The sequence below is a fragment of the Ornithinimicrobium cavernae genome, from assembly GCF_003121625.1.
In the GTDB taxonomy this organism is placed as follows: Bacteria; Actinomycetota; Actinomycetes; order Actinomycetales; family Dermatophilaceae; genus Ornithinicoccus; species Ornithinicoccus cavernae.
Map to the genome: position 1 here is coordinate 1 of NZ_QDDJ01000005.1, position 56658 is coordinate 56658.

Genomic DNA, 56658 nt, shown 5'->3' on the forward strand with positions numbered 1-56658 from the left:
CGGATCGAGGACTTCAGCAATCCCGAACCTACGGACAACACGACGTGCGCGTCACACGTCAACCCCTTTCGCTCCCGCCCCTGCACGGGTCCCGATCCAACGGCGAAACACCCACACAAAGGTCAGGAGACGTACACATGTGCTAACGTGAGTCACGAGGTCGACGACGGTGACGGTCCTGGGGAGGGGCGATGGGGGAGACGTTGCAGCACCAGGAGGTGCGCGGGTGGCTGTCCAGGCTGACCGACGGTGGTGACCTGGAGGCGCTGGCAGGGCAGAGCGGCGCCCAGCTGTGCGACCTGCTCCACGGCCTGGAGCTGGCCAAGAACGCGCTGTCGGCGGCTCAGGCGCGGGTCACCGTGGTCGCGACCGAGACATTGCGCGACGAGGCGGTTGCTGCCGGTGCGCCTCCCTCGCGTGCGGACAAGGGCATCAGCGCTCAGCTGGCCCTGGCGCGCAGGGAGTCGCCGCACGCGGGCTCGCGGCACGTGGGGTTCGCTCGGGCGGTGGTCACCGAGATGCCGCACCTGCACGAGGGGACGAGTGCGGGTCTGGTGCCCGAGTGGACGGCCACCAAGGTGGTTGCCGCCACTGCCTGCCTGTCGCGTGAGCACCGTGGTCTGGTCGACGCGCACCTGGCCGGCCGCTTCGAGCAGGCCTCGGACAAGGAGCTGGTGGCCGCGGCCCGTGCGAAGGCCTATGAGCTCGACCCCTACGCCTTCACGAATCGTGGCCGCCGGGCAGCGCGGGACCGGCGGGTGACCGTCCGTCCGGCACCAGACGTGATGTCGATGGTCTCCGGCTACCTTCCCGTCGCCCAGGGGGTCGCCTGCTACGCCTCCCTGGATGCGGCGGCCAAGGCGCTGCGGGCGACCGGTGACGAGCGGTCCATGGACCAGCTGCGCGCCGACCTGTTCGTGCAGCGACTAACCGGGCAGGCCGAGGCCGACCGGGTGCCCATCGAGGTCGGCCTGGTGATGAGCGACCGGGCGCTGATGGGGGCCTCCGAGGAGGCCGCTCGCCTTCAGGGCTTCGGCCCGGTGCCGGCGCCCTATGCGCGTGACCTGGTCGCCAGCGGCGGGCGGGTCTCCGCAGCTGGGTCTGTCGGTCAGGGCGCGCCCGGTGGCCGGGCGACGGGCGCGACCGTTGGCGCGTGGGCGGACCCGACCGGCGGGACGGGGGTGGACCCGACCGGCGGGACGGGGGTGGACCCGACCGGTGGCGCGGGGTCGGACCGGGCCCGGGACGAGGCGCTGGTGTGGCTGGGCCGGCTGTATGCCGATCCCGAGACCGGTGTGGTCACCGGTCAGGACCGACGACGCCGCCGGTTCACCGGGGCGGTTCGCCGGTTCATCGTTGCCCGGGACCAGGTCTGCCGGACGCCGTGGTGTGACGCGCCCGTGCGGCACGCGGACCACGTGGTCCCCTGGGCAGCTGGCGGTGAGACCGACCCCACCAACGGCGCCGGACTGTGCGAGGCATGCAACTACGCCAAGGAAGCCACCGGCTGGCGACATCGGCCGGTCACGCTGCCGGACGGCTCGGTGGTCATCAGGATCACCACGCCGACCGGGCACACCTACGACTGCCACCCACCACCCGTGCTGCCCACGCGGGGGCGAGTCGGTGGGCAGCGCACGGAGCCGACCGACCTGGGCTCCCCCAGCGGCGGGGCGGGGGAGGGTGCCGGTTCGGCACTGCTCGACAGGGCTGCGGGAACGAGCCCGCTGGAGAGGCACCTGGAGCACCTGCTCGCAGGCTGACCTGGGTGCGACGCCGACTGTGCGAGGGTGTGCGTGTCTCAGCGGATGGGCCTGGACGGGACGTGAGCGCGAGCGCCAGCCAGCGTGCCGTGGCGTGTCGGCGATCCCACCGGTGGTGCGTCAACCAGTCGTGCGGGCCGCGGGATCCTGCGACGCTGAGGGTGGTGGGGTGTCCCCGGGCCCACCAGGCGCCCCGCGGCCGGCTTGGGAGGAGGGTCATGGAGCGGATCACTGAGCGACTGATCAGCTGGGCGAGCGTGCTGGAGGGTCAGACCCGCGAGCAGGCGCTGCGCGCGTCCCTCCTGCCGTTCGTCCACCCGCGCGTTGCGCTGATGCCCGACGCGCACCTCGGGTTGGGCGCCACGGTCGGCTCCGTCATCCCGACTGAGCGGGCGGTCATCCCTGCGGCGGTGGGGGTCGACATCGGGTGCGGCATGATCGCGGTGCGCACCCAGTTCACGGCTGACGACCTCGCCGGCAGGTCGCTGACGCCGTTGCGCACCTCGATCGAGGGGGCCGTGCCCCTGTCGGCGGGCGTCTCGAACCGCACGGTGCACGCATCGGCCGAGCCGCGCGTGGCGGAGCTCGAGACCCTGGCGGCCGAGACGGGGTTCGAGCCGGGTGAGCGTGCGGGGCGCTGGCGGTTGCAGCTGGGCACGCTGGGCTCCGGCAACCACTTCATCGAGGTGAGCCTCGACGAGCAGGACCGGGTGTGGGCCTTCCTGCACTCCGGATCGCGGGGCGTGGGCAACAAGATCGCCCGCCACCACATCGGGGTCGCCCGCGAGCTGTGCCGGAAGGGGCACATCCGGCTGCCGGACCGCGACCTCGCCTATCTCGTGGAGGACACCGAGGAGTTCGCGGCCTATCTCGGTGAGCTGCGCTGGGCGCAGCACTACGCACTGCTCAACCGGGACGAGATGATGGACCGGGTCCTGGCCTGCCTCTCCGAGTTCCTGGACGTCCCGGTGGTCGAGCAGGAACGCGTGAACTGCCATCACAACTTCACCGAGCAGGAGCGCCACTTCGGTCGCACCCTCTGGGTCACCCGCAAGGGCGCCATCGAGGCGCGCGAGGGTCAGCCGGGGCTGATCCCGGGTTCGATGGGCACCCGGTCCTACGTCGTCTCCGGACTCGGCAACCCGTTGTCACTCTGCTCTGCCCCGCACGGCGCGGGGCGCCAGTTCAGTCGCACGGCCGCGCGCAAGAGGTTCACCCGCGAGCAGCTCCGCGAGGCGATGGTCGGCATCGAGTTCCGCGACATCAAGGCCTTCCTCGACGAGATCCCGGCTGCCTACAAGGACATCGACCAGGTCATGGCGGACGCGGCCGACCTCGTGACGATCCGGCACACGCTGCGTCAGGTCGTCAACGTCAAGGGCGACTGACATCCCGCCGGCGACGCCATGGCGGTCCTCAGGTCACGAGAATGCAAAATCTTGCAGAACTCGTAGCGCTTTTGCGGGCGTCGCCCTAGGCTGACCGACGGCCCCCACACGCCGCCCCTGTGCTCGATCAACGGAGATCCCATGGCTCGCCTGCTGTCCGCCGCCCTTGCCGCCTCGGCCCTCGCCGCGACCGCCGCCCTCGCTCCCGCAGCCGCGGTCCCGTCAGACACCCTGCGGGTCGCCGGCGCCACCCCGGTCGCCGGCGCCACCCACGCCGCAGGCCCCACCGCGCTCGCCGGCGCCACCCACGCCGCCGGCGCCACCCACGCCGCAGGCCCCACCGCGCTCGCCGACGAGGCGCCCGGTCGCACCGTCACCCTGGTCGGCTCGCTCCAGGACGAGCTCGGTTGCGGTGCCGACTGGGACCCCGCGTGCCCGGCCACCCGGCTGGACCTGATCGATCCGGAGGGCACGGCATACTCCGGTGTCTTTGAGGTGCCCGCGGGCGACTGGGAGTTCAAGATCGCCCTGGACGGCGGCTGGGACGAGAGCCATCCCGCCGCCAACGTGCCGCTGGTGCTCGAGGGGCCCGCCACGATCGCGTTCGGCTACGACGACGAGACGCAGGCCTACTCGGTGACCCCCACCGCGCTGGCCGGTGACGTCACTGACGAGGACCGGGCCCTCGCCGGGGACAGCCTGCGCAAGCCGGTGACCTCCGAGCAGTTCTACTTCGTGATGGCCGACCGCTTCGCCAACGGCGACGAGGGCAACGACCGCGGCGGGATCGAGGGTGACCGCCTGGACCACGGCTTCGACCCCACCGACAAGGGCTTCTACCACGGCGGTGACCTGGCTGGTCTGCGCGAGCAGCTGGACTACATCCAGGGGCTGGGCACGACCGCGATCTGGCTGACGCCCTCCTTCACGAACCGTCCGGTGCAGGGCAGCGGCGCCGACGCGAGTGCCGGCTACCACGGCTACTGGATCACCGACTTCACCCAGATCGACCCCCACCTGGGTGGCAACGCCGAGATGCGGGCGCTGATCGACGACGCCCATGCGCGCGGGATGAAGGTCTACTTCGACATCATCACCAACCACACCGCCGACGTCATCGACTACGAGGGCGACAGCAGCGCCTACGTCTCCAAGGAGGCCAGCCCCTACCGCACCGCGACGGGCGAGGTCTTCGACGACGCCGACTACGCCGGCACCGACGAGTTCCCCGAGGTCGACCCGGCCACGTCCTTTCCCTACGTCCCGACCTTCCGCACCGAGCAGGACGCGACCGCCAAGGTCCCCGAGTGGCTCAATGACCCGCGGCTCTACCACAACCGCGGCGACTCGACCTTTGCCGGCGAGTCCAGCACCTACGGCGACTTCGTCGGCCTGGACGACCTGTGGACCGAGCGCCACGAGGTGGTCGACGGCATGGTCGACATCTACTCCACGTGGGCGGACTTCGGCATCGACGGGTTTCGTGTCGACACGGTCAAGCACGTCAACATGGAGTTCTGGCAGGAGTTCAGCCCGCGGGTGCTGGAGTCCGCGCGGGAGGGCAACGCCGACTTCTTCATGTTCGGCGAGGTCTTCGACGGCGATCCCCGCTTCATGAGCCGCTACACCACGACCGGCGCGCTGCCGGCCACCATCGACTTCGGGTTCCAGGGACGCTCCCTGGACTTCGCCAAGGGTGCCGCGACGACCGGTCTGCGCGACTTCTACGCGATGGACGACTACTACACGGATGCCGACTCCAACGCCTACCAGCTGCCCACCTTCACCGGCAACCACGACATGGGCCGCGCGGCGATGATGCTCGCCGGTGCAGGTTTCACGGGTGCGGAGCTGCAGGCCCGAGTCGAGCTGACCAACGAGCTGATGTTCCTCACCCGGGGCCAGCCGGTCGTCTACTACGGGGACGAGCAGGGCCTCATCGGCTCGGGCGGGGACAAGGACGCCCGGCAGGACCTGTTCGCCACCCAGGTGCCGCAGTATGCCGAGGAACCGGTGATCGCCGCCCCCTCCGGCAGCATGGACCGCTACGACACCAGGCACCCGCTCTACCGTCAGATCGCCGCGCTGGCCGACCTCCGGCAGGAGCACCCGGCCCTGGTGGACGGCGCGCAGATCCATCGCTACGCCTCGGCACAGGAGGGGATCTTCGCGGTCAGCAGGGTCGACGCGGACGAGCAGGTGGAGTACCTCGTCGTGGCCAACAACTCGACCGAGCCGGCCACGGCGGTCGTCCCGACCTATGCCGCTCACAGCACCTTCAGAGGCATCTACGGCGACACCGGGAAGGTCAGGACGGACCGGCTCGGCCGCGTCGAGGTCGAGGTGGCCCCGCTGTCCGTCGAGGTCTACCAGGGCGCGAGGCTGAAGACGTCCCCGAACGCCCCCGCGGTCTACCTCACCGAGCCGTCGGGCGGCACGGTGGGCGGTCGTGCGGAGATCGGTGCGGCCACGCCGGACAACGTCTTTGCGCAGGTCACCTTCGCCTACCGACCCGTCGGGACACACGAGTGGACCGCCCTCGGCACCGACGACAACGCCCCCTACCGCGTCTTCCACGACGTCACCGCGGTGCCGCACGGCACGCTGCTGGAGTACCGCGCGATCCTGCAGGACGCCACCGGCAACCTGTCGGTCGACTCCTCCTGGGCACGCGTCGGCGCGGAGTCCGGCGGGGGCGGTGGGGAGGCCCCGGGCCCCATCGGGCCGATCACCCAGCCCGACTTCGTCTCCGCGCCCGGCTCGCACAACTCCGAGATGGGGTGCCCCGGGGACTGGCAGCCCGAGTGCGACCAGGCCCAGCTGACCCTGGACGCCAACGACCAGATCTGGAAGGGCACCTACGACCTGCCCGCCGGTGACTACGCCTACAAGGCGGCGGTCGACAAGAGCTGGGACGAGAACTACGGCCAGGGCGGCGCGCCGGGCGGCGCGGACATCCCCTACACCGCACCCGGCGGGCCGGTCACCTTCTACTACGACCACGCCACGCACTGGATCACCAGCGACGCGCAGGGCCCGGTCCTCACTGCTCCGGGCAGCTTCCAGTCCGAGCTCGGCTGCCCGGGGGACTGGTCCCCGGACTGCATGCTGCCCTGGCTGCAGGACCCGGACGGCGACGGCACCTACACCTGGTCCAGCACGCAGGTGCCGGCCGGCAACTACGAGTTCAAGGTCGCCCACGGCCTCAGCTGGGACGAGAGCTACCCCGGCAGCAATGTCCCGGTGAGCGTGCCCAGCGACGGTGTGGTGCTGACCATCACCTACGTCCTGGCCACCCACGAGGTGAGCGTCAGCACCTCGGAGGCGGGGGTGGCCCCGGACCTGACGGCCGCCAAGGCGCACTGGCTGGCACCCGGGCTCCTCGCCTGGCCCGCCGACGCGGTGCCGGCTGGAACTGACCCGGCGCTGTTGGACTGGCGTCTGCACTGGTCACCCGACGGTGGCCTGGCGGTCGACGCGGAGGCGGTCACCGGCGGTCGGTCGGCCCCACTCACCTACGACCCGGCCGGCCTGCCCGAGGACGTCGTGGCGCAGCGGCCGGAGCTGGCCGACTACCTGTCGCTGCGGCTGGACCGGAAGACCACGAAGGAGGTCGGGGAGATCCTGCGGGGTCAGGTCGCCGTCGCGCTCTACGACGACCTCGGGCGACTCATGGATGCCACCGGCGTGCAGATCCCGGGGGTCCTCGACAGCCTGTATGCCGAGGCGCTGGACACGCAGCTGGGCGCCACCTGGCAGGCGGGCCGGCCCACGGTGAGCCTGTGGGCACCGACCGCGCAGGACGTGGACCTGCTCCTGTGGCCGGCCGACGCGGCCGCCGAGGCACCGGTCGAGGAGGCGCAGCGGGTCGACCTCGCGCGTGCCCAGGACGGCAGCTGGTCGGCGAAGGGCGACCGCGACTGGGCGGGCCGTCACTATCTCTATGCCGTGGAGGTCTTCGCGCCGAGCACGGGGGAGGTGGAGACGAACCTGGTGACCGACCCCTACTCGGTCGCGCTGACGCTCAACTCGACCCGGTCCGTCCTGGTCGACCTGGACGACCCGGCCCTGCAGCCGGAGCTGTGGCGCACCACGCAGGCACCGGTCCTCGCCGACGAGGTCGACCAGACCATCTACGAGCTGCATGTGCGGGACTTCTCGCTCAGCGATCCCGACGTGCCTCAGGAGCACCGCGGGTCCTACCTCGCCTTCGCCGACGACAGCCACGGCACGCGGCACCTCGAGGCGCTCGCCGAGGCGGGCCTGAACACCGTGCACCTGCTGCCGACGTTCGACATCGCCTCCATCGAGGAGGACCCCGCCGCACAGACCACCCCGGACTGTGACCTGGAGGCCCTCGCCCCGGACAGCCCGGAGCAGCAGGCCTGCATCAAGGCGCAGGCCGGGTCCGACGCGTTCAACTGGGGCTACGACCCGTGGCACTTCCTGGCACCGGAGGGGTCCTACGCCTCCACGCCCGAGGCGGCCCACGGCGGCGCCCGCGTCGCGGAGTTCCGCACCATGGTCGGCGGGCTGCACGACTCCGGCCTGCGCGTCGTGCTGGACCAGGTCTACAACCACACGGCGCAGTCGGGTCAGGGGGAGAAGTCGGTGCTCGACAGGGTCGTGCCCGGCTACTACCACCGGCTCAACGCCATGGGTGCGGTCGAGACGTCCACCTGCTGCCAGAACGTGGCGACCGAGCACGCGATGGCGCAGAAGCTGATGGTCGACTCGGTCGTGCTGTGGGCCCGTGACTACAAGGTCGACGGGTTCCGGTTCGACCTGATGGGTCACCACTCGCGGGACACCATGGAGGCGGTGCGGGCGGCTCTCGATGAGCTGACCGTGGACGAGGACGGAGTGGACGGTTCGGCCGTCACCCTCTACGGCGAGGGCTGGAACTTCGGGGAGGTCGCCGGCAACCGGCTGTTCCACCAGGCCGTCCAGGGCCAGCTCGCCGGGACCAGCATCGGCACTTTCAACGACCGGCTGCGCGACGCGGTCCGGGGCGGTGGCCCGTTCGACGAGGACCCACGCCGGCAGGGCTTCGGCTCCGGGCAGTTCACCGACCCCAACGGCGCACCGGTCAACGGTGACGAGGCGACCCAGCAGCGTTCGCTGGCGCACGACACCGACCTGGTGCAGATCGGGCTGGCCGGCAACCTGCGGGACTTCGCGTTCCGCAGCGCCGAGACCGGCGAGGTCGTCCGCGGGGTCGAGCTGGACTACAACGGGGCCCCTGCCGCCTATGCCGAGGACCCCGACGAGATCATCAACTACGTCGATGCCCACGACAACGAGACGCTCTTCGACGCGCTGACGCTGAAGCTGCCGCAGGCCACATCGATGGCGGACCGGGTGCGGATGAACACCCTGTCCCTGGCGACCGTCACCCTCAGCCAGAGCCCCTCGTTCTGGCACGCGGGCGCCGACCTGCTGCGCAGCAAGAGCCTGGACCGCAACTCCTACGACAGCGGCGACTGGTTCAACCTGCTCGACCTCACGATGACCGACAACGGCTTCGGGCGTGGGCTGCCGCCGGAGGCCGACAACGGCGCCAAGTGGGACTACCAGCGCCCGCTGCTGGCCGACCCGGCGCTGAAGCCCTCCCCGGAGGACATCGCGACGGCCTCGGCCGCCGCCCAGGACCTGCTGGAGCTGCGCTCCTCCACGCCGCTGTTCCGGCTCGGCACGGCCGCGGCGATCAGCGACAAGGTCTCCTTCCCGGTGTCCGGCACCCCGGACGCGCACGACGGCGTGATCGTCATGCGGATCGACGACACCGTGGGCGCGGACACCGACCCGGCGCTGGACGGCCTGGTCGTGGTCCTCAACGCCAGCGACGAGCCGGTCGAGCAGGTCCTGCCCGGTATGGCGGGTGCCCACCTCTCCCTGTCCCCGGTCCAGGCCGGTGGCTCGGACGAGGTGGTCAAGGGGTCCGTCTGGGAGGCCGGCTCCGGGACGGTGTCGGTCCCGGCGCGCACCGTGGCGGTGTTCGTCCAGCGCTAGGACGACGGCGCCCTGGGTGCGCTCCACGGTGGTGTTCCGACCAGGGCCGGGTGGGTGCCCCTAGCCGGCGCCCATCAGATGGACCACGAGCAGCATGGCCGGCATCGCCAGCACCGTCGTGGCGAAGACACTGTCTCGCGCCAGGCTCTCTCCGCGGCGGTAGGCCACGGCGAGGATGAAGACGTTCTGCGCGGTGGGGAGCGAGGCCATGACGACCGCGCCAAGCACCTCCTGGGAGGACAGGCCCAGGACGGGGCCGGCGACCAGCCAGGTGACCGCCGGCATCAGGCCGAGCTTGAGCAGCACCATGCCGCCCAGCTCGACCAGGTTGCCCCTGCCGCGCGGGACGGGCGAGAGGCGCAGCGAGATGCCGAACGCGAGCAGCATCCCCGGGATCGCCAGCCCGGCGATGAGGTCGATCGGGGCGCGGACCAGGTCGGGCAGCTCGACACCGGTCACCGCGACGAGGAGGCCCAGCAGGCTGCCGACCGTCAGTGGGTTGGTGAGCGGTGAGAGGAGGAGCCGCCGGACCGAGACCTGTCCCCGGCCGGTCGCATCGAGGGCGGCCAGCCACAGGGGCTGCAGCACCAGCAGCTGCATGAGCAGGATCGGTGCCGCCCACGAGGCGTCCCCGACCACGTAGATGGCGATCGGCACGCCCAGGTTGTTGGAGTTGACGTAGCTGACGCTCATCCCGCCCATCACGGCGTGCGGCAGCGGGCGGTGCAGCACGAACCGGGCGAACGCCAGGTAGGCCCCGGCCGTGACGATCACACCGGCCGCGGTCGCCAGCAGGAACCCCGAGAAGAGGACGCCCACGTCCGAGTCCGCGACGACCAGGAAGAGCAGCGCCGGGGAGCCGACCCAGAAGGTCAGCTTGGCCAGCAGCTGCTGGCCGTCGCGTCCGAACAGCCGGGTGTGTGCGATGACCCAGCCGACCGCGATGACGACCGCGATCAGCCAGAATCCCTGCAGGACGGCCACCACGCTGAGCCATTATCCGTGTGGCCCCCGACTGTCGTGTCGCCGGAGGGCTACGGAGGCGACCACGGACTGACAGCCGGAGGGACGGAGGCGACCGCGGTCCCGCGGATGATGTCCGGTGGGGGAGGCGCTACGGTGCAGGAGACGGGCCCGCTGCCCGCGGAGCCCCATCTCGAGACGAGGAGCCACCCATGCCCAACCCTGTTGTCAGCAAGGCCAGCACCACCTGGAACGGCGACCTGTTCACCGGCAAGGGCAGCACGTCCCTGGACAGCTCGGGGGCCGCGACCTTCCCGGTCGAGTGGAACGCCCGGGCCGAGGGCTCGGACACCACGACCACGCCCGAGGAGCTGCTCGCCGCGGCCCACGCCACCTGCTTCTCCATGGCGTTCTCCAACGAGCTGAAGAAGAACGACACCCCGCCGACCGAGGTCCGCACGACCGCGGAGGTCACCTTCATCGCAGGCACCGGCGTCACCGGGATCCACCTGACCACCAACGTGACCGCGGACGGTCTCGACGAGGAGACCTTCCAGAAGATCGCCCAGGGCGCCAAGGAGAACTGCCCGATCAGCCAGGCGCTCGCCGTCGAGATCACGCTGGACGCGACGCTGGCCTGAGCCACCTGCTCACCGAGGGCCGTCCGGATCCGTCCGGTCGGCCCTCAGCCGTCCGGAGGTTGCCGGCGGTCGTCCGTGCGGCGGTATGTCCGCGCACGGCGCCCTGGCAGAGCCAACGGCTTACGGTCGCCGAAATACGGTTGCCGGGCCGCGGATACTGGATCCGTGGACCAGACACAGGTGGGCGAGCTGCTCGTGACGCGGGTGCCCAACGACCCCGGGCCGGAGCAGTCGGTGCTGACCGAGGCGATCGCCGGGGTCGGGAGCCGGGCGATGACAGCAGCGTACGGCGACGCGAGCCTGGCCGACTCCGGCAGCACGTGGGCGGTGGCCATGGCCGGGTCCCCCTACCGCCGGCGTATCGCCCTGGTGGCCTCCACGGTCGCTGAGCCGGACCGGGTGCTCGGCTTCCTCTCTGCCGGCCTGCCGCTGACCGACAACGTCGGGCTGGCCGAGCTCGAGCTGGGGTTCGACCCCGGGGTGGATGTCGGGCGGGTGGGGCAGGCGCTCTGGACGGTCCTCCGGCCCCAGCTCGAGGCGGACGGGCGGACCACCGTCCAGCCGTGGACCGCCCACGGCCAGGCTGCTCAGGGGACACCGCGGCTCCGACCAGCCACCGGTGCGGGCGAGCTCCCGGCCGATGCCGTGTCCACCCTGCTCACCGACCTGGGCTTCGCGCTGGAGCAGGTCGAGCGCTACAGCGTGCTCGATGTCGCCGACGCGACCGGCCCGGCCACCGGGCTCACCGAGCAGGCAGCACAGGCGGCCGGTCCGGCATACCGCCCCCTCACCTGGGCCGGGGTGACGCCGCCGGAGCTGCGCGACCGGATGGCGGTGCTCCGCAGCCGGATGAGTGTCGACGTGCCGCTGGGCGGGCTGGACGGCGAGATGGAGGTGTGGGACGCCGAGCGGGTGCGGCACGCCGACGAACGGATGGCCGAGGTCGGACGGCTGCAGGTCGTCACCGCCGCCGAGCACGTGCCCAGCGGTGACCTGGTGGCCTACACCCTGCTCAGCCAGAGGCTCGATCTGCCCGCCGTCGCCTTCCAGGACGACACGCTGGTCCACGGCGACCACCGCGGCCACCGGCTCGGGATGCTGGTCAAGGCCACAAACCTGGTGGCCCTGGCCGACCTCGCTCCCGAGGTGGAGCGGATCCACACCTGGAACGCCGACGAGAACGCGCACATGCTGGCCATCAACGTCGAGCTCGGCTTCCGCACCGTGGGGTTCGAGGGCGGTTGGCAGCTGCGCCTCTGACGTCGCAGGGCGATCCGGGTGCCGCGCCGCGGCCCGGCAACAGCAACGCGGGGCGGGGCACCCGAGGTGCTCCGCCCCGCGCTGGGACCGTCGGCCGGTCAGGGTCTGGTGACGTGTCCGGGACGGCCCGGCGTGTCCGGTCGGCCCGGCGTGTCCGGTCGGCCCGGGTTCCCGGGCGGCCCTGGGTTCTCCGGCGGCCCCGGGTTCTCCGGCGGCCCCGGGTTCTTCGGCGGTCCGGGCCTGCCCGGTCCGTCGCCGGGGAGCTCGGAGCCGTCGAGCAGCGCGACATAGCGCTCGGTGTCCCCGCTGGTGTTCAGCGCGATGACGTAGTCGCCCAGCTCGGTCGTCGGCAGGAGCACCCGGAGGGTGGTGTCGCCGTCGGCGTCCAGTACCAGCTGGTTGGCGTAGCGGACGTCCGACGCTGCGGGGTCCGCCGGGTCGGCGTCCCCGTCGAGGATGAGGACGCTGACCTGCTCACCCGCCAGTGCGGCCTCGCCATCGACGGAGACCTCGACGCGGTCTCCGTCCACGGTGGCCTGGTGGGCGAAGGGGTCCGTGGCCGAGGCGGAGGTGGCGATCGCCAGCCCACCGCCGACCAGGGCGCCGGTGACGGCCAGAGAGGTGATGATGCGCTTCATGATCGGGCTCCTCAGTCGATCTCGTGCTGCAGGACAGGGCGGGCAGTGGTCTCGTCCCACGCCCAGGTGGAGGTGAAGTCCCACCCGAGGACGTTCTCGTAGGTGGCGCGATCGGCCGCCTGCGCCGCGGTGACGGTGGCACCCTTGGTCGTCTCGGGTCCCTCGGTCGTCTGGGTCTCGACACTGACGTCGACGGTCTCGGCGCCGAGGTTGTTCACCAGCGAGGCCGTGTCCCCGGAGAGGACCCGGGCCACCACGCGCCCGGCGTAGCCGGTGGCCAGGACGGCCTCGTTCAGGGCGATGGAGTTCTGCAGGGTCGTGCCGGTGTAGGCATAGCCGCTGAGCCCGCCCGCGCTCATGGTGCCGACGACCTCGACCCGGCCCGTGGCGTAGACGTTCTCGGTGAGGCTGCCGCGTCCGGTGATGCCCGCGACCCCGCCCGCCTGACGCCCGCCCGTCGCCGACACGTCGGCGGTGGAGTAGGAGTCGCGCAGGACGCCGTAGGAGTAGCCGACCACGCCACCGACGGTGGACCCGCCGCTGATGGAGCCGGCCGTGGAGACTTCCGACACCTCGCCCCGGTTGACGTCCACCAGGAGGCCGGTGTTGCTGGCCGTGCTCGTCACGGTGCCGTCCAGGGACAGGCCCGTGATGGTCCCCGAGTTGAGCGGGAAGAGACCGCCCGTGCCCGAGCTGAAGCCGCTGAGACGGTGTCCGGCTCCGTCGAACGTGCCCGTGAAGCCCTCGGGGGCGATCCGGACGTCCAGGCCGGTCAGGTCCAGGTCCGCGGCCAGCCGGAAGTGCTGGTCCGGGTAGGCGCTCACCTCACCGAGATCGGCGGCCTCCTCGATGAGGTAGGCACCGTCGGCCGGGTCCTGGCCCAGCTCCGGCCGCTCCGGCGCGGGCAGGGGTGGGACCGGCTCACCGGTGTAGTCCTCCGGCGTGGCCACGAGCACCGGTCGGCCCGCCGCCTCGTGCCAGGTCCACACGTCCGTGAGGTCCCACCCCAGCGTCTCCGTGAAGAACTGCGGGTCACGGGTCTGGTGCAGCGTCGCCGTCGCACCGGACCAGTTGCCCGCACCGGGCTCCTCGAGGTTGGACTGGACGGACGCCTCCAGGGTCTCGGCGGCCCAGTTGTTCTCCAGGGTGGCCGTGTGTCCCGAGAGGACCCGGCCGAGGAACCGGTGGGCATAGCTCGGGGCGGTGACGCTCGGGCTGAGCGCGATGCTGTCACGGATCTCGGTCCCCGTGTAGGCGTAGCCGACGACGCCGCCGGTGTTGCGGCTCGTCGCCGAGACGGGGCCGCTGGCGTAGACGTGCTCGGTGACCGAGCCGGCCAGGGCCACACCGATCACGCCACCGGACTCGGTGGAGTCCGAGTGCACGGTCGCCGTGGTGTAGGAGTCCCGCACGGTTCCCGCGGAGTCACCCACCACCCCGCCGACGCGTGAGGTGCCGGTGACCGTGCCCGTCGTGTAGACCCCGCTGACCGTCCCGCCGTTGACGTTGGCGAGGATCCCGACGCGGCCTCCGGACAGGGAGACGTCGGCCTCGACGATGCCGAGGTCACGCACGGTGCCGTTGTTGATGTTGATCAGACCACCACGGGCGGAGGTCAGGCCCGTGATGACGTGACCGTTCCCGTCCAGCTCACCGGTGAACGGCGCGAGACCGCCGACCGGCGTGTAGTCGGTGAGACCGGAGAGGTCCAGGTCCGCGGTGAGGACGTACTTCTCGGCGCGGTAGGTGGACAGCTGCGCGAGGTCCTGCGCGGTGGCGATCTCGTAGTAGCCGTCGACGTTGGGCTCGCCCGGCGGTCGCTTCTCGACGTAGACCTCGGTGTTGGCGCGCAGCAGGGGTCGCTGGGCCGCGTCGTCCCACACCCACACGTCGGTGAGGTCCCAGCCGAGGTCGTCGGCGTAGAGCCCCGGAGTGCCCGTGGTGTCGGCCGGCACCACGCGGCCCCTGAGGTTGGTCTCGGCCGGTGCGTCCTTCAGGCTCTCCACGCTGACGTAGGAGGCGTCGGTCGCCAGGTTGCCCTCCAGGGTGGCGGTGTTGCCGCTGAGGACCCGGCCGACCACGGCGTGCGCGTAGCTCGGTGCGGTCACCGACTCGTTGAGCGAGATGGCGTTGCGCACGGTCGTGCCGGTGTAGCCGTAGCCCACGACGCCACCCACGTTGCGGGTGTCCGAGGTGACGTTGCCCGTCGAGTAGACGTTCTCGGTGATGGAGCCGCCCAGGGCGACGGCGACGACACCGCCCGCCTCGGTGGTGCGGGAACGGACGTCGGCCGTGGAGTAGCTGTTGCGCACGACTCCGGTGGAGTCGCCCACCAGGCCGCCGACGCGCCCCCGGCCGATGATCGAACCGGAGGTCCAGCTGTTCTCGATCGTGCCGGTGTTGTAGTCCGCGAGGACCCCGATGGTTCCCTTGGTGGTGTCGATCTGCGCGCCCGTCACCGCGAGGTTGCGGATGGTGCCCTCGTTGGTCGCGAACACACCGCCACCGCCGTCAGCATCGGCGCGGAAGCCAGTGATCTCGTGCCCCCGGCCGTCGAAGACACCGCGGAACGTCTCGGTGCCGGAGCCGACCTGGCTCCGCTCGAGCTCATCGAGAGCGAGGTCGTTCATCAGCGCGTAGTGGGCCTCCGGCGCGTGCCGGATGTTCTCCATGTCGGCCCAGGTCCGCACCTCGAAGGGCTCCTCGGCGGTGCCCTCCCCGAGCACGCCCTCGCGCAGCACGGTCGTCGGGATCAGGGGCCGGCCGTTGCCGAGGCTGTCCCAGACGAGGAGCCGGACGGCGTTGTTGGGGTCGACGGGGAGCGGCGCGTCGAAGGTGACGTACTGCTCGGTGCCCGACTCGTCCAGGGTGACGTCGGCGGAACGGACCGCGAGGGTCTCCTCCTGCGCGTAGTCCATCGCGACGGCCGTGACCGTCAGGTCCTCGACGTCGGCGCCGGGATAGCTCAGGAACCCGACACCGGCGAGCTGGTCACCGGCGATGCGGGCCGAGCTGAGCTTCCACGTGCCCTCGGGTCGGGAGACCGTGTAGTCGTCGATCGTGTCACCGGCGCTGTTGTAGGCCGTGAGCTGCAGCCCTGCCTCGGTGACCTCGAGGGCCATGCCGGTCTGCAGGTCCTCGTCGTAGACGACGTCGTCCCACCAGTTCACCTGGTTGGCGTAGAACTTCGGGCCCGCGGAGCCGGTCGTCACGAAGGTCGTGCCGGCCGCCTCCTCCTCGGGGGTCTCGGCCAGTCGGCCGTCGAAGACGGTGTGCCGCTTGTAGACGTGGTCGTGTCCACCGATGTGCAGGTTGACGCCGAGCTGGTCGAGGGTCTCGGTGACCCGGGCCCGCTGGTTGGCCATCCCGGCGTCGTCGCTGTGGCTCCCGCCGTAGTACGGGAAGTGGCCCAGGACGACCTTCCACTCCTTGTTCGTGGCGCGCATGTCCTCGACGAGCCAGGCGAGCTGGGTGTCGAGGTCGTAGTTGGAGTTGAGCACCGCGAAGTGGATGTCCCCGCGGTCGAAGGAGTAGGAGGACTCCCCGACGGCCGAGCCGTTGTCCGGCAGGTTGTACATGCTGGTGAAGATCGCGCTGCGCTCCTCGGCGAGGACGTCGTGGAACTCCTTGTCACCGTAGGTCTCGTGATTGCCGACCATCGTGGCGACCTGCAGGTCCAGGCCGTCCAGGACGTGCTCGAAGGCCTCGTCCCAGTACTCCGCGCGCCCGCCCCGGTCCACCAGGTCACCCATCTGGACCATCAGGTCACCACCCGGGTGCTTGGCCCGGACGGTGTCGAGCATGGACGTGAACAGCGCGTAGTCCGCGGGGTCGGAGCTGGAGACCTGGAGGTCGCCCATCACGTAGATCGGTGCGTTGGTCTCGCCCCCGGCCACGAACTCGCCCCGGACCTCCGTCCAGGCGCCCTCCGGTGAGACGCCCAGACGGTACTGGTAGCGCTCACCGGCGGTCAGGCCGGTGAGGTCGAACTCGTGGCTGCGCAGCACCTGACCGGTGATCGAGTCCTGGTAGGTCGCCGCCTCGCGGGCGACCCGGTCCATCTCGAAGATCGTGCCTCCGTCGGAGGCGACGGTCTCGGCCGCGGACCAGTCGCCGGAGTCGGCCGGGAGCACCTGCAGGTAGGCCTCGGTGATCGCGCGGTCGGTGACCGCGCTGACGCCCGCCTCGCCGGGCCGGGCGCCGACCGCGGCGACCGTCCCCTGGTGCCGGAAGACGACGGCGGGGTCGAGGTCGTCCTGCGTCACGGTGAGGCGGATCAGCTCGGCGGCCGTCGACCCTCGGGCGTCGGTGGCCTTGACGACGACGAAGTGGTCGTCGTGGCCGGTCACGGTGAAGGTCCCGTCAGTGACCGGGAGCTCGCCGGAGCCGGTGAGGACCGTGATGTCGATCTCCGGCTGGTCCCCGCTGTCGTCGGTGGCCGTGACCTCGGGCAGGGTGACCACCTCACCCCCGGCGGCGGTCGCCGGGAGGGTGTCGGCAACGGTGATCTCGGGTGCGTAGTTGGCGCCGCGGACCCGCTCGCCGATCCACACCGGGGCCGAGATGAGCTCGTCGCCGTCGGTCTGGGTCGCCTTGACGAAGTAGTAGTCGCCGTCGGTCACCTGCAGGACGGGGTCCAGGCTGACGGTGGAGGTGTCGAGGTCGGTGAACTCGGCCGCGACCTCACCGCCGTTCGTGTAGATCTGGACGGTGGCGAAGGTGTCCTCGGGGTCGGTCAGATCGAGGTCCAGGGTGAGCTCGGTCGTGTCCGCCGGCAGGATCGACCCCATCAGCTGGCCGTTGGCGCCGAGCTGGAGGATGGCGTCCTCGTCAAACGTGGCGTAGGTGGTGCGTTCGTGCATGGCCTGGTAGAGACCGTCGGCCGTGTGCTCGCTCGCCCAGATGCCGGTGATCGCCGGGTTGCTCGTCACCCAGGTGCGGGCGTGCTCGTCACCGCTGAACGTGGGGGACAGGTGCCAGCCGTTGTCCAGCGCCAGGATCCACTGGCTGTGGTAGCTCGCGGTCTTGTACTCGAACAGCTGCACGCTGGCATCCGCGGTGGGAGTCAGGTGGTTGAAGTCGAAGAAGTCGCCCCACCCGGTGGTGCTCGGGTGGTTGAACTGCGCGACGGCACCGGGGTCCAGGGCGAGCCGGGCATACATGGTCGGCAGGTCGTACATGATGTTGCCGGTCCCGAAGGTGCCACCCGAGGGGCTGTTGGCGGTCGCGAGCCAGTCGGCGTTGAACACGTTGAGGTGACCTGTGCCGTCATACCAGGTCAGCTCCTCGGCGATGACCGTCTCGAGGTCGCTGCCGGCGTTGAACGCCTCCGACTGCTCGTGCAGGTAGCGCCACTCCTCCGAGGCGGCGTCCCGCCAGTCGGTGATGAAGTCGTCGGCGTTGCGCAGGTCGAAGGTGACGTCGTGCTCCGCGAGGCCGAAGAAGTCGGCGTCCGAGTTCTGCGCCACGTGGGTGAAGGCGTCGACCGGTAGGGCCTGCCCGTCACTGATCGAGGTGTGGGAGTGGAACTCGCCCGTGTAGTGCGTGCGGCCGAGGTAGACCGGGTGCGTGGGGTCCGCCTCCTCTGCGGCCTGTGCTGGCAGCGGTGCTGCGAGTGTTCCGGCCATGGCCACTGCTACTACTGCGCTCACGGCCGTGCTGCCGTGGACCCGTCTCGGGCGTGCGGTCATCGTCTCTCCTCGGTTGAGTTGTGCCGCGGCGAAACCTAGAGCCGCCGAGCGACCCCACGGGGCCTGGTCGGTGACCGGGGAGTGAACGTCTGTGGGCCGGGGGGCCGCGACCGCCTACGGGCGGTCCACAGGCAGCGCACACGTGTAGACCGAGACCCGCTTGGCCCGCGGGTTGCCCTGTCCCAGACGGCGATAGCGGCCGAGCACCTCGACCAGCTCCTCGCGGAGGGCCGTCATCTGCTCGGCGGTCACCAGGACCAGGTGGTCCTCCAGCCCCAGCACCGGCTGCCACGGCGCAGGCCACTCGGTGCGGGCGTCCAGCCAGGAGCCCGCCCGGTCCGTGAAGTGCTCGAGGTAGTCGCGGGCCAGCCAGTCGGCGGCGGCGAGGTCGTCCGGGTCCTCAGGGTCCGGTATGCCGGCGCTCACCTCGGCCGCGGCGCCGGCGGACCGCGCCCGCCAGACCCGGCGGCGGCCGGTGCCCCCGCCCGTGTCCTCGATCAGGCCGACCTCGGCCAGCTGGCGCAGGTGGTAGCTCGTCGCGCCGGTGTTCGTCTCCAGTGCCACCGCCAGCTCGGTGGCGGTCGCCGCGCCGTGCACCCGCAGCTGGGCGAGCAGCCGGCTGCGCAGGGGGTGGGCCAGGACCCGCAGGGGAGTCCGGGCGGACCGCGCTCCCGCCCGGCCGTCGCGGTCCGGTGGCCCGCCGTCGGCGGCGACTGTCGGCATACTCTCCTCTGGGTCGGTCATTCACCCAGTATGCACACTCTCTGTGCACAGAACATGTGCATGATGCCCGTCGAGGGTCGTGAAAGGGGGGTTGACCTGCGGTCTTGCGTGATTTGAAGCCGTCCCCGGCGGTCCCGTAAACTAGAGGACTGTTGCCAACCCACGACCTGGTGGGTCCGGCTCATGCCACTCCCACGAACACGAGGGTTACACGTGCGTACCTACACACCTAAGGCCAGCGAGATCACCCGCTCCTGGCACGTCATCGACGCCACGGACGTCGTGCTGGGCCGCCTCGCGTCCCAGGCCGCGATCCTGCTCCGTGGCAAGCACAAGGCCACCTACGCGCCCCACGTTGACACCGGTGACTTCGTCATCATCATCAACGCCGAGAAGGTCGCGCTGACCGGCTCCAAGCTGGAGCAGAAGAAGGCCTACCGCCACTCCGGCTTCCCGGGCGGCCTGCGGTCCAAGAGCTACACCCAGCTGCTCGAGCAGCACCCGACCCGCGCGGTCGAGAAGGCGATCCAGGGCATGATCCCCAAGAACTCCCTGGGCCGCCAGCAGCTCTCCAAGCTCAAGGTCTACGCCGGCGACAGCCACCCGCACGCCGCGCAGCAGCCCGTCCCGTTCGTCATCTCGCAGGTTGCGCAGTAAGGAAACAGTGACAGACATGACTGTGAACAACACCGAGGTCGAGGCCGACGAGGTCGAGCTGACCGAGTACACCTCTGAGTCCGAGGCGCCGGTCGGCGAGGCCGCCCGTCGCCCCTCCGCCTCCGCCCCGGGGGCCGGCACCGGCCGCCGCAAGCAGGCCGTCGCCCGCGTCCGCATCGTGCCGGGCACCGGTGAGTGGAAGATCAACGGCCGGACCCTGGAGGAGTACTTCCCCAACAAGGTCCACCAGCAGATCGTCAACGAGCCGCTGACCGTCCTGGAGCTCGACGGCGCCTACGACGTGCTCGTGCGCGTCCACGGCGGTGGCCCCTCCGGCCAGGCCGGCGCCGTCCGCCTTGGCGTGGCCCGCTCGCTCAACGGCGTCGACACCGAGCTCAACCGCCCAGCCCTGAAGAAGGCCGGCCTGCTGAGCCGCGACGCCCGCGTCCCCGAGCGCAAGAAGGCCGGTCTCAAGAAGGCCCGCAAGGCTCCGCAGTACAGCAAGCGCTGATCGGCCGCTCCACGCCGGAGCGACCTGCCGCTTCGGCGGCCTACGAGGGCCCCGACCTGCACAAGCCGGTCGGGGCCCTCCGCGTGTCCTAGGCTGTGCTGTCGGGCGCCGCCGTCGGTGTCCGAGATGACGAAGGAGAATGACGTGGCGCGACTATTCGGCACCGACGGGGTGCGCGGACTGGCCAACCGGGACCTGACCGCAGAGCTGGCGCTGAAGCTGTCGGTCGCCGTGGCCCACGAGCTCGGCTCCAGCGGCACCAGCTACGGCGGGCACCGGGCCGCCGCCGTCGTCGGACGCGACCCCCGGGCCTCCGGTGAGTTCCTCAGTGCCGCGGTCATGGCCGGCTTCGCCTCCGCGGGCGTCGACGTGCTCAACGCCGGCGTCCTGCCGACGCCCGCCGTCGCCTACCTCACCGCGCGGATGGACGCCGAGATGGGCGCCGTGCTGTCGGCGTCACACAACGCCATGCCGGACAACGGCATCAAGTTCTTCGCCGGGGGAGGTCACAAGCTGGCCGACGACATCGAGGACGCCATCGCGGGGCGCCTCGACGCCGAGTGGGAGCGCCCCACGGGCGCCCGGGTCGGGCGGATCCGGCCGTTCCCGCAGGGCGCGGACTTCTACATGGAGCACCTGCTGGAGTCGGTGCCCGGACGGCTCGACGGCCTCCACGTCGTCGTCGACGCCGCCCACGGGGCCGCCAGCCACGTCGGACCCGAGGTCTTCAAGCGGGCCGGCGCCACCGTCGACACCATCGGCGGCGACCCGGACGGTCTCAACATCAACGACGGTCACGGGTCGACCCACCTCGAGCGTCTGCAGCAGGCCGTCATCGACCGTGGTGCCGACCTCGGCTTCGCCTTCGACGGTGACGCGGACCGCTGCCTGGCCGTCGACGCCGACGGGAACACCGTCGACGGTGACCAGATCATGGCAGTCCTCGCGGTCGACATGAGGGAGCGCGGCACCCTGGCCCACGACACCCTGGTCGCGACCGTGATGAGCAACCTCGGCCTGCTGCAGGCCATGGAGCGCGAGGGCATCAAGGTCGTGCAGACGGCCGTGGGTGACCGCTACGTCCTGGAGGAGATGCGCGCGCAGGGCTACACCCTCGGTGGGGAGCAGTCGGGCCACGTGATCATGCTCGACCACGGCACCACCGGTGACGGCGTGCTCACCGCGCTCGCGATCGCCCGGCGCGTGCGCGCCGCGGGCCGGCCGCTGGCCGAGCTGGCCAGCATCATGACGCGTCTGCCGCAGGTCCTGATCAACGTCAAGGGCGTCGACAAGGACCGGGTGGGCGAGGACGAGGCGGTGCAGTCGGAGGTCGCCGCCGCCTCCGCCGAGCTCGACGGGTCGGGCCGCGTGCTGCTGCGCAAGTCGGGGACCGAGCCGCTCGTGCGGGTCATGGTCGAGGCGGACACGGCCGAGCGCGCCCAGCAGTATGCCGAGCGGCTGGCTTCCGTCGTCCAGGAGCGCCTCGCCCTCTGACCGGACCGCCGGGCCCCAACCGATCTCGACGGCGCGCTCGGTGGGCGTGGATCGCGCGACACCGTGCGCCTGGTGGGCGTGGATCGCGAGTCAGCGTGCGCCCGGTCAGACGAGCTGGTCCAGCAGGCCGGTGTCGACGTCGTAGAGGAACCCGCCGACCTGTGCGCGGTCACCGATCAGCGGGTGGCTCGTAACGCGGTGGACGTCCTCGACGAGGGCGGCCCGCTGGTCGGGGACCACGTGGAAGTGCTGCCACCAGGCGTCCTGCCCGGAGACCTCGGTGATCTTCTCGCGCAGCTCGTTCTCGGACATCTGCGTCATCGCGCACCGGGTGTGCGGGACGACCATGATCCGCCTGACGTTGAGCAGGTGCACGCCCAGCACGAGCGCCTCGAGGGCCGCGTCGGTGATCCGGCCACCCGGGTTGCGGAAGATCTTGGCGTCACCGTGGGTGAGCCCCACCATCGCCAGGGGCTCGATGCGCGAGTCCATGCAGGTGACGATCGCGACGCCGGCACGTGCGATGCCGTCGAAGCCACCCAGGCTGAAATCCTGCCCGTACGACCGGTTGTGCGCGAGGAGATCCTGAAAACCCGTGCCACTCGTCGGGCCCGCCCCCTCTGGGTCTCCCTGGTGGGGCGCGCCGTTTGAGAGGTGGCGCTGCCAACCGAAGCCACTCACCGCTGTGCCTCCTGCAGTCCGGGCCGCAGCGGGATCGACATCGCCAGCGGCTTGCTCACGGCAGCGAAGAAGTCGTTGCCCTTGTCGTCCACGACGATGAACGCCGGGAAGTCCTCCACCTCGATCTTCCAGATCGCCTCCATGCCGAGCTCCTCGTACTCGATCACCTCCACCGACCGGATGCAGTCCTGGGCCAGGCGCGCGGCCGGGCCCCCGATCGAGCCGAGGTAGAAGCCGCCGTGGGCGGCGCAGGAGTCGGTCACCTGCTGGCTCCGGTTGCCCTTGGCCAGCATCACCTTGGAGCCGCCCGCGGCCTGGAACTGCTCGACGTAGGAGTCCATCCGACCGGCGGTGGTCGGGCCGAAGCTGCCGGACGGCATACCCTCCGGGGTCTTGGCCGGGCCGGCATAGTAGACGGGGTGGTCGCGCAGGTAGGCCGGCATCTCCTCGCCGGCGTCCAGGCGCTCCTTGATCTTGGCGTGCGCGATGTCGCGCGCCACGACGAGCGGACCGGTGAGTGACACCCGGGTCTTCACTGGGTGCCTGGTCAGCTCGGCCAGGATCGCCTCCATCGGCTGGTTGAGGTCGATCGGCACCGCGGACTGCTCGCCGGTGCCGGAGACACCGTGGGCCTCGGCGTCGAGCTCCTCGTCGACCTCCTCGGGCATGAACCTGGCCGGGTCGGTCTCCAGCTGCTCGATGAAGATGCCCTCCGGGGTGATCTTGCCCAGGGCCTGCCGGTCGGCCGAGCAGGACACCGAGATCGCGACCGGCAGGCTCGCACCGTGGCGGGGGAGGCGGATCACCCGCACGTCGTGGCAGAAGTACTTGCCGCCGAACTGGGCGCCGATCCCGAAGTTGCGGGTCAGCTCGTGGATCTGCTCCTCGAGCTCGGGGTCGCGGATGCCGTGGGCGGCCATCGTCCCCTCGGTCGGCAGCCCGTCCAGGTAGCGCGCGGAGGCGTACTTGGCGGTCTTCATCGCGAACTCGGCGGAGGTGCCGCCGAGGACGACAGCCAGGTGGTATGGCGGACAGGCGGCTGTGCCGAGAGCGCGCAGCTTCTCGTCGAGGAACTCCATCAGCCGCTGCGGGTTCAGCAGGGCCTTGGTCTCCTGGTAGAGGAAGGACTTGTTGGCCGAGCCGCCGCCCTTGGCCATGAAGAGGAAGTTGTAGGAGAGCTCGTGGCCGGGCTTGGTGTCGGCATAGAGCTCGATCTGGGCGGGCAGGTTGGAGCCGGTGTTCTTCTCCTCCCAGGTGGTGAGGGGGGCCATCTGGGAGTAGCGCAGGTTGAGCGTGGTGTAGGCGTCGAAGACCCCGCGGGAGATCGCCTCCTCGTCGGCGACCGGTCCGTCCGGGCCCGGGGCGCTCAGCACCTGCTGGCCCCGCTTGCCCATGACGATCGCGGTGCCGGTGTCCTGGCACATCGGCAGGACACCGCCCGCGGCGATGTTGGCGTTCTTGAGCAGGTCGAGGGCCACGAACTTGTCGTTGTTGCTCGCCTCGGGGTCGTCCAGGATGTTCCGGAGCTGCTGCAGGTGACCCGGGCGCAGGTAGTGCGCGATGTCGTGCATCGCGGTCTCGGTGAGCAGACGCAGCGCCTCGGGCTCCACCTCGAGGAAGCGTCGACCACCCGGACCCTCGACGACCCGGACGCCCTCGGTCGTCAGGAGGCGGTAGGCCGTCTCGTCCGGGGCGGTCGGCAGGAGGTCGGAATAGCGGAACTCGGGCATGGCTGAAGCCTAAACCTTCGGCAACGCGCGCCCGCACGGTGGCGCAGGTCACACAAAGAGTGTTCTATGGGTTACGGCACAACAGGTTCGCCGGTTGGGCGCTGGGTGAAGTCCGTGGTTCTCCCCGACACGGCTCCGCTGCCGCACAACTGGAGACGTTCTGACGAAGGAGCCAGATGTGAGCAGAGGCAGAAGACGCTCCAGGATCGCGGTGGCGCTCTGCGCCTCGAGCGTGCTGGTCGGGCTGACGGCCTGCGGCGGCAACGAGGACACCACGCGACTGACCTGGTACATCAACCCCGACGGTGGCGGGTCCGACCCGAACGGCAAGGGCCAGGCCCAGATCGCGCGGGAGTGCACGGAGGCCGCCGGCGGTGCCTACTCCCTGGAGGTGCAGCTCCTGCCCAACAGCGCCAGCGACCAGCGACAGCAGCTGATCCGTCGGTTGGCGGCCCAGGACCCGGGCGTCGACCTGATGAGCATCGACCCGGTGTTCATCGCCGAGTTCGCCCAGGCCGGCTACCTCGCTCCGGTCCCCGGGGACATGGTCGAGACCTTCACCGAGGACCGCGTCGACGCGGCGATCACCAGCTCGGAGTGGAACGGCGAGCTGGTCACCGTCCCCTTCTGGGCCAACACCCAGCTGCTCTGGTACCGCAAGAGCGTGGCCGAGGCCGCGGGGATCGACCCGAGCCAGGGCGTCACCTGGGACCAGCTCATCGAGGCAGCCGAGGCACAGGACGTCACCATCGGCGTCCAGGCAAACCGTTACGAGGGCTATACGGTCTGGATCAACGCGCTGATCGCGGGCGCCGGCGGCGAGATCCTGGTCAACCCCGGCCCGGACGTGGATGACATCGAGCTCGGCCTCGACACCGATGCCGGTCGCAAGGCCGCCGAGGTGATCCGCAAGGTGTCCGACACCGGGGTCGGTGGCCCGTCGATGGGCACCTCCGACGAGACCGCGGCGCTGAACCTGTTCCAGGACCCGGCCACGAGCGGCTTCCTGGTGAACTGGCCCTACGTGTGGGCGGCGTTCCCGGCCAACGGGGTCGAGTTCATCGACGACATCGAGGCCGCGCCCTACCCTGCCACGACCGAGGACGGCGAGTCCGCCCCGCCCTACGGCGGGATCTCGCTGGGCATCGGCGCCGCGGGTGAGCACCCGGACCTCGCCTACCAGGCCGCCGAGTGCATCACCAACGTCGAGCACCAGACGCTCTACATGACCGGCACCGGCAACCCGGCCTCCCGCAAGGCCGTCTTCGACGACCCGGCCGTCACCGAGCAGTTCCCGATGGCCGACCTGATCCGGGAGTCCCTGGACAACGCGGTGCCGCGGCCGCAGACGCAGTACTACGGCGACCTGTCCACCGGTCTGCAGCGGGAGTTCAGCCCGCCGAGCTCGGTCACCGAGACCACACCCGCCGACGCGAGCACCCTGATCCTGGACGTGCTGAGAGGGGAGGCCCTGCTATGAGCACCACGACCGAGACGCAGACCGAGACCGAGCTGCGTCCCCGCTCCTCGACCAAGGCCGCGTTGAGCGACCGGGTGAGGGCCGAGCGCAGGCTCGGCTGGAAGCTGGCCGGCCCGGCGTTCATCGTCATGCTGGCCGTGACCGCCTGGCCGATCATCCAGGCCGTCTACCTGTCCTTCTTCCGCTACCGGCTCACGGACCCGGACGCCCGCGAGGTCGTCTGGCTGGGCAACTACCAGGTGATCCTCACCGACCCGATCTGGTGGAAGGCGTTCTTCGTGACGCTGCTGATCACGGTGATCACCGTCGCGGTCGAGCTGGTGCTCGGCTTCTTCATCGCGATGATGATGCACCGTGTGGTGCTGCCGAGGCGCACCCTGCGCACGATCGTGCTGATCCCCTACTCGATCATCACGGTGGTGTCGGCCTACGCCTGGCTCTACTCCTTCCGCACGGACACCGGCTTCATCAACGGCTGGCTGAACCTCCTGACCTTCGGGCTGGTCCCGGACAGCTTCGACTGGTTCGGCGGCTTCTGGCCCTCGATCGTGGCGATCTGCCTGTCGGAGATCTGGAAGACGACGCCGTTCATGTCGCTGCTGCTGCTGGCCGGTCTGGCCCAGATCGACAGCGCGATGGAGGAGGCGGCCAAGGTCGACGGGGCCACCTTCTGGCAGCGCCTGTTCAAGGTGGTGCTGCCCAACATGAAGGCCGCCATCATGGTCGCGGTGCTGTTCCGCACCCTGGACGCCTTCCGCATCTTCGACAACGTCTTCGTCATGACGGGCGGCGCCAACGACACCACGACGTTGTCGCTCCTCGCCTACAACGCCACCATCAACCGCGTGGAGATCGGCATGGGATCGGCGATCTCCGTGCTCCTCTTCCTCTGCGTGTTCGCCATCGCCCTGATCTTCATGAAGGGCTTCAACGTCGATCTCGCCGGGTCGAAGAAGTAGAGGAGGAGACATGGACGCCACACCGAAGCAGAAGTGGAGCCTGTTCGCGGTCTCGATCCCCGTCATGCTCTGGACCCTGATCCCGCTGTTCTGGATCTTCTCCCTGGCCGTCAAGCCCAACTCCATCCAGGCCGACGGCAAGTACTTCCCCCGCGAGTTCACCTGGGAGAACTTCCGGCTGATCCTCACCGGGGGTGCCAGTGACCTGTTCCTCCCGGCCCTGTGGAACTCGATCATCGTCTGTCTGGCCGCCACCATCATCTCGGTGGTGCTGGCGACCTTCTGCGCCTACGCGATCGCACGCCTGGACTTCCCGGGCAAGAAGATGATCCTGCTGGTGGCCCTGGGGGTCTCGTTCTTCCCGGTGATCTCGCTGGTGACGCCGCTGTTCGACACCTGGCGCTCCGTCGGGCTCTTCGACACGATCCCGGGCCTGATCATCCCCTACCTGGCGCTGACCCTGCCGCTGGCGATCTGGGTGCTCTCCGCGTTCTTCCAACAGATCCCGTGGGAGATGGAGCAGGCCGCCCAGGTCGACGGCGCCACCAGCTGGCAGGCGTTCCGCAAGGTGATCGTCCCGCTGGCCGCTCCCGGTGTCTTCACCACCGGCATCATCACCTTCTTCACCGCGTGGAACGACTTCGTCTTCGCGATCTCGCTGACCTCGGAGAACGCCCGGACCGTTCCGGCGGCCCTGGCGTTCTTCACCGGCGCCAGCCAGTTCGAGCAGCCGATCGGCGCGATCTCGGCCGCTGCCGTGATCGTGACCATCCCCGTCGTGATCCTGGTCCTCATCTTCCAGAAGCGCATCGTGGCCGGGCTGACCTCCGGCGCCGTCAAGGGCTGAGGCCCGCTCAACCCAAGGAGAACCTGCACATGTCACAGATCCAGCTCAAGCAGCTCGGCAAGGTCTACGCGGACGGCTACGAGGCGGTCAAGGCGGTCAGCATGGACATCGCCGACGGCGAGTTCATGATCCTGGTGGGCCCGTCCGGCTGCGGCAAGTCCACGCTGCTGCGGATGGTCGTCGGCCTGGAGGACATCACCTCCGGCGACCTGATGATCGACGGCAAACGGGTCAACGAGCTCGCCCCGCGCGACCGCAACCTGTCGATGGTCTTCCAGAACTACGCGCTCTACCCGCACCTGTCGGTCTACGAGAACATCGCCTTCCCTTTGCGGCTCAACAAGGGCTCGATCAGCGAGGACGAGGTCAAGCGCCGGGTCAACGACGCGGCGGACATGCTCGAGCTCAAGGACCACCTGGACCGCAAGCCGGCCAACCTCTCCGGCGGTCAGCGTCAGCGGGTGGCGATGGGCCGGGCCATCGTGCGGGACGCGGACGCGTTCCTGTTCGACGAGCCGCTGTCCAACCTGGACGCCAAGCTGCGCGGGCAGATGCGCACCGAGATCGCCCGCATGCAGCGCCGGCTGGGGCAGACGACGATCTATGTCACGCACGACCAGACCGAGGCGATGACCCTGGGCGACCGGGTCACCGTGCTCAAGAAGGGCGTGGTGCAGCAGATCGCCTCCCCGCGTGAGCTCTACGAGCAGCCGGTCAACCTGTTCGTCGCCGGCTTCATCGGCTCCCCACCGATGAACTTCCTGCCCGCACGGGTGGAGGGCAACCTGCTCAAGCTGCCGTTCTGCGACGTGAGCTTCGGCGAGGAGTTCGCGCCGAAGGTGGCGGGCAAGGAGCTGGTCATCGTCGGTCTGCGTCCGGAGTTCATCAAGGACTCGGCGATCCAGGAGCCGGGCGGCAACGCGATCCACTTCGAGGCGGACGTCGACGTCACCGAGTGGCTCGGCAACGAGCTCTACGCCTACGTCCCGTTCGAGGCGGACCCCTCCGTGCAGTCCAAGCTGGACGAGCTCGACCGCGACCTGGACGGCGAGGGCATGCGCACGCAGATGGTCGTGAACCTCGAGGCGCGCTCGCGGGTCCGTGAGGGCGAGCGGGCGAAGTTCTTCTTCGACCCGCTGCTCATGCACGTCTTCGACCCGGAGACGGGCGACAACCTGACCCGCAACGAGGAGGCGGCGCTGCAGATCGCGGCAGACAGCGAGGAGGACCGCAAGCGGGCCCTGGAGCGGGCGCGGCGGATGGAGGCCGGGGCGACCGCCTGACCGGAGGTCAGCCAGACAGGTCGGAGCGGGTCGGTGCGGCGGCACCGGCCCGCTCGATCGTCCAGTGCGCGCAGGCCAGGGCACGCTCCACAGCCGGGAGTATGCCGGACAGCCCGGCCCGGCGCAGCCGCTCCCGGGCGGCCGCGTCCCCGACCAGGCCCTGGTCCAACAGACCGGACAGCAGCCCGGCCATGAACGAGTCGCCCGCGCCGACGGTGTCGACGACCGCGGCCGGGGCGGCGGGCACCAGGATCTCCTCGCCGGCGCCGGGGACCACCACGAGGGCGCCGCCCGGGCCCTGGGTGATCACGACGACGGACGGACCCAGCCGACCCCACAGGCGGGCGATCTCGGGGACGGGCGTGCCGGCATACAGCCACTGGATGTCCTCGTCACTGGCCTTGACCACATCGGTGTGACCGACCAGCTCCTCCACCCGGGACCGCACGTCGTGGGGCTCACCCATGATGCTGGGTCGCAGGTTGGGGTCGTAGCTTACGGTCGCGTGGCGCCGGGCGGCCTGCACCAGCTCCAGCACCTGGCTGGCGCCCGGCTCGAGGGTGGCGGCGATCGACCCGGTGTGCAGGTGCCCCGCGCCCCTCAGGTCGACGGCGGGGAGGTCCCAGGCCAGGTCGAAGTGGTAGGTGGCCACGCCGTCCGCGTCGAGGTGTGCCGTCGCGGTCGGGGTGTGCGCCGCACCGTCGCTGCCGGGCACCAGCCGCACCCCCGCCGCGGCCAGGTGCCCCGTGATGCGGTTGCCGCGCTCGTCGGTGCCGATGTGGGTCAGGACGTCGACCGCGTGTGCCAGTCTCGCCAGCCCGGCGGCGACGTTGGCCGGTGACCCACCAACGTGCTCCTGGCGCCCGTCGGGGCCGACCACGATGTCGATGAGCGCCTCACCCACCACCAGGGTCCGACCGGTGGGGGGCGGTGGCCCCGTCGGGGCGGTCATCGCCGGTCAGCCCCGCGTGCCACGTCCGACCAGGTCGGCCACCTTGTTGAGGCGGTGGTGCGCCTCGATCTCGCGGATGGTGCCGGACTTGGAGCGCATCACCAACGAGTAGGTGATGGCCGAGCCGGAGCCGGCGAAGCGCACCCCGCGGAGCAGCTCGCCGTTGGTGATGCCGGTCGCCACGAAGAAGCAGTTGTCGCCCGTCACCAGGTCGTCCGTGGCCAGGACCGCGTCCAGGTCGTGGCCGGCGTCGAGGGCCTGCTGGCGCTCCTCGTCGTCCTTGGGCCACAGCTTGCCCTGGATGACCCCGCCGATCGCCTTGACCGCGCAGGCCGTGATGATGCCCTCGGGGGTCCCCCCGACGCCGAGCAGCATGTCGATGCCCGACGTCTCGCGGGCGGCGGCGATCCCGCCGGCCACGTCGCCGTCGGTGATGAACTTCAGACGGGCGCCGGCCTCCCGGACCTGCTGGGCGAGGTGGTCGTGGCGGGGCCGGTCGAGCATGACGACGGTGACGTCCTCGACACCACGCTTCTTGGCCTTGGCGACGCGGCGGACGTTCTCGCGGACCGGCAGGCGGATGTCGACGACGTCGGCCGCGTCGGGTCCGGTCACGAGCTTGTCCATATAGAAGACGGCGCTGGGGTCGTACATCGTCCCGGCCTCGGAGACGGCCATCACGGCGATGGCGTTGTCCATGCCCTTGGCGGTCAGGGTCGTGCCGTCGATCGGGTCGACCGCCACGTCCACGCGGGGACCGGTGCCGTCACCGACCTTCTCGCCGTTGAACAGCATCGGCGCCTCGTCCTTCTCGCCCTCGCCGATGACGACGATGCCGTCCATGGCGACGCCGGAGATGACCTTGCGCATGGCGGCCACGGCCGCACCGTCGGCGCGGTTCTTGTCCCCCATGCCGACCCACCGGGCGGCGGCCAGGGCCGCGGCCTCGGTGACGCGCACCAGCTCCAGGGCCAGGTTGCGGTCGGGGAGGACCGACTCGTGCGACGTGCTGCGGGCGTCCTCGGTGGCCATGGTGCTCCTCGCTGTGTGGGCGTCGTTGCTGACCCGACACTACCGTTCAGCAGGAGGTGGGACGATAGGGACGTGAGCAGCACGACCGAGACCGAGCCGAACCCCGCCCCCGGACAGCCGCCGGCGGGCAACAAGGCGCTGAAGCGGCTGCAGAACTACTCGGTCGCCAACATGGTCTACTCCGTGCTGGCGGTCTTCGCCCTGGCGTTCGCGTGGTGGGCCCTGATGCCCAACCCCGACGAGCTCGAGCGGCGCGAGGTGGACGTGGCGCCGGTGTCGAGCTGGGCCGCTGAGGAGTCCGACCTGCCGGTGTGGACTCCCGAGGCCGTGCTGGGCGAGGAGTGGACCGCCAACTTCGCCCACTTCCAGACCTTCGCCGGTCAGCCGTCGTGGCGGGTCGGTCTGGTCACCCCGGCGCAGGACTACGTCGAGATCTCCCAGACCGCGGAGGCCACCCAGGAGTGGCTCGGGGCGCTGACCGAGAAGGCCGGCGAGGAAGTGGGCACCCGCACCATCACCGGGCCGGACGGCCCGCAGGAGTGGACGGCCTACGAGGGGGAGGAGCGTGCCGTGGTGCTCGGCCCGGGGGAGGACCGGGTGGGCACGACCGTGGTGCGCGGCACCGCCGAGTGGCCGGAGATCGAGGAGTTCATCGGGCTCCTGGAGGCCGCGGACAGCCGGTAGCCGCCCGGTCCCGTCGACCGGTCAGTCAGAGGTCGAGCGGCAGGCGCTGGGTCTCGGGCCACGGGTCGGTAGCCAGCCGCGCGTACGTGTGGACGTCCACCCGCACCCCGTTGACCAGGAACTTCTCGCGCTCGATGCCCTCCATGATGAAACCGGCGGCCCGGGCGACGCCGCCGGAGGCGGGGTTGTTGGCGCGGTGGCCGAGCTCGAGCCGGTGCAGCAGCATCTCGGTGAGCGCGTGGTCGGCCAGGGTGACGGCGGCCCGCGACATCCAGCCCCGCCCCCGGTAGTCCCGGTGCATCCAGTACCAGAACCAGCCGGTCTCGTTCTCCTGGTCGATGGAGCTGACCACGACCGCGCCGATCATCCGGCCCCCCAGGGCGACCGCCAGCGCCAGCCGCTCGCCGCGCCCGCCCATGAAGCTGACCCAGTTGCGGGCCTCCTCGAGGGTGCGGATGGTGCCCTGCCGCCGCATCGCGTCATCGTCGAAGGCGTCCAGCACCGCGGGGGCGTCGCGCTCCTCGATGATGCGCAACCGCGGGAGGTCCTCCACGGCCAGGAGCGTGCGGGAGCCGGCCTCAGGCATCAGTGGTGTCGTCCTCGTCGGTCGCGTCATCCGCCAGGGGGCCACCGTCCTCCGGCGCCGACTCAGCACCGAGCTGCGACCCCGCGTCGCCCGCCGCGGACGGCGTCGCGCCCCGGTCGAGCTGCTCCTGGGCCTGGTCCAGCTTGGCCTGGCAGTGCGCGGCCAGTGCCTCGCCGCGCTCCCACAGCTCCATCGACTCCTCGAGCGAGGCGCTCCCACCCTCGATCCGCGACACGATCGCGACCAGCTCGTCCCGGGCCTCCTCATAGCTGAGGTCGGCGACGGGCGGGGTCCCTGCAGTGCTGTCGGAGCTCATGGAACGACTCTAACGGCGCGACCGTATGCCGGGTGAACAGTCGGGCGGACGGGCGTCAGGCAGGGGGGAGCAGGTCCGAGCGGCCGAAGAGCTCCGCCGTCGCCCGTGCCGTCGGCTGGCCGGCGTCCGGATCCGCACCGTGCTCCAGCAGGGCCGCCACGACGCTCGGCTCGCCCTTGAACACCGCGCCGGCCAGCGGTGACTGTCCGCGGTCGTTGAGCCGGTCGACGTCGGCCCCGCGACGACCCAGCTCGCGCACGAGGTCGGCGTGTCCGTGGTAGGCGGCGAGCATCACCAGGGTGTTGCCCGACGCGTCGGTCAGGTCGACCGGTGCGCCTGCGTCGAGGTAGGGCACCAACCGGTCGGTCCGCCCCTGCCGGGCGAGGTCGAACAGCTGGTGCGCGAGCTCGATCGCGTCCTGGTCGGGGTCGGGTGGGGGCTCGCTCATCAGGCTCTCCTGTCGTTGCTGCCGACGACCGGTGCGGGCTCCGCCACCGGCCGGACGCCGAAGTCACCCCGGGCCACCGTCACGCGCAGCAGCTCGTCGGCGGCGACCTCGTCGATGTCGCGCACGATGGTGCCGTCGCTGTGGCGCACGACGGCGTAGCCCCGCTCCAGGGTGTGCTGCGGTGACACCGCCCGCAGGTGTCGCGCCAGGCCCGCAACGCGCTCACCCTCGCGCGACACCAGTGCCGTGACGCAGTGGCGACCGCGCTCCACCGTCGTCCCGATGTCGCGCCGGTAGGCCGTGATGATGGCCTGGCGGTCGGCCATGACGGGTCGGCTCATGACAGCCTCCAGGCGGCGGCGCTGCTCGGTGATCCGGCGCTGCAGGGCCTGGCGCCCGCGGCCGTGGGTCGCGGTCAGCCCGCGCAGCTCCTCCTGCTGGTCCGGGACGATCCTCGTCGCCGCGTGCGTCGGTGTCGAGGCGCGGTAGTCGGCGACGTAGTCCAGCAGCGGGGTGTCGGTCTCGTGACCGATGGCGCTGACGACCGGGGTGCGGGCGGTCGCCACGGCCCGGACCAGCGCCTCGTTGCTGAACGGGAGCAGGTCCTCGAAGGAGCCGCCACCGCGCGCCAGCACGATCACCTCGACCTCGGGCAGCAGGTCCAGCTCGGCCAGCGCCTCGCTGACGGCCGTGACCGTCGAAGGACCCTGCACCGAGACGTTGCGGATCTCGAACCGGGCGGCGGGCCAGCGGCGCCGGACGTTCATCACCACGTCCCGCTCAGCCGCCGTGTTGCGTCCGCACACCAGGCCGATCGTGCGCGGCAGGAACGGCAGCGGCTTCTTGCGGCCGGGCTCGAACAGCCCCTCGGAGCGCAGCAGCTGCTTGAGGTGCTCGAGCCGCGCGAGCAGCTCGCCGACGCCGACGTGGCGGATCTGCCTGGCCTCCAGCTGCAGCGCCCCGCGCTTGGTCCAGAACGTGGGCTTGGCGTGCACCACCACGCGGGCACCCGCCTCGGGCGGTGCCGCGAGGGTGTCCAGCGCCGGGACCGGGATGGACACCGACAGGGACATGTCGACGTCCGTGTCACGCAGCGTGAGGTAGGCCCACGACATCCCCGCCCTGCGGTTGAGCTGCACGATCTGGCCCTCGACCCACAGCGGCGACATCTTGTCGACGTAGTCGGAGATCTTCATCGAGAGCGTGCGCACCGGCCACGGCGTCTCTGCCGTCGTGTCCCGGGCCGTGGCCGGCAGGGAACGCGGGGCGGGTGACTGGCTCACGTGCGACACGATAGGCGCAACGACGGACACGGCGGGCCACGGACGCCGGCGACACCCCGGTCGGGCAGCCGACGCGACAGGGCGGTGGCGGCCCGCGGTCAGAGCGCGCTGAGCTCCCGGGTCAGGTCGTCCAGCCCGAGCGCCCCGAGGGACAGCGCAGCCATGTGCCAGGCCTTGAGGTCGAACTCCTCGCCCCGCGCCTCCCGGGCCGCACGCGCGCCCTCGCGCCCGGCCAGCCACGCCCGCTCACCGAGCTTGTAGCTGATGGCCTGTCCCGGCCAGCCCAGGTAACGGATGATCTCGGAGTCGATGAAGTCCTGTGGCCGGCCGGAGTGGGCAGCGAAGAACTGGTTGGCCAGCTCCGGCGTCCACGTCTCGCCCGGAGCGATGGGGGAGTCCTCCGGGATCGGCAGCTGCAGGTGCATGCCGAGGTCGATGACGACCCGGATGGCCCGCATGATCTGGCAGTCCAGGTAGCCCATCCGGGCCTCGGTGTCCAGGTAACCCAGCTCGTCCATCAGCCGCTCGGCATACAGCGCCCAGCCCTCGGTCGCGCCGCTGGAGGACCCCAGGCTGGTTTGGTAGACCGACAGCTGCGGTGCGACGTGCACCCACTGGGCCAGCTGCAGGTGGTGGCCGGGAACGCCCTCGTGGTACCACGTGCTGACCAGGTCGTACATCGGGAAGCTGGTGCGCCCCATCGTGGGCAGCCAGGTGCGCCCCGGGCGGGAGAAGTCGATCGACGGACGGCTGTAGTAGGGCGCGGCAGCGCTGCCGGCCGGTGCGATCATCGCCTCGACCTTCTTGATCGGCTCGGCGATGTCGAAGTGCGTGCCGTCCAGGTCCTGGATCGCCTGGTCCATCATCTGCTGGAGGCGCTCGCGCACCTCGTCCACACCGTGCACGATCTCGCCGTGCTCGTCGAGATGGCGCATCGCCTCGACCGGGGTCGAGCCCGGCAGGATCTGCTCGGCGACCTGCTGCATCTCGGCGTTGATCCGCTGGTACTCCGCCCAGCCCCAGGCGTAGGCCTCCTCCAGATCCAGGTCGGCCCCCATCCAGCGACGCGCGTTGAGCCGGTAGCGCTCGGCACCGACCGCGTCGGGCGTGCCGTCGGTCGCCGGCAGGTAGGTGTCACGCAGGTAGTCGCGCAGCTCGATGGTGCCGGCGGTCGCGGTCTCGGCGGCAGCGGTGAGCTCGCCCTGCAGGGACGAGGGGGCGCCGGCGACGAAGTCGTGCCACCAGTGGGTGTCCGCCCACTCGGTGAGCTGCTCGATGACGGTCCGGACCTGCAGCGGCGCCGCGAACAGTCCGCGTGCCGTGCCCTCGTCGAGGGTCAGTGTCCACGACCGGTAGGCCTCCGGGACGCGCGCCATGCGACGCGCGATGACGCCCCAGTCCTGCTCGGTGCTCGACGGCATCATGGAGAAGATCTGCCGGACCGCCTGGGGCGGGCCGAAGATGTTGCGGATCTCGCGGAGGTGCTCGCCTGCGGCGTGGGCCTCGACCTGTATGCCGAGCCGGTCCCGCAGCAGGGTGGCGCACCGCCGCTCCAGGTCGTCCCAGCCGTCGGAGCCCGCTTCCTCCTCGAGGCTGTCCAGCTCGGCCAGCACGGACGAGGCCAGGTCGACCTTGGCCTGGTAACCGGCCGGGGACAGGTCCGGGAGACGGTCGTCCTGCGGGTTCAGCCCGAGGCCGGTAGCGACGGAGGGGTCCAGGTCTGCCAGGTCGTGGACGAAGCGGTCGGCGAGCTGACGGGGAGTGGCGGGATTCGGCATACCGCCCATCCTCACCCAGACACGGACGATCCGCGCACCGGGGCCCGCCGCGGTGAGGGTGCCACCGGACCGCCGCCGGCGACCTGCCGCGGCCACCACGCGGCATACCCCCTTGTGCGGTTGTGCGCGAAGCGGACTTCCGCGGCTGGTCGCCTACGATGGAGACCGTGACTGCCCTTCCCACTGACCAGGTGTCCAAGCGCGTGCTGCTGGCCGCGCCCCGCGGCTACTGTGCCGGTGTCGACCGAGCTGTCGTCACGGTCGAGAAGGCTCTCGACCTCTACGGTCCGCCGATCTACGTCCGCAAGCAGATCGTGCACAACAAGCACGTCGTGCGCACGCTCGAGAAGCGCGGAGCGATCTTCGTGGACGAGACCGACCAGGTGCCCGAGGGCGCCACGGTGATCTTCTCCGCCCACGGCGTCTCCCCGGCCGTCCACCGGGAGGCCGCCGCGCTGCAGCTGAAGACGATCGACGCGACCTGCCCGCTGGTGACCAAGGTGCACCGCGAGGCCGTCCGGTTCGCCAGCGAGGACTACGACATCCTCCTCATCGGGCACGAGGGCCACGAGGAGGTGGAGGGCACCGCAGGCGAGGCCCCCGACCACATCGTGCTCGTGCAGAGTCCCGACGAGGTCCCCGACGTGGAGGTGCGCGACCCGGACAAGGTCGTCTGGCTCTCCCAGACCACCCTGTCGGTCGACGAGACGATGGAGACCGTCCGCCGGCTGCGCGAGCGGTTCCCCAAGCTGCAGGACCCGCCCAGTGACGACATCTGCTACGCCACCCAGAACCGGCAGGTAGCGGTGAAGCAGATGGCCGGGGAGTGCGACCTGATGATCGTGGTCGGCTCGCAGAACTCCTCCAACTCGGTCCGCCTGGTCGAGGTCGCCCTCGAGCACGGCGCCCGGGCCGGTCACCTGGTCGACTACGCCGACGAGATCGACGAGGCGTGGCTGGAGGGCGTCTCCACCGTCGGTGTGACCAGTGGGGCGAGCGTGCCCGAGGTCCTGGTCCGCGACGTGCTCCAGTGGCTCGCCGACCGCGGGTTCGAGGACGTCAGGCCGATCACGGCTGCCGAGGAGTCGCTGCTGTTCGCGCTGCCCCACGAGATCCGGCGGGACCTGAAGGCCCGCGACGGTGTCGAGGCGGCCAAGATCCGCCACGACGCCGGCTCCCTGCACTGACCCGTTCCCGCACCACAAAGGGCGCCCACGGCTGACCGTGGGCGCCCTTTGTGGCGTGGATCAGAGGGGCGGGGTGTCGGAGGAGGTGTCGGCCTTCTCCCGCATCCGCTCCAGCGAGCGGGCGGCCGCGTCGCGGCCACCCAGACCGTAGGCGAGGGCAGCAGCCAGTGCACCGCCGACGACCACGGCACCGAAGGCCAGGTTGATGATGGAGTCCGCGATGCCCATGTACTGCAGGCCCATCGCGGCGAACAGCACGAGGATGGCGTAGCGGATCACCGTGCTGGCAGTGCCGTCGCCGATGGCGTTGGACACCAGCTTGGCCACCAGGAAGCCGGCGGCGATGATCGCGCCGCCGAACAGGACCCGGCCACCCAGCTCGAGGACCTCGTTGAGGATCTCGGTGATCTCCGGGAAGTTCAGGGCCCGCGCGGCCATGATGCCGAAGAACAGCATGATGCCGACCTTGACGATCGTGGTGATGACGCTGGAGGCGCTCCTGCCCTCCGGCACGATGCCCATGCTGGCGATCGCCCGGTCGGTGCCCATGCCCTGGAGGGTGCTCTCGAGCAGGTCACCGGCGAACTTGGCGATCAGGTAGCCGATCCCCAGGATGACCGCCGCGGCGATGATCGCCGGGATCGTGTTGAGGATGGTGTTCAGCATGGAGACGGCCGGGTCGGAGATGGCCGCGATCCCCAGGATCTGCAGGGCCGCGATCGAGACGACGATGAGGATGATCGCGAAGACCAGGTTGCCGATGATGGACGTCACCTTGGCACCGGTGCTGGGCTGCACGGCGGTCGCGCCGGTGGGCGCGCCCGGCTCGGCGGCGAGGGGCTGGCCGGCGCGGGCACGGTCACCAGTGATGGCGTCCGCGGCGGTCTCCGGCGACACCCGGCGCATCAGACCGTCGAGGTCCACCGCGTTGAGACCGGTCACGACCAGCTGCCGGACGATCTTGGCAATGACATAGCCGATGAAGAAGACGAAGCCGGCGCCGATGATGTTCGGGACGTACTGCAGAATCGCGTCGAGCATTCCCTGAATCGGAGTCAGCACGTCCCGCAGGGCAAACACCTGGAGGACGGCCACGAGACCGAACAGCCACACCAGGAGTGAGGCGATCTGCCCGATCGACTCACCGAGGGACTGGCCGTCATTTCCCTGGCGCTGCAGGGCCTTGATCTTGCCTACCAGTTTGCCTATCGCCCATTTCACGACGCGGGCAAGAATCCAGGTCGCGATGAGGATGAGCAGGGCGATGACGACCTTCTGCGCCATCCCTGCCCAGTCGTAGCTGCTCCAGAAGTCGTCCATCGGTTGTCTCCTTGGTGCGTCTCGATGTCCAGAGGGCCATGGCGCCCTCCGAGTCAATGACCGTAGCCGAGATTGTCCGGGATGGCAGGTCGAAGATCACGAATCGGCAACGAAACAAGGCCGAGGAATCGATGGTCGCTCGCTATGTGGAATGTCTTGACGGGGTGCATCGCGTGCGCGTGATAGCGGATCCCCACGGCGTTGTCCACCCCCAGCGGGTCGGTTTGACCTGCCCTCCTGACCTTTCTAGGTTCGACGGGTAAGACCTCCACGGAAGAAGGATCTACTGATGAAGACCACGCCCAAGAACGGCCGGCGCGCCGGTGCACTCGTTGCGGTGGCTGCTGCCTCCCTGGCCCTGACGGCCTGCGGCGGCGGCGACCAGAAGCTGCTCAACGACGGCACGCTCGTCGTCGCGATGAGTGGTGAGTTCCAGCCCTTCAGCCACTTCGAGGGAGACCAGCTGACCGGCTTCGACTACGACATCGCTGTCGCGATCGCCGAGGAGCTGGAGCTCGAGCTGGAGACCCAGACCGGTGCTTTCGACAGCCTCATCCAGGGTGTCAAGAGCGACCGTTACGACGTGCTCATCGCGTCGATGACACCGACCGAGGAGCGCGACGAGCAGGTCGACTTCACGGACCCGTACTACCTCTCTGGTGCGACGGTCTTCGTGACCAACGACAGCGACTGTCAGGACCCGACCCAGATGGACAGCCCGGTCATCGGGGTGGCCTCCGGAACGACCTACGAGAGCTTCCTCAACGAGCAGGACTGGGTCGGCGAGATCCGCACCTTCACCTCTGACATCACGGCGCTGGAGGACACGGAGGTCGGGCGCCTCGACGGCGGCATGACGGACCGGCTGGTAGGGCTCTACCAGATCGACCAGGCGGACCGTGACCTCCGTGCGTGCGGGGAGCCTCTCTACACCGAGGAGCCGGCCTTCGCCGTCCGTGAGGGCAACACCGAGCTCGTGGACGAGCTGAACGCAGCGTTGGCGACCATCATCGAGGACGGCACGTACGCCGAGATCTCGGAGAAGTGGTTCGGACAGAACATCCTCGAGTCCAGCTCCGGCCAGCCGGCAGATGATGCCGAGCAGACCAGCGGTGACTGAGCCCCGACGATGAGCTTCTTCGACAGCTTCATCGAGTACGCGCCGCTCTTCCTCGAGGCGACCCTGGTGACCCTGCGCCTGACCGCGGTGGCCCTGGCCATCGCCATGGTGCTCGGCGGCGTGATCGCGTGGATGGCGATGAGCCGGTTCCGGCCGCTGCGCTGGTTGGCGACCGCCTACATCGGGGTCATCCGGGGCACGCCACTGATCGCCCAGATCTTCGTCCTGTACTTCGGCATCTCCGAGATCGCGAAGATGCCGGCGTTCTGGGCGGGGGCGCTCGCCCTGGCCGCGCACAACTCGGCCTACATCGCCGAGATCTTCCGCTCCGGCTTCCAGGCGGTCCCCAAGGGGCTCGTGGAGGCGTCCCGCTCGCTCGGCATGAGCAGGCGCAAGACCCTGCGCCGGATCCAGGCACCGCTCGCGCTGCGCACCACGCTGCCGGTGCTGGGCAACCAGTTCATCATCGCGGTCAAGGACTCCTCGCTCGTCTCCTTCATCGGGATGACCGAGCTCTTCCAGACCTCGCGCAACCTCCAGGCACAGAACTACGAGCCCCTGCAGATGTACCTCATGGTCTCCGTGTACTACCTGGTCATCGTCCTGATCCTCACCTTCGTGGTGAACCGGCTCGAGTTCTCACTGAGCAAGCACCGGCGGCCGGTCGAGCAGGGCGCCACCACCGGGAGCAACGGTGGGGGCACACCACTGACCAGCGCGGCGAACCGGAAGTCGGAGGGCAGGCCATGACCAGCACATCCCAGGGGCAGCCCCTGGTCAGCATGCGCGACATCGTGAAGACGTTCGGCGAGAACGTGGTCCTCGACGGGGTGGACCTGGACGTCCACACCGGTGAGGTCGTGGTCCTCATCGGCCCCTCCGGTGCCGGCAAGAGCACTCTGCTGCGGTGCATCAACGGCCTGGAGAAGATCACCTCCGGGACCATCGAGGTGGACGGTCAGCGACTCAGCTATCAGGAGGCGGAGATCAACCGCATCCGGTCGCGGATCGGCATGGTGTTCCAGGCCTTCAACCTGTTCCCGCACATGACCGTGGCGGAGAACATCATGATGGCTCAGCGCGACGTGCTGGGGCGCTCCGCGCAGGAGTCCCGGCAGCGCGCGGAGGAGCTCCTCGACCGGGTCGGCCTGGGTGAGAAGGCAGACGTCTATCCGGACAGCCTGTCCGGCGGGCAGCAGCAGCGGGTCGCGATCGCCCGGGCCCTGGCCCTCGACCCGGCAGTGATGCTCTTCGACGAGCCGACCTCGGCACTGGACCCCGAGCTGGTCGGTGAGGTGCTCCACGTGATGCGTGAGCTCGCCGACGCGGGCATGACGATGATCGTGGTCACCCACGAGATGCGCTTCGCCCGCCGCGCCGCCGACCGCGTCGTCCTCATGGCCGACAAGCAGATCGTCGAGGAGGGCACGCCGGAGGAGGTGCTCGACAACCCCACCAGCGAGCGCGGTCAGGCGTTCCTGCGCCAGCTCTCCGAGGAGTAGGACGGGGACCCCCCGCCCGTCACCGGGGTGGTCAGCGCCGGGTCGATCTCCTCCCGTGTGCCGGCCACCTCGGCCAGCTCCTCGGTGATGAGCTCGGGAGCCGTCAGCGGACGCACCGCTGCGGTCACCGGCTCGAGCGTCGGGTGGCCCGGACCGGCCACTCCGGCCTCCTGCAGGCTCCGGCTGGTGACCATGACCCGGGACTCGAGTGTGCCGATCATGCTGTTGTAGGTCTCCACCGAGCGGCGCAGGGCTGACCCCATGGCCGTGACGTGCCTGCCCAGCGTCCCGAGGCGCTGGTGCAGCTCGCTGCCCAGACGGACGAGCTCGCGCGCGTTGCCCTCCAGGGTGTCCTGCTGCCAGGCGAAGGCGAGAGCCCGCAGCAGTGCCAGGAGCGTCGCGGGGGAGGCCAGCACCACCTTCCTGGACTGAGCGTGGTCGTAGAGGTCCGGGGCGGCCTGGAGGGCCGCTGCGAGCACCGCGTCGCTGGGCACGAAGCAGATCACCAGCTCCGGGCTGGTGCGGAACGCGCTCCAGTAGGCCTTCCCGGCCAGACTGTCGACGTGGCCGCGGAGGGCTCGGGCGTGCTGGCGCAGCAACCCGGTGCGCTCGTCGTGCGGGAGACCATCGGCCTGGGCGCGCAGGAACGCGCTGAGCGGAGCCTTGCTGTCCAGCACCAGCACCTTGTCCTGCGGCAGGTGGACGACGACATCCGGCCGCACCGTCACCTCGTGCTGGCTCACGGCGCTGACCTGCTCGTCGAAGTCGCAGCGCGCGAGCATGCCCGAGTGCTCCAGGATGCGGCGAAGCTGGGACTCGCCCCAGGTGCCCCGCACGCCGGAGGAGTTGAGCGCACCCGACAGGCCGGCGGTCTGTTCCCGCAGCTCAGCGGTCTGGCGTGCCACCTCGCCTAGTCGTTCGCCCACGGACCCGAACTGCTCCTGCCGGTCCCGCTCCAGCTCGCGGACCTGTGCCTCGACGCGGGACAGCGCCAGGCGGAGGGGGGCCAGCTCGGCGGCGGTCTGCCGGTCGTCCTCGTCCAGTGACTCACGGGCGGTCAGCCGCTCGCCCAACAGGTCGCGCTCGGCCCGGGTGCGGGCCAGCGCGGCCGAGGCGGAGGAGCGGGCGAGCATCCATCCGATGAGCAGGCCGAGCGCTGCCGCGGCCAGTCCCACCAGGAGCGTCGAGGTGTCCATGGCCACACCGTGTCAGAGGGCACTGACAGAGCCGGGGAAAACGGCTTCCGCGGGTGTCGTCCTGCATGGGACTCTCGTCCGAGGAGGTGGGCGATGGCGGATCACGACGAGTCGCAGCGCCCGCACGGGCGCGGCCTGCCCCGTGCGCTGACGCCGTTCCGGCACACCGCCTACCGCCGGCTGGGTGCCGCCCTGGTCTTCTCTCTGCTCAGTGGCGGGCTGTGGGTCGTCGCGCTGGTGTGGGAGGTCATCCGTCTGGGTGGCGGCGCGGGGGAGCTGTCGATGGTCACGACGACGTCGGCCATCGGCGTGGTCGTCGCTGCGCTGGCGGGGGGAGTGGTGGCCGACCGCGTCGCGCAGAAGACCGTGCTCGTGGCCGTGGAGGTGGCGCACGTCGGGTTGTTCGGGACGGCCGCCCTCCTGGCCCTCAGCGATCTCACCCAGCTCTGGCACCTCATGGTGATCGGCCTCCTCGGCGGTGTCGTCATGGCCTTCTACTTCCCGGCCTACTCCGCGTGGCTCCCGGCACTGGTGCCGGCTGAGGACCTGATGGCGGTCAACGGGATCGAGGGCATGTTGCGGCCGACCCTCCAGCAGGCCGCGGGGCCCGCCCTGGCCGGTGCCCTGATCGCGGCGCTCTCGCCCGGCGCGGCCATGGCCGCGGCGACCGGCTGCTCGGTGGTCGGTCTCCTGTTCCTGCTGGGGGTGCCACTCACCCCGGTGCGCCGCAGCGGTGACGAGCGCGGGGCCGACGGCCCGCTGCGCGCTCTGCTGGGCGACCTCGCCGAGGGCTTCCGCTACCTGCGGCGGACGCCCTGGTTCCTGGCCACGCTGCTGTTCGCCTCGCTCATGATCCTGGTCATGATGGGTCCGCTCGAGGTCCTCGTGCCCTTCCTGCTCAAGGACGGACTGGGCGGGGACGCGGGGGACCACGCGATGGTGCTGGCGGGGTTCGGCCTCGGTGGCGCTCTGGGGTCACTGGCCATGGCCTCGCTCCCCATGCCGCGGCGCTACCTCACCTGGATGATCCTCATGTGGGGCCTCGGGTGCCTGCCCTTCGTCGCCATGGGGTTCGCCACTGGCATCTGGCAGGTGGTCGGCTCGGCCGCGGTGCTCGGCGTCCTGTTCTCCGCGCCCACGGTCATCTGGGGAACGTTGCTGCAGCGTCGCGTGCCGTCGCACCTGTTGGGGCGTGTCTCCAGCCTGGACTTCTTCGTCTCCATCTCACTGATGCCGGTGTCCATGGCCATGGCGGGACCGGTGTCGACCCTCATCGGGCTCCGGACCACCTTCCTGCTGGCCGGCGTGCTGCCGGTGCTGTTCGCCGTGGTGGCCATCCTGTGGGCGCGCCTGCCCGAGGACGAGCTCAGCCACCCGTTGGGCGGAGACGCGTCGGCGCCGGTCGGCGTGTGAGGGCAGCGGCGGTGCCAGCCTGTGCCGGACACCGCCGCCTTGTGCCGGATCACTCAGACGAGGTCCTCGCCCCTGCGTCGGGCACTGCGCCACTCGCCGAAGAACGCCCGGCTGATCACGAAGAGCACAGCGGCCACGAGGACGGGCCACATCAGGACGTAGATGGTCAGGACGGTCGTGCTCATCGGAGGCTCCCTGCAGTCGTCGGGTCGAGGTCATCGCGGTCGTCGCGTGAGAGGGCGGCGCCGACGGGTGTCGGTGTCGCCTCTGCCGGCGTCTCGTCGAAGTCACCGGTGCGGCGCCGGATGAGGGCGAAGTCGAACGGCTCGGAGTTGCCGACCGACATCGCCCAGCACACGACGGTGCTCACCGCGTAGGCCACCAGCGAGGCCGAGAGGGTGGCGTACTCGTGGAGCGCGCCGATGGCGAAGGGCGCGGCCGCCAAGGAGGCCAGGAGCCCGACGACGCGCGCCACCCGCAGCCCGAAGAAGCCGAAGGACATCAGCCCCAGGACCACACCGACACCGACCACGGCAATGAGGTCGATCGCGATCGCGAGCAGACCCGTCATCGGGATCAGCTCGAACCGGACGGGGAGGAACAGGGCCAGCGCCGCGATGACGGCCGTGGTGAACGCCCGGTTGGTCACCTTGTTCCAGTAGAAGCTGGCGATCACCGGGAAGACCAGGGCACCCCACAGTGCACCGACGAAGACCAGCAGGTCCAGGATGTTGAGCTGGAGGCTCGCAAAAGCGACCGCGACGGCCGAGGCCAGCACCATGGTGGCGCGGCCCACGAGCAGCATCACCTTGGGGTTCGCCGCGTCCTTTCCTGCCACGTTCTGCCCGTAGATGTCGGCCATGGCGATCGAGGACAGGGCCGACAGGTCGGAGTCCGCGGTGGAGGAGAGCGCGCCGATGATCATGATGAAGAAGACGGCGATGAGCACCGGCGGGAGGTACTCCGAGGCCATCTGGGGCACCAGGTTGTTGACCTCGCCCCCCTCGGGGGTGATGCCGAGGTAGAGGGCCAGGACACCCAGCATGCCGACGCCGATGACCATCGCCCCGTAGCCGACGGTGGCGGTGATGAAGGTCGGCCTGATCAGGTCCTCGCGCACGGCGAACAGGCGCTGGGCGATGGTCTGGTTGCCGATCGCGTAGGCCAGCACGGCCGCGATGTAGGGCGCTCCCTGGTTCATGAACGCGTCGCTGGAGAAGAAGCTCTCCTGCTGGGCGGTGACGTGGATGGCACCGGTCTCGAAGGCAGCCGGGAACCCGGCGGCGAAGAAGATAACGGGCACCAGGACGGCGACGGCTCCGAGCATCGCCACGACCTGCACGAAGTCGGTGAGCACGGAGGCGCGGAAGCCCGACCACAGCGTGTACAGCAGCACGCCGGAGGCGACCATGAGGACGCCCTGGATGAAGGTGAAGGGGGACAGCATGCTGATCAGCACGCCGCCGGCGATGAAGTTGGACATCAGGCTGATCACGCTGCCCACGACGTTGGAGCCGGCGAGCATCAACTGGCTGGAGCGGCCGTGCCGCGCGCGCATCACCTCCGCCAGGGTGTGTGCCCGCGGGGCGACTGCGCGGATCCGTTTGCCGAAGGGGTAGATGAACAGGATCATCAGGGCGCCCCAGAGGCCGTAGTGGATGGGTCCGGAGATGCCGTATGTGTAGCCCGACGTGGCCGAGGCGTACATCGAGGAGGCCCAGATCCAGGTGGCCGTCATGCTCGCGGCGGAGATACCGAAGCCGACGTTGTTGCCGGCCGTCATGTAGTCGTCGGCGTTCTCCTCGCGCTTGCCGATCCGGGTGGAGATGTAGAAGGTGCCGCCGTAGAAGAGCAGCAGGAGGGCAACCACCGAGAGGGTGCCGAACTGGAACGTCGAGTCGTCCAAATGAATCAGTCCTTGGTCGTCGTGGTCGGGAACGAGCGGCCGTGCCCCAGGGCAGGGCTGAGCCACCGGATCGAGCGGTCACCACCTCGTCTCATCTCGTGCGCCGCGCAGCTGGCACAGCGGAACGCTGCGCACCGGTGGTGCGCAGCGTTCATCGTTCGCCCGGGTGGTGGCTGCCGATCGGCGCCAGCTCGTCCCGGCGTGGGCTCACCCGCTCAACCGCGGTCGGGCCGGATTCGGCCCCGGGTCGGGGATGTAGGACGCCATGACCGTAGCACGGGGCAGGGTCGGCCCCTCCCGGACCTCCCTGCGGGAGGGTCGGTCACCCGCGGGGGAGGAGACCTGGTGAGGGGGTATGCCGACGCCCCCGTCGGCATACTGCCTGACGGGGGCGCTGGGTCGGGTGGGGAGAGGTCGAGGGTCGGCGGGCCGCCCTCTCGCCGGGTCAGCTCCAGCTGACCGGGGCCTCCAGGTAGGCGTTCTCGCTGAAGCCGCCGTCGATCTCACGGACGCCGGTCCACACCGCACCGGTCACCTCCTGGCCCTCGGGTGCCAGTGCCACGTTGCACGTGGTGGCCGTCGCGCCGGTGACGAAGTCCTCGAAGTACTCGTTGGGGCACTCGGCGATGCCTGTGCTGATGACGATCAGGCCCTGGGCGGGGCTGCCGTCGTCGAGCACACCCTCGAAGCCGGGCTCAAGGTTCGTGCCGCCCTCGTCGCCCTCGGCGTAGAGCACCTCGTGCTCGGACATGATGAAGTACGGGGTCATCCCCTTGTACTCCTCCGTGTCCTCGAACAGCTCGAAGAACGAGGCGTCGCCCTTCACGATCTCGGTGACGGAGGACTCGACGTACCCGAAGGCGTAGTATTCCTCACCCTCCTCGCGCTCCTGGGTGTGCAGGACGGCCGGCTCGCCGAAGGCCAGCTCGGTGCCCGGCGCAGCCGTCTCGAAGTCCGCGGCCGCGCCACCCTCGGCGGGAGCCTCGGTCTCCGCGGCGGCATCGGCGCCGTCCTGGGTCTCCGCCGCGACGTCGTCGGCCGGGGCCCCGGTGACCTCGGTGCTCTCGGGCGCCTCCGTCTCGGCCGCCGCGTCGGCGGTCTCTTCGGTCTCCTCGGGGGTGTCCGCGACCTCCTCCTGGGCCGCGTCGGGGGCCGGAGTCTCCTCCTCGCCACCGCAGGCGGTGAGCAGGAGGGCTGCCGCGGCTGCCGCGCTGACCAGGCCGAGGCCACGGCGGGTGGTGTTCAGGTTCGTACGCTTCATGTCTGTGCTCCTCTGTGTCTCCCCCTGGCGGCGAGGGGGTCAACTCGAACCGCCATGGAAACCGACGGCGTGAGTGGGGTGCTGGTTCCGGCCCGAGGGAAACTTTGACGAACCTTGACCTTCCGGCCGCGCGGCCGGAGGGCCGGTCGCCGGCCGGTAGACTCCTGACCCCGTGGCACTCACTATCGGAATCGTTGGCCTGCCCAACGTCGGCAAGTCGACCCTCTTCAACGCCCTGACCAAGAACACGGTGCTCGCGGCGAACTACCCGTTCGCCACGATCGAGCCCAACATCGGGGTGGTGCCGCTGGCGGACCGCCGGCTCGACCGGCTCGCCGAGATCTTCGGCAGCGCCCGGATCCTGCCCGCGCCCGTCAGCTTCGTGGACATCGCCGGCATCGTGCGCGGTGCGTCCGAGGGCGAGGGGCTGGGCAACAAGTTCCTGGCCAACATCCGCGAGGCGGACGCGATCTGCCAGGTGGTCCGCGCCTTCGTGGACGACGACGTGGTCCACGTCGACGGGCGGGTCAGCCCCAAGGACGACATCGAGACGATCAACACCGAGCTGGTCCTGGCCGACCTGCAGACGCTCGAGTCCGCCGTCCCGCGGCTCGAGAAGGAGGTCAAGGGCAAGAAGACCGACAAGGCCGTGCTCGACACCGCCCTGGCCGCGCAGAAGGTCCTGGAGCAGGGGGACACCCTCTTTGCGAAGGGGGCCGCGGCCGGTGTCGACATGGACCTGGCGCGGGGCCTGGGACTGCTAACCACCAAGCCGTTCCTGTATGTCTTCAACCTCGACGAGGAGGGGCTCACCGACACCGCGCTGCACGATGAGCTGGCGGCCCTGGTGGCCCCCGCCGAGGCGATCTACCTCAACGCCAAGCTCGAGGCGGACCTCGCCGAGCTCGATGAGGACGAGGCCGCCGAGCTGCTCGAGTCGGTGGGCGTCTCCGAGCCCGGCATGGTGCAGCTGGCCCGGGTCGGCTTCCAGAACCTCGGCCTGCAGACCTACCTGACCGCAGGGCCCAAGGAGACCCGGGCCTGGACGATCCGCAACGGCTGGACCGCTCCCCAGGCGGCGGGCGTGATCCACACCGACTTCCAGCGGGGCTTCATCAAGGCCGAGGTGGTCTCCTTCGAGGACCTGGACGCGGCCGGCTCCATGGCTGACGCCCGGGCCGCTGGCAAGGTCCGGATCGAGGGCAAGGACTACGTGATGGCCGACGGTGACGTGGTGGAGTTCCGGTTTAACGTCTAGCGTTATTGACGCTCTGCGTTATACGCTGGTCGCGTGATCAGATCGTTCGGGAGCAAGGACACCGAACGGCTGTGGCGTCGTGAGCGTGTGCCATCCATCGATCCTCGGATCCAGCGGGTAGCGCTGCGCAAGCTTCGTCAGGTGGGATCCGCGATCGCGTTGAGTGACTTGCGGACGCCACCGGGAAATCGTCTCGAGGCGCTGAAGGGCGATCGAGTCGGACAGCACGGCAGCAGGATCAACGACCAGTGGCGGATCTGTTTCGTGTGGACGGACGCCGGACCGGAGGAGGTGGAGATCGTTGACTACCATTGACAAGATCGCGCCGATCCACCCGGGCGAGGTCCTCATGGAGGACTTCATCGAGGGATTCGGGATCACTCAGAACAAGCTCGCCGTGTCGATCGGAGTGCCGCCGCGACGCATCAACGAGATCGTGCACGGCAAGCGGGGGATCACGGCGGACACGGCGTTGCGGCTTGCGAAGTACTTCGGCACGTCGGCGGAGTTTTGGATCAGTCTGCAGAGCCACTACGAGCTGGATCGCGCGGAGGATCGCGCAGGCAAGCAGATCGACGCGATCACGCCACTGGGTGCCGCGTGATCTCGACTGCGTGCCGAACTGTTTCGAGACGGGGAGCCGTGTGAGCGATTTCGTGGCTTATGAGCCGAGCGCGCGTTCGGTGATTTCTCAAGGGGCGGTCGGAATCAGGGCAGCGAAGCCGGATGATGTTCGTGGCCTGGCGGCTGTGATGTCTTCTCGCGGCGGCACGGTCGAGGAACATCTCGATGCTGCCGGTCAGTTGATCGAGCGGCTTCCGGTCCTCCTGATGGCCGAGAAGGATGGTGTCGCCGTCGGCTGGTGCGGTATCCAGGCTGTTCTGCGCGTGACCGCGGATTCCGTGCCAGGAGAGCCAGTCCTCAGCGTGATCAACGCCCGGAATCCCGCGTCGATCGACTTGCACACCGGCCTGGGGTTCGTCGAAGTCGCTCGAGCGGCGACCTTCGCCGGAATCGCTTTCACGGGCGGTGAGGGAGTCCTGCTGAGCGTCTCTGACCCCAGTTGATCAGATGGCCTTTTGTGCCGGAATGCGGTGGAGTTCCGGTTCAACGTCTGACAATCGCTGTGGCGGAAGGGCGGTAAGCCAGTGGACTCCCGCCAGACAGAGGGATCTCAACTGCGTCCTGGTGCAAAATATTGGGCGATGCTCGCCGCAGTGGCGATGCTGGCGGTCGGCGGGTGCGCGATGTATCTCTCCTGGGGCGTGTGGGGCGTCTTCGTGGCCTGCAGCGCCCTGACGCTGGTGGCCTCGAGTGCTCCGGCGTTGGTTCTCCTGCCTCGGTCCGCGGTCACCGGCACTCTGGTCCTCCGCGTGGCGTCGTGCGCCTTGTGGCTCATGCTCATCGGGTGGGGACTGGTCGCGCTGCTGACCCCCGAGCACGCGATCGGGTGGTGGCTACCGGGCAGAGGCACCAGCGGCCTTCAAGTGGAGGATGAGTCCGACGCACACCTGGCGGGTTGGGCCCTGCTCGGCCTCGGGGCCTTCTCCGCCGTGACCACGATCGCGGTCGGAATCCTCCCGCTCCTGCGCGAAGCGCGAGCGAGCCGCTAGATTTCGCGTGATCCCCCTGCCTGGCGCGCCGCGTGCCAAGGTGCGAGTAGTCGTCGAGCGATCTCGTGCCTATGAGCCAATCGCGCCGGAGGCTCCTGAGGCGGCGCCTGCCACGACCGCTACGTCTCCTTCGATTTCCACTCGACGTCGACCGGGATGCGTCGGCGTTCGAACTGAGAGATGACCGACTCATGAAGTGGCATGTAGTCGACGGCAGGGTAATGAACGACCTTGACCTTCAGTTCCGGCACACCGTCCTTCGTGACAATCCTCGGGATACCCAGGTGCTCCTTGAGGTGGAGCACGAAGGCACGATTCAGGTCAGCCCGATCCCAACTGATCTGAAGTGGTGCCCGGTTGTAGTACGTGATGCTGGTGACGTGAGAAATGCCTTCCCAGGGGATCTCGTAGCCTCCCTGCACCGTGATCCCCTGCGAAGATAACTCCAGGTCGATCGCGTCATCGCCCTTGCGCGCAGCGCCCGCCAGGCCAGTGGTCATTCCGATGCAGCCGAAGATGATGCTGATCCCCCCAAGCGTCGTCGGCATCCCGCTGAGAACGATCTGCGAAAGATAGCTCGACGTGTGGGGAAGGTCATTGAGGATCAGGTACAGGCCCGGCCCGAGCATGGCAAAGCCGAACAGGAGGTTGCTGAGGCTCCTGTCTATCCTCGGCCAGTAGTGGGAGCTGGAGACGGTGAACCCGTGGGCGACGCGATCGCGCGATCTTGGATGCCTCAAGGCGTTGTGCACTCACTTCCTCTTGACATGACTGCTCTTCGGGGCTCGAACCTGGAGCGCTGTTTTCGTTGTCGTCCCACAGCTCTATGCCCATCCTCGCAGTCGCGCTTTCAGTGGCGGGCCGCCGACGACCCCACTCCTGCTCATCGTTGCAGCCGGCGTCACGCCTGTGTGACCCGTGACGTCCCCCGACGTGTCGGCCAGTGCCTCGAGCTTGTCCGGTCGTGCGTGAGCGCGTACCGCTTCCGGCTCACCATCCGCAGAGTGCGGTCGCGGTGGATCGTGGCTCAGCGCGGGTCGCCGGTGATGATCCAGAGGTGGCCGAAGGGGTCGCGCACACGTCCTCCCTCTTGCCGTACGGGCGGTTCTCGATGGGGACGACGACCTCTCCGCCCCCGTCGGCCATCCTCGCGGCCACATCATCCTGGTCCGCGCACTCGATCTCGACGAGCACGGGCGCACCGCCGAGTTCGTCGGGCGCGATCCAGCCCCACTCCGCCACGGCTGGGGACACCGTGAAGCTGAACCCGTCGAGGCGGTGGATCACCGCGACCGGGAGTCCGTCGGGGTCGGTGGCGCGGAGGATCTGCTCGGCACCCAGGGCCTCCTGGTAGTAGGCAGACGCCAGGTCTGGATCCGGCACGATCAACCGGGGCGAGACGCGTGTGACGCGTGTGCGGTCGCTCCGTGGACCGCCATGGTGGGCGAGCACGTTGATGGTCGTCCCGCCCGGATCCTCCACGAAGAACCGCCGGACACCCCAGGGCTCGTCAGTGAGCGGGTAGACCACACGCAGACCGCGACCGAGCGCGGCGGCGTGCGCCGTGTCGACGGCCTCTGGCCGGCCCAGGTCGATCCCGAAGGACGGCTGCGGGTGCTCGAACCCGACCGGTGGGACGAGGACCTGGGCGGTGCGGTTGGCCGGAGAGGTCAGCCCGAGCACCGGTCGTTCCATCGACAGGGTCAGGCCGAGCACCTCGGTGTAGAACGCCCGTGAGGCGTCCACGTCCTGTCCGGGTGCGTAGCAGATCGTCCGGATCGGGCGGGCAACGTCGTTCGCTTCAGGCATCGGTGTCTCCTATCGGCGCTCGGGTGCACCCCGACGGTTGCGGGGCGTGGGTGCCGCTCAGGCACCCACCAGGCGGTTCGCGAGGGTCGACATCGTGTAGATGCCGACGGTGAACACGATGTCGAGGGCGTGTTCACGGGTGAAGCCGGCGGCGAGAAAGCTGCGCACCGCGGGGTCCGGCAGGTCCCCTGAGGTCCCCAGGAGCCGCTCGGTGAAGAGTCGCGCTTCCTCGAGGGCCGGATCGCTCAGGGCGGTGCGGTTCGTGAGGGCCTCGAGATGTGCCGATCCACCGAGGGACGCCAGCGTGGCGCCGTGGATGCGCAGGCAGATCCCGCAACCGTTCCGCGCCGCGACGGTGAGGATGACGACCTCGCGGGCGAGCGGCGGGAGGCTCGTCCGCTCCACGGCAGCAGACCCGGCGAGGAAGCCCGTCAGCAGGGCCGGGGACTCGGCTTGCAGCGCCACGGCGCGGGGCACGGCACCGAACTTCTTGGCCACCTGTTGCATCGCCGGCACCGAAGCGGCCGGCGCGGTCTCCAGGGTGTGTGGTGTGAAGGTCATGACAGGGACTCCCGTCCTCGGGTGTCGGCAGGGGCACGCGGCCACGAGTAGACAATGACATTGTCTATACTCGGCACCGTACAAGTCGCGGAGCGGGTTGGTCAAGGAGGTTGTCTATGGTGGACGGGCGCGACACACCGGGCCGTCCGGCCTATGAGCTGGCGCTCCTCCTTCTGGGGGCCTTCGAGCGGCTGACCGACGGGGTCCACGCACGACTCGCCCAGGAGGGTCACCCGGGCGTGACCTCCACGCACGGTTTCGCGATGCAGGCCGTCGGCTCGGGGGCGACCACCAGGGACGTCGCTGCGACGTTGGGCGTCTCCAAGCAGGCGGCGGCGAAGACGGTGGAGCGGCTGATCGACATGGGATACCTCGAAGCGCACGTCGACCCCAGGGACGCGCGTGCGCGCATCCTCACGCACACCGATCGCGGCCGCGACATGCTGCGACGCAGCGAACACGCCTTCGAGGTCCTCCGGTCGACCTGGGCGGGCCTGATCGGGCCGGACAACCTGACGGCGCTGGAGGACTCTCTGGCCCTGCTGAACGAGCACGAGCTCGGGCCGTCGCGTGAGGGCGGTGTTCTCGGGGCTGGCTGACCGTCGCTGGGCCTGCTCGGCAACCGTCGCGCTAGGGAGCAGCCGTCTCTCGTCGCTTCACGGGCAGCGTCTCGTGCTGCCTGCGTGCATAGGCCCGGGCAGCCCGCACGCGGTCGCCGCACCGCGTGGAGCACCAGTGGCGACGCGCGTGGGTGCGGAGCAGGAAGCGGTCACACGGCGCGGCCCCGCACAGCGCGAGCAGGGACCGTTCCTCGCCGGCGAGGAGGCCGGCGGCGTCATCGGAGATCCGCGCCATGGCGTGCTCGACCAGTTGCGTCACCGGGTGCTGTGCCGACCGGAAGAATCCGGTGTCGTCGTGCTGGAGCGGCAGCGCGCTCGGAACCCGGGTGAGGGCCCGGTTGACCGCATCGAGGGCCTCCGGTGGCGGTGGCTCCGCGTGGACATCAGCCGTGAAGAGGGCGCGAAGGGTCTGCCTCAGGCCGGTGAGCTGTTGCTGACAGTAGGTCAGGAGCTCCGTGTCCCCGGGCACGAGATCGTGTCCGACCAGCCAGGCCGTGGCGTTCTCGGGGCTGGTCAGGCCGTCCCACAGGCCTCCGCCCGGCAGGGTGATGACGCTGTTCGCCAGGGCGAGGCTGACGTGGGCATCGGCGCCCGGCGCGGGCGGCAGTGGCTCCTTCAGCATGGGTCTCACGGTACACGACGTTGCTTGACGTGAGGTCTGCTGTTGTCGCCTCGCCAGTCAGCCGGGACGGCCGGACGCAGCAGTCGTATGCGGACGGGCCGGGTCAGCCGCCCCCCTCGCCTGCCCTTGCGGTGACCGGCCCGGTGGGCTGGACTGGGCAGATGGCTCGCCTCGGTTTCCACGCCTCCCACGAGCAGATCCCTCCGCGGCAGCTGCTCGCGGACGTCCGGCATGCCGAGCACGCCGGGTTCCCGATGGCGATGTGCTCCGACCACGTGGCCCCCTGGAGCAGGCGGCAGGGGCACTCCGGCAACACGTGGACCTGGCTGGGGGCCGCCCTGGCGACCACGGAGTTCCCGATCGGCACCCTGGCCATCCCCGGCCACCGCTACCACCCGGCCGTCCTGGCCCACCAGCTGGCGACGCTGGCGCAGATGTTCCCCGGCCGGGTGTGGGCTGCTCTCGGCAGCGGGGAGGCCCTGAACGAGCACATCACGGGACAGCCCTGGCCGGCCAAGGGGCAGCGGGTCAGTCACCTGGAGGACGCAGTCGGGGTGATGCGCAGCCTCCTCACCGGTGACGAGGTGAGCCAGGACGGTGCCGTGACGGTGGACCGGGCCCGACTCTGGGACCGGCCCCACGACCCGCCGCCGCTCCTGGCCGCCGCCATCTCCCCGGAGTCCGCCGCCCGGGCCGCGGCCTGGGCCGACGGGCTGATCACCGTCGTCCAACCGGCGGGCGTCCTGCGGGAGGTCGTGTCGGCATACCGCGACGGCGGAGGCCGGGGTCCGCTGGCCCTGCAGGTCCACCTCTCCTGGGCCCCGACCCACCAGGAGGCCGAGGAGATCGCCTGGGACCAGTGGCGCAGCAACGTCTTCCCGGCCCAGGTGGCGGCCGACACCGAGACGACCGCGGAGTTCGACGCACTGGCGGAGTCGGTGACCCTCGAGCAGGTACACGAGAGCGTGCGCGTCTCCGAGGACCTCGGCCGGCACCGCGAGTGGATCGCGGAGTACGCCGACCTGGGCTTCGGGGACATCTACCTGCACCACGTCGGACAGGACCAGCTCACCTTCATCGAGACCTTCGCCGAGCAGGTGCTGCCGATGTTCGAGGACGACTGAGACGCGCATGCGGATCACCGACACCAGCGACCTGTGGTGGAAGAGCGCGGTCATCTACTGCCTCGACGTCGAGACCTACTCCGACTCGGACGGTGACGGGACCGGTGACCTCGCGGGGCTCGCACAGCGGATCGACTACCTGGCCCGCCTCGGCGTGAACTGCATCTGGCTGATGCCCTTCTTCCCCACGCCGGACCGGGACGATGGTTACGACGTCACCGACTTCTACGGCGTGGACGACCGGCTGGGCAACCACGGGCAGCTCGTCGAGGTCATCCGCACCGCCCACGACCGGGGTCTGCGCGTCATCATCGACCTGGTCGTCAACCACACCTCTGACCGCCACCCGTGGTTCCGCGCCGCCCGGCGCAGCAGGGACAACCCCTACCGGGACTACTACGTGTGGCGGGACACCGAGCCACCCGACACCTCCGGCCAGGTGATCTTTCCCGACCGCGAGGACTCCATCTGGACCCTCGACGAGCGGACCGGTGAGTGGTACCTGCACCACTTCTACAAGCACCAGCCCGACCTCAACACCGCCAACCCTGCGGTCCGCGACGAGATCCTGCGGGTGATCGGCTTCTGGCTCGAGCTGGGGATCGACGGCTTCCGGGTCGACGCGGTCCCGTTCTTCCTCCAGGACCTGGAGCGGGCCTCCGGCGACCTGCCCGCCGACCCGCACGACCTGCTCCGACAGATCCGCGCCTTCCTGACGCGCCGGAAGGGCTCGGCGGTCCTGCTCGGCGAGGTCAACCTGCCCTATGCCGAGCAGGTGGACTACTTCGGCGGGGAGGACGGCGACGAGCTGCAGATGCAGTTCGACTTCATCGGTATGCAGGCCACGTACCTCTCCCTGGCCCGCGGCGACGCGCGTCCTCTGGTCAAGGCCCTGCAGGAACGACCCACCCTGCACCGCACCTCCCAGTGGGTCTCCTTCCTGCGCAACCACGACGAGCTCACCCTGGACAAGCTGAGCGAGCAGGAGCGGCAGGAGGTCTTCGCCGCCTTCGGCCCGGAGGAGTCGATGCAGCTCTACGGGCGGGGGCTGAAACGCCGGCTCCCACCCATGCTCGAGGGGGACCCGAGGCGGGTCCGGATGGCCTACAGCCTGATGTTCTCCCTGCCCGGGACGCCCACGATCTACTACGGCGAGGAGATCGGCATGGGGGAGGACCTCGCCGCCGAGGGCCGGATGGCCGTGCGGACCCCGATGCAGTGGAGCGACGGACCGAACGGAGGCTTCTCCTCGGCACCCACGCGCCGGCTCATCCAGCGCACGGTGCCCGACGGCTACGCGCCGGAGCACGTCAACGTCTCGGCCCAGGTGCGCGACCCGGACTCGTTCTGGTCGTTCATGCGCGTGCTCATCGCCGCCCAGCGCGAGTGCCCCGAGATCGGCTGGGCCGAGGAGCTCCACGTGCTCGAACAACCGCACCACCAGGTGCTCGCGCACTGCTGCCAGGTCGCGGACACAGCCGTCGTCGCCGCCCACAACCTTGCGGCAGAGCCCGTGGTCCTCGACGTGCAGGTCCCCGAGGTGGTGCCGGACCAGGTCGTGCTCGACCTGTTCTCCCACGAGCTGCACGACACCGAGGACGGTCGGCTCCACCTCAGTCTCGAGGGATACGGCTACCGGTGGTTCCGGGTCGGGGCCGCCCAGCGGCTCTCCGTGCCGTGACCCGGTGGCTGACGGGATGCTGACGTGCTCACCGGGCGGTCCGTCAGTCAGAAGGTGAGACGCACCACCGCACGTCGCTGGGTCGGGCGGCTGACCTCGGTGAAGCCCGCCTCCAGGTAGCTGCCGACGGTGCCGACGTGGATCTCCTCGGCGATGGCTGCCGTCGTCGTCATCGGATAGGCCTCGAGCGCCGTGGCACCCCGGGCCCTCGCGTGGTCGACGGCCGCCCGGATCAGCGCCTTGCTGATGCCGCGCTTGCGGAACCGGGCACGCGCGAGGACACAGGTGATGGCCCACACCGACGCGTCGCCGCGGTCCTCGTCGCGCCCGGCCCAGGGCACCGGGCTGTGCCGCAGACCGGGGAACTCCGGGCGCGGCTCGACGGCGCACCACCCGACCGGCTCGCCCTCGAGGTAGGCGACCAGCCCGCTCGTGGTGGTGGATCCAGGATCGCCACAGTCCGTCTGCTCCCGCAGCCGCGACGCCCGCTCCTCGACCGGCTGGGTGGCGAAGGCCTCGCGCGGCCGCAGCTTGTAGCGCTGGCACTGGCACCGCGCCGCCTGGCCCCGGGCGCCGAAGACCGCCTGCAGGTCCTCCCAGCTCGCCTCGTTGGCGGGCCGGATCTGGAGGTCGGACGCCTCGGGCACGTGCCCATCGTAGGGTCGG

49 protein-coding genes are annotated in these 56658 nt (G+C 70.0%); 26 read left to right on the forward strand and 23 right to left on the reverse strand.

The features are described 5' to 3' along the window. Positions 1-191 precede the first annotated feature (191 nt). From DA085_RS21540 to pulA, 3 genes are all read left to right on the forward strand, one after another. Positions 192-1763, forward strand: a complete 1572-nt coding sequence (locus DA085_RS21540; protein WP_109472114.1) for an HNH endonuclease — start codon at positions 192-194, stop codon at positions 1761-1763. A 218-nt stretch (positions 1764-1981) separates the two neighbouring features. Next, positions 1982-3151 carry an RtcB family protein gene (locus DA085_RS06295; RefSeq protein ID WP_109472115.1) on the forward strand — a complete coding sequence of 390 codons (1170 nt, stop codon included), beginning with the start codon at positions 1982-1984 and terminating at the stop codon, positions 3149-3151. A gap of 141 nt (positions 3152-3292) precedes the next feature. Next, positions 3293-9163, forward strand: a complete 5871-nt coding sequence (pulA, locus tag DA085_RS06300; RefSeq protein ID WP_109472116.1) for a pullulanase-type alpha-1,6-glucosidase — start codon at positions 3293-3295, stop codon at positions 9161-9163. 60 nt (positions 9164-9223) lie between these two features. Here the strand turns inward: pulA and DA085_RS06305 are convergent, their stop codons facing one another. Continuing rightward, positions 9224-10150: an AEC family transporter gene (locus tag DA085_RS06305; RefSeq protein WP_109472117.1), complete on the reverse strand. Its 927-nt coding sequence runs from the start codon at positions 10148-10150 to the stop codon at positions 9224-9226. A gap of 188 nt (positions 10151-10338) precedes the next feature. Between DA085_RS06305 and DA085_RS06310 the strand changes: the two genes are divergently transcribed. Then, on the forward strand, positions 10339-10767 hold the full coding sequence (locus DA085_RS06310; protein WP_109472118.1) for an OsmC family peroxiredoxin: 429 nt from the start codon (positions 10339-10341) through the stop codon (positions 10765-10767). Positions 10768-10932: 165 nt separating this feature from the next. Next, on the forward strand, positions 10933-12027 hold the full coding sequence (locus DA085_RS06315) for a GNAT family N-acetyltransferase (protein ID WP_109472119.1): 1095 nt from the start codon (positions 10933-10935) through the stop codon (positions 12025-12027). A 98-nt stretch (positions 12028-12125) separates the two neighbouring features. Here DA085_RS06315 and DA085_RS20880 read toward each other — a convergent pair whose 3' ends face one another. From DA085_RS20880 to DA085_RS06330, 3 genes are all read right to left on the reverse strand, one after another. Then, positions 12126-12665 carry a hypothetical protein gene (locus DA085_RS20880; protein ID WP_154402118.1) on the reverse strand — a complete coding sequence of 180 codons (540 nt, stop codon included), beginning with the start codon at positions 12663-12665 and terminating at the stop codon, positions 12126-12128. An 11-nt stretch (positions 12666-12676) separates the two neighbouring features. Next, complete coding sequence (locus tag DA085_RS06325; RefSeq protein ID WP_154402119.1) at positions 12677-18292, reverse strand: metallophosphoesterase; 5616 nt, start codon at positions 18290-18292, stop codon at positions 12677-12679. Positions 18293-18469: 177 nt separating this feature from the next. Beyond that, positions 18470-19099, reverse strand: coding sequence for an ArsR/SmtB family transcription factor (locus DA085_RS06330; RefSeq protein ID WP_237565339.1), 630 nt, complete (start codon positions 19097-19099; stop codon positions 18470-18472). Positions 19100-19291: 192 nt separating this feature from the next. Here DA085_RS06330 and rplM point away from each other — a divergent pair, with 192 nt between their 5' ends. From rplM to glmM, 3 genes are all read left to right on the forward strand, one after another. After that, positions 19292-19735 (forward strand): 50S ribosomal protein L13, encoded by a 444-nt coding sequence (rplM, locus tag DA085_RS06335; protein WP_109472123.1) that lies wholly within the window; start codon positions 19292-19294, stop codon positions 19733-19735. Between the two features lie 16 nt (positions 19736-19751). Beyond that, positions 19752-20246, forward strand: coding sequence for a 30S ribosomal protein S9 (gene rpsI, locus DA085_RS06340; protein ID WP_202619128.1), 495 nt, complete (start codon positions 19752-19754; stop codon positions 20244-20246). Positions 20247-20390: 144 nt separating this feature from the next. Beyond that, positions 20391-21740: a phosphoglucosamine mutase gene (glmM, locus tag DA085_RS06345; protein ID WP_109472125.1), complete on the forward strand. Its 1350-nt coding sequence runs from the start codon at positions 20391-20393 to the stop codon at positions 21738-21740. A gap of 105 nt (positions 21741-21845) precedes the next feature. On the opposite strand, the gene DA085_RS06350 is transcribed toward glmM, so the two are convergent. Further along, positions 21846-22421, reverse strand: coding sequence for a carbonic anhydrase (locus tag DA085_RS06350; protein ID WP_109472126.1), 576 nt, complete (start codon positions 22419-22421; stop codon positions 21846-21848). Continuing rightward, positions 22418-24151 carry a fumarate hydratase gene (locus tag DA085_RS06355; protein WP_109472127.1) on the reverse strand — a complete coding sequence of 578 codons (1734 nt, stop codon included), beginning with the start codon at positions 24149-24151 and terminating at the stop codon, positions 22418-22420. Before DA085_RS06355 ends, DA085_RS06350 begins: the two co-directional genes overlap by 4 nt. 178 nt (positions 24152-24329) lie before the next feature. Here DA085_RS06355 and DA085_RS06360 point away from each other — a divergent pair, with 178 nt between their 5' ends. The 4 genes from DA085_RS06360 to DA085_RS06375 are packed head-to-tail and all read left to right on the forward strand — an operon-like array spanning position 24330 to position 28720. After that, complete coding sequence (locus tag DA085_RS06360; protein WP_109472128.1) at positions 24330-25631, forward strand: extracellular solute-binding protein; 1302 nt, start codon at positions 24330-24332, stop codon at positions 25629-25631. Further along, positions 25628-26590 carry a carbohydrate ABC transporter permease gene (locus DA085_RS06365; protein WP_109472129.1) on the forward strand — a complete coding sequence of 321 codons (963 nt, stop codon included), beginning with the start codon at positions 25628-25630 and terminating at the stop codon, positions 26588-26590. Before DA085_RS06360 ends, DA085_RS06365 begins: the two co-directional genes overlap by 4 nt. Positions 26591-26600: 10 nt before the next feature. Continuing rightward, complete coding sequence (locus tag DA085_RS06370) at positions 26601-27437, forward strand: carbohydrate ABC transporter permease (protein ID WP_109472130.1); 837 nt, start codon at positions 26601-26603, stop codon at positions 27435-27437. A 29-nt stretch (positions 27438-27466) separates the two neighbouring features. Beyond that, positions 27467-28720: an ABC transporter ATP-binding protein gene (locus DA085_RS06375; protein ID WP_109472131.1), complete on the forward strand. Its 1254-nt coding sequence runs from the start codon at positions 27467-27469 to the stop codon at positions 28718-28720. A gap of 7 nt (positions 28721-28727) precedes the next feature. On the opposite strand, the gene DA085_RS06380 is transcribed toward DA085_RS06375, so the two are convergent. Then, the gene (locus tag DA085_RS06380) at positions 28728-29672 is read right to left on the reverse strand and encodes a carbohydrate kinase family protein (protein WP_109472132.1); all 945 of its coding nucleotides are present in this window, start codon (positions 29670-29672) and stop codon (positions 28728-28730) included. A gap of 6 nt (positions 29673-29678) precedes the next feature. Beyond that, complete coding sequence (gene glpX, locus DA085_RS06385) at positions 29679-30704, reverse strand: class II fructose-bisphosphatase (protein ID WP_109472133.1); 1026 nt, start codon at positions 30702-30704, stop codon at positions 29679-29681. Positions 30705-30776: 72 nt separating this feature from the next. On the opposite strand from glpX, the gene DA085_RS06390 reads away from it, so the two are divergent. Beyond that, a complete protein-coding gene (locus DA085_RS06390; RefSeq protein WP_109472134.1) occupies positions 30777-31388 on the forward strand; it encodes a DUF4245 domain-containing protein in 612 nt (203 codons plus the stop codon). Between the two features lie 25 nt (positions 31389-31413). On the opposite strand, the gene DA085_RS06395 is transcribed toward DA085_RS06390, so the two are convergent. The 5 genes from DA085_RS06395 to DA085_RS06415 form a co-directional block, all read right to left on the reverse strand. Then, complete coding sequence (locus DA085_RS06395; RefSeq protein WP_109472135.1) at positions 31414-31974, reverse strand: GNAT family N-acetyltransferase; 561 nt, start codon at positions 31972-31974, stop codon at positions 31414-31416. Beyond that, complete coding sequence (locus DA085_RS06400; RefSeq protein ID WP_109472136.1) at positions 31967-32290, reverse strand: exodeoxyribonuclease VII small subunit; 324 nt, start codon at positions 32288-32290, stop codon at positions 31967-31969. Before DA085_RS06400 ends, DA085_RS06395 begins: the two co-directional genes overlap by 8 nt. A gap of 55 nt (positions 32291-32345) precedes the next feature. Next, complete coding sequence (locus tag DA085_RS06405; RefSeq protein ID WP_109472137.1) at positions 32346-32738, reverse strand: ankyrin repeat domain-containing protein; 393 nt, start codon at positions 32736-32738, stop codon at positions 32346-32348. Further along, a complete protein-coding gene (gene xseA, locus DA085_RS06410; protein ID WP_109472138.1) occupies positions 32738-34021 on the reverse strand; it encodes an exodeoxyribonuclease VII large subunit in 1284 nt (427 codons plus the stop codon). Before xseA ends, DA085_RS06405 begins: the two co-directional genes overlap by 1 nt. Before the next feature lie 98 nt (positions 34022-34119). Continuing rightward, positions 34120-35799 (reverse strand): DUF885 domain-containing protein, encoded by a 1680-nt coding sequence (locus DA085_RS06415; protein ID WP_237565340.1) that lies wholly within the window; start codon positions 35797-35799, stop codon positions 34120-34122. Positions 35800-35957: 158 nt separating this feature from the next. Here DA085_RS06415 and DA085_RS06420 point away from each other — a divergent pair, with 158 nt between their 5' ends. Then, a complete protein-coding gene (locus DA085_RS06420; RefSeq protein ID WP_109472139.1) occupies positions 35958-36986 on the forward strand; it encodes a 4-hydroxy-3-methylbut-2-enyl diphosphate reductase in 1029 nt (342 codons plus the stop codon). Positions 36987-37046: 60 nt separating this feature from the next. Here the strand turns inward: DA085_RS06420 and DA085_RS06425 are convergent, their stop codons facing one another. Beyond that, positions 37047-38306 carry a mechanosensitive ion channel gene (locus DA085_RS06425; protein ID WP_109472140.1) on the reverse strand — a complete coding sequence of 420 codons (1260 nt, stop codon included), beginning with the start codon at positions 38304-38306 and terminating at the stop codon, positions 37047-37049. Positions 38307-38595: 289 nt separating this feature from the next. Here DA085_RS06425 and DA085_RS06430 point away from each other — a divergent pair, with 289 nt between their 5' ends. Genes DA085_RS06430 through DA085_RS06440 form a run of 3 tightly spaced genes read left to right on the forward strand, consistent with a single transcriptional unit; the run spans position 38596 to position 40928 of the window. Then, positions 38596-39426 (forward strand): transporter substrate-binding domain-containing protein, encoded by an 831-nt coding sequence (locus DA085_RS06430; RefSeq protein WP_109472141.1) that lies wholly within the window; start codon positions 38596-38598, stop codon positions 39424-39426. A 9-nt stretch (positions 39427-39435) separates the two neighbouring features. Next, positions 39436-40176, forward strand: coding sequence for an amino acid ABC transporter permease (locus DA085_RS06435; RefSeq protein WP_109472142.1), 741 nt, complete (start codon positions 39436-39438; stop codon positions 40174-40176). Then, on the forward strand, positions 40173-40928 hold the full coding sequence (locus DA085_RS06440; RefSeq protein WP_109472143.1) for an amino acid ABC transporter ATP-binding protein: 756 nt from the start codon (positions 40173-40175) through the stop codon (positions 40926-40928). Before DA085_RS06435 ends, DA085_RS06440 begins: the two co-directional genes overlap by 4 nt. Here DA085_RS06440 and DA085_RS06445 read toward each other — a convergent pair. After that, positions 40895-42124, reverse strand: a complete 1230-nt coding sequence (locus DA085_RS06445; protein ID WP_109472144.1) for a DNA recombination protein RmuC — start codon at positions 42122-42124, stop codon at positions 40895-40897. The two genes, DA085_RS06440 and DA085_RS06445, sit on opposite strands and share 34 nt — an antisense overlap. A gap of 93 nt (positions 42125-42217) precedes the next feature. Here DA085_RS06445 and DA085_RS06450 point away from each other — a divergent pair, with 93 nt between their 5' ends. Beyond that, the gene (locus DA085_RS06450) at positions 42218-43537 is read left to right on the forward strand and encodes an MFS transporter (RefSeq protein WP_109472145.1); all 1320 of its coding nucleotides are present in this window, start codon (positions 42218-42220) and stop codon (positions 43535-43537) included. Positions 43538-43590: 53 nt separating this feature from the next. On the opposite strand, the gene DA085_RS21545 is transcribed toward DA085_RS06450, so the two are convergent. The 3 genes from DA085_RS21545 to DA085_RS21295 all read right to left on the reverse strand — a co-directional run bounded on the left by DA085_RS21545 (position 43591) and on the right by DA085_RS21295 (position 46704). Beyond that, positions 43591-43722 carry a putative transporter small subunit gene (locus tag DA085_RS21545; RefSeq protein WP_237565342.1) on the reverse strand — a complete coding sequence of 44 codons (132 nt, stop codon included), beginning with the start codon at positions 43720-43722 and terminating at the stop codon, positions 43591-43593. Beyond that, complete coding sequence (locus DA085_RS06455; protein WP_109472146.1) at positions 43719-45443, reverse strand: sodium:solute symporter family protein; 1725 nt, start codon at positions 45441-45443, stop codon at positions 43719-43721. Before DA085_RS06455 ends, DA085_RS21545 begins: the two co-directional genes overlap by 4 nt. Positions 45444-45888: 445 nt before the next feature. Then, positions 45889-46704, reverse strand: coding sequence for a hypothetical protein (locus tag DA085_RS21295; protein ID WP_202619129.1), 816 nt, complete (start codon positions 46702-46704; stop codon positions 45889-45891). Between the two features lie 172 nt (positions 46705-46876). On the opposite strand from DA085_RS21295, the gene ychF reads away from it, so the two are divergent. The 5 genes from ychF (at position 46877) to DA085_RS06485 (ending at position 49575) form a co-directional block, all read left to right on the forward strand. Further along, on the forward strand, positions 46877-47962 hold the full coding sequence (gene ychF / locus DA085_RS06465; RefSeq protein WP_109472147.1) for a redox-regulated ATPase YchF: 1086 nt from the start codon (positions 46877-46879) through the stop codon (positions 47960-47962). A gap of 33 nt (positions 47963-47995) precedes the next feature. Beyond that, complete coding sequence (locus DA085_RS06470; protein ID WP_109472148.1) at positions 47996-48277, forward strand: type II toxin-antitoxin system RelE/ParE family toxin; 282 nt, start codon at positions 47996-47998, stop codon at positions 48275-48277. Next, positions 48264-48566 (forward strand): HigA family addiction module antitoxin, encoded by a 303-nt coding sequence (locus DA085_RS06475; RefSeq protein ID WP_109472149.1) that lies wholly within the window; start codon positions 48264-48266, stop codon positions 48564-48566. The genes DA085_RS06470 and DA085_RS06475 overlap by 14 nt, the downstream gene beginning before the upstream one ends. Before the next feature lie 40 nt (positions 48567-48606). Next, positions 48607-49029: a GNAT family N-acetyltransferase gene (locus DA085_RS06480; RefSeq protein WP_154402120.1), complete on the forward strand. Its 423-nt coding sequence runs from the start codon at positions 48607-48609 to the stop codon at positions 49027-49029. A 138-nt stretch (positions 49030-49167) separates the two neighbouring features. Further along, on the forward strand, positions 49168-49575 hold the full coding sequence (locus DA085_RS06485) for a hypothetical protein (RefSeq protein WP_109472151.1): 408 nt from the start codon (positions 49168-49170) through the stop codon (positions 49573-49575). A gap of 119 nt (positions 49576-49694) precedes the next feature. Here the strand turns inward: DA085_RS06485 and DA085_RS06490 are convergent, their stop codons facing one another. The 3 genes from DA085_RS06490 to DA085_RS06500 all read right to left on the reverse strand — a co-directional run bounded on the left by DA085_RS06490 (position 49695) and on the right by DA085_RS06500 (position 51945). Next, positions 49695-50327: a hypothetical protein gene (locus tag DA085_RS06490; protein WP_109472152.1), complete on the reverse strand. Its 633-nt coding sequence runs from the start codon at positions 50325-50327 to the stop codon at positions 49695-49697. A 238-nt stretch (positions 50328-50565) separates the two neighbouring features. Continuing rightward, the gene (locus DA085_RS06495; protein ID WP_109472153.1) at positions 50566-51384 is read right to left on the reverse strand and encodes a VOC family protein; all 819 of its coding nucleotides are present in this window, start codon (positions 51382-51384) and stop codon (positions 50566-50568) included. Positions 51385-51441: 57 nt separating this feature from the next. Continuing rightward, positions 51442-51945 carry a carboxymuconolactone decarboxylase family protein gene (locus DA085_RS06500; RefSeq protein ID WP_109472154.1) on the reverse strand — a complete coding sequence of 168 codons (504 nt, stop codon included), beginning with the start codon at positions 51943-51945 and terminating at the stop codon, positions 51442-51444. A gap of 116 nt (positions 51946-52061) precedes the next feature. Between DA085_RS06500 and DA085_RS06505 the strand changes: the two genes are divergently transcribed. Continuing rightward, the gene (locus DA085_RS06505) at positions 52062-52544 is read left to right on the forward strand and encodes a MarR family winged helix-turn-helix transcriptional regulator (RefSeq protein ID WP_109472155.1); all 483 of its coding nucleotides are present in this window, start codon (positions 52062-52064) and stop codon (positions 52542-52544) included. Positions 52545-52575: 31 nt separating this feature from the next. Here the strand turns inward: DA085_RS06505 and DA085_RS06510 are convergent, their stop codons facing one another. Continuing rightward, entirely contained in the window at positions 52576-53187 is a 612-nt protein-coding gene (locus tag DA085_RS06510) for a CGNR zinc finger domain-containing protein (RefSeq protein WP_109472156.1), read from the reverse strand. A 161-nt stretch (positions 53188-53348) separates the two neighbouring features. On the opposite strand from DA085_RS06510, the gene DA085_RS06515 reads away from it, so the two are divergent. Together DA085_RS06515 and DA085_RS06520 are read left to right on the forward strand one after the other, a co-directional pair. After that, entirely contained in the window at positions 53349-54311 is a 963-nt protein-coding gene (locus DA085_RS06515) for a TIGR03885 family FMN-dependent LLM class oxidoreductase (protein ID WP_109472157.1), read from the forward strand. 7 nt (positions 54312-54318) lie between these two features. Then, positions 54319-55992: an alpha-amylase family protein gene (locus DA085_RS06520; RefSeq protein WP_109472158.1), complete on the forward strand. Its 1674-nt coding sequence runs from the start codon at positions 54319-54321 to the stop codon at positions 55990-55992. A 47-nt stretch (positions 55993-56039) separates the two neighbouring features. Here DA085_RS06520 and DA085_RS06525 read toward each other — a convergent pair whose 3' ends face one another. Beyond that, complete coding sequence (locus DA085_RS06525; protein ID WP_109472159.1) at positions 56040-56639, reverse strand: GNAT family N-acetyltransferase; 600 nt, start codon at positions 56637-56639, stop codon at positions 56040-56042. Between the last annotated feature and the right edge of the window lie 19 nt (positions 56640-56658).

Excerpts from the sequence above, each read along its gene's own strand:
- DA085_RS06295 (WP_109472115.1), top strand. The coding sequence starts at position 1,982 with ATGGAGCGGATCACTGAGCGACTGATCAGCTGGGCGAGCGTGCTGGAG.
- DA085_RS06450 (WP_109472145.1), top strand. The coding sequence starts at position 42,218 with ATGGCGGATCACGACGAGTCGCAGCGCCCGCACGGGCGCGGCCTGCCC.
- DA085_RS06515 (WP_109472157.1), top strand. The coding sequence starts at position 53,349 with ATGGCTCGCCTCGGTTTCCACGCCTCCCACGAGCAGATCCCTCCGCGG.
- DA085_RS06425 (WP_109472140.1), bottom strand. The coding sequence starts at position 38,306 with ATGGACGACTTCTGGAGCAGCTACGACTGGGCAGGGATGGCGCAGAAG.
- DA085_RS06365 (WP_109472129.1), top strand. The coding sequence starts at position 25,628 with ATGAGCACCACGACCGAGACGCAGACCGAGACCGAGCTGCGTCCCCGC.
- DA085_RS06370 (WP_109472130.1), top strand. The coding sequence starts at position 26,601 with ATGGACGCCACACCGAAGCAGAAGTGGAGCCTGTTCGCGGTCTCGATC.
- DA085_RS06380 (WP_109472132.1), bottom strand. The coding sequence starts at position 29,672 with ATGACCGCCCCGACGGGGCCACCGCCCCCCACCGGTCGGACCCTGGTG.
- DA085_RS06485 (WP_109472151.1), top strand. The coding sequence starts at position 49,168 with ATGCTCGCCGCAGTGGCGATGCTGGCGGTCGGCGGGTGCGCGATGTAT.
- DA085_RS06495 (WP_109472153.1), bottom strand. The coding sequence starts at position 51,384 with ATGCCTGAAGCGAACGACGTTGCCCGCCCGATCCGGACGATCTGCTAC.
- DA085_RS21545 (WP_237565342.1), bottom strand. The coding sequence starts at position 43,722 with ATGAGCACGACCGTCCTGACCATCTACGTCCTGATGTGGCCCGTCCTC.
- DA085_RS06310 (WP_109472118.1), top strand. The coding sequence starts at position 10,339 with ATGCCCAACCCTGTTGTCAGCAAGGCCAGCACCACCTGGAACGGCGAC.
- DA085_RS21540 (WP_109472114.1), top strand. The coding sequence starts at position 192 with ATGGGGGAGACGTTGCAGCACCAGGAGGTGCGCGGGTGGCTGTCCAGG.
- DA085_RS06520 (WP_109472158.1), top strand. The coding sequence starts at position 54,319 with ATGCGGATCACCGACACCAGCGACCTGTGGTGGAAGAGCGCGGTCATC.
- DA085_RS06415 (WP_237565340.1), bottom strand. The coding sequence starts at position 35,799 with ATGCCGAATCCCGCCACTCCCCGTCAGCTCGCCGACCGCTTCGTCCAC.
- DA085_RS06505 (WP_109472155.1), top strand. The coding sequence starts at position 52,062 with ATGGTGGACGGGCGCGACACACCGGGCCGTCCGGCCTATGAGCTGGCG.
- DA085_RS06420 (WP_109472139.1), top strand. The coding sequence starts at position 35,958 with ATGGAGACCGTGACTGCCCTTCCCACTGACCAGGTGTCCAAGCGCGTG.
- DA085_RS21295 (WP_202619129.1), bottom strand. The coding sequence starts at position 46,704 with ATGAAGCGTACGAACCTGAACACCACCCGCCGTGGCCTCGGCCTGGTC.
- pulA (WP_109472116.1), top strand. The coding sequence starts at position 3,293 with ATGGCTCGCCTGCTGTCCGCCGCCCTTGCCGCCTCGGCCCTCGCCGCG.
- DA085_RS06395 (WP_109472135.1), bottom strand. The coding sequence starts at position 31,974 with ATGCCTGAGGCCGGCTCCCGCACGCTCCTGGCCGTGGAGGACCTCCCG.
- DA085_RS06435 (WP_109472142.1), top strand. The coding sequence starts at position 39,436 with ATGAGCTTCTTCGACAGCTTCATCGAGTACGCGCCGCTCTTCCTCGAG.
- glpX (WP_109472133.1), bottom strand. The coding sequence starts at position 30,704 with ATGGCCACCGAGGACGCCCGCAGCACGTCGCACGAGTCGGTCCTCCCC.
- DA085_RS20880 (WP_154402118.1), bottom strand. The coding sequence starts at position 12,665 with ATGAAGCGCATCATCACCTCTCTGGCCGTCACCGGCGCCCTGGTCGGC.
- rpsI (WP_202619128.1), top strand. The coding sequence starts at position 19,752 with ATGACTGTGAACAACACCGAGGTCGAGGCCGACGAGGTCGAGCTGACC.
- DA085_RS06445 (WP_109472144.1), bottom strand. The coding sequence starts at position 42,124 with ATGGACACCTCGACGCTCCTGGTGGGACTGGCCGCGGCAGCGCTCGGC.
- DA085_RS06375 (WP_109472131.1), top strand. The coding sequence starts at position 27,467 with ATGTCACAGATCCAGCTCAAGCAGCTCGGCAAGGTCTACGCGGACGGC.
- DA085_RS06405 (WP_109472137.1), bottom strand. The coding sequence starts at position 32,738 with ATGAGCGAGCCCCCACCCGACCCCGACCAGGACGCGATCGAGCTCGCG.
- DA085_RS06510 (WP_109472156.1), bottom strand. The coding sequence starts at position 53,187 with ATGCTGAAGGAGCCACTGCCGCCCGCGCCGGGCGCCGATGCCCACGTC.
- DA085_RS06355 (WP_109472127.1), bottom strand. The coding sequence starts at position 24,151 with ATGCCCGAGTTCCGCTATTCCGACCTCCTGCCGACCGCCCCGGACGAG.
- DA085_RS06325 (WP_154402119.1), bottom strand. The coding sequence starts at position 18,292 with ATGGCCGGAACACTCGCAGCACCGCTGCCAGCACAGGCCGCAGAGGAG.
- DA085_RS06400 (WP_109472136.1), bottom strand. The coding sequence starts at position 32,290 with ATGAGCTCCGACAGCACTGCAGGGACCCCGCCCGTCGCCGACCTCAGC.
- DA085_RS06500 (WP_109472154.1), bottom strand. The coding sequence starts at position 51,945 with ATGACCTTCACACCACACACCCTGGAGACCGCGCCGGCCGCTTCGGTG.
- DA085_RS06440 (WP_109472143.1), top strand. The coding sequence starts at position 40,173 with ATGACCAGCACATCCCAGGGGCAGCCCCTGGTCAGCATGCGCGACATC.
- DA085_RS06430 (WP_109472141.1), top strand. The coding sequence starts at position 38,596 with ATGAAGACCACGCCCAAGAACGGCCGGCGCGCCGGTGCACTCGTTGCG.
- DA085_RS06330 (WP_237565339.1), bottom strand. The coding sequence starts at position 19,099 with ATGACCGACCCAGAGGAGAGTATGCCGACAGTCGCCGCCGACGGCGGG.